Genomic DNA, 57,671 nt, shown 5'->3' with positions numbered 1-57,671 from the left:
CAGCCCTGATCACGGTCTCCCAATCCGGACGCATGTGGATGCCCTGGTCGATAAGTGTGGTTCCCTGTCCCGGGCCGTCGAAAATCAGGCAGTGGTATCCGCGCCGTGAAGCCGCAACCGCCGATGCGAAGAACGGGTCCGTAATGGTTCCGTCGTAGCCGTTGGTCAGGATAAGCAGGGGACGGCGTTCGTTTGGCCGGCCCTGCGCAGTGATGACATACGCGAGCATCGACGACGCTTCGAACGGAATGCGAACCGGCTCGACCGGATCATCGCCGAGCGCCAGTGCCCGATTGAATGCGTCGATCTGCCACCGCGAAGATTCGAAGATCCGCGGATCCACGGGATAGCCAAAATGAGGATGGAAGGCCTTCGCATAGAAACACGCCGCGCGCAGGTAATACTCGCGGGCGCTGATCCGGTGTCCATGCGCCTCGGCGACGCGCCCTTCGTCCATCATCCTGTCCGCCGCCTCTGTCCACGCGTCGTAAAAGGCATTGTCGTCGCCGTCGCCTATCGCCCGCGCCACACTCCGGACTTCGCCGAAATCGGCGCCGCCGTAGGGTATATACGCTATCGGCCACATTCCGAGTTGCTCATGCAGGGCATCGCTGAAGATTTGGGTCACGACTAGCACTCCTTCGCAGAAGGGCCGGCGCAGTGCCTCGCAGTGTCCGCTTGCACGCACCGGGGTTCAAATCACTTGAACGGCGTCGAATCGCATTATTTTTTGCGGTAATTCTCGCACTTTCCTGTCCCGTCACGGATGCATGGTAAACACGGTGCGTGAACGATTTCCGTCATTCTCCCAATGCACGGCAAGCTCGGACAATGGCACTGCCCGCGTTGCAATCTCGAACCGCGATGGAACTGCGGCGCGCAGAACTTCGCCCGCCGCGTGCAGAAGCCGCTCGAATGGGATGCTACCGATACCGCTGCCAAGCAAAGCGATCGCGGAGGCGCGCAGCACGGCGCCAGGCAGGGCGAGCGTCTCTCCGCCAATCGAGCCGATCTGCACGAAACGCATGGGATAACCGTCGGGAAGCAATCGGGCCGCGCCTGTCAGCAGCGTTTGCGCGCTCGGGCCCCACAGGTAGTCGAGCACGACGTCGACGCCTTCACGAAAATGCGGCTCAAGTGCGCGATGCAATGACGGTTCGTCCTGATCGAGCGGGATCACGCAGTCGGCGCCTACAGATTTCAACCCGGCGAGCGTTTGCGGATGACGCCCCGTTGCGATCACCTTGCCGGCGCCCAGATGCTTCGCGATCTGCACCGCGAGGCGTCCCGATGCTCCCGTCGCGCCGTTGACCAGCACCGTCTCGCCTGCAACGAACTTCGCGCGTTCGGTGAGCGCCGCCCACGACGACATGCCCGGAATTGCGATAGCTGCGGCGGTGACAGAATCAAGCGTGTCGGGAATCGCGAAACACTGCACTTCAGGCACGAGGGTTCGCTGCGCGAGACCGCCCGACGGCTCTCTGGGTCCGAAGAAGTAGACGCGCGTACCGTCTTCGCGGCGGCCTACGCCGTCGACACCTGCAACGAAAGGAAACCGTCCCGACGACGAATAATGCGAGCCGGACGCCCTGGCGCGCGTCACATGGCTCAATGCCGAAGCTTCGACGTCGATCAGGACGTAACCCGCCGTGGCCACCGGCGCATCGAACTCGGCATAGACCGGCACGCGGCCCGCTTGTGTAACGACTGCCGCTTTCATGAGCACACCTCGTCAGACTGCAAGCCGGCCAGTTGCGTATCGATCCACGCTCGCAATTCGGGATCGCGAATTTCGAGCACACCGAAAAGCCCTGACGCGCGCAACGCCGGCAGCGCATCGACAATATCGGCGGCGGCCTGCGCGCGTGCCGGCTCGCTTGCATGCGCGTCGCTCCAGACAAGCGCGTTGGCTAGAAACGCCGCGATGGTGCCCTTGCGGATCGTCGCGCCGTGAACGTCGATATGATCGACATGGTCGGGAAGAAGCTGATCGGCTCGCATCGGACTGAACTCCTCAAAAGTGATAGTAGGTCCAGTCTATGTCTGCGGTATCGGCCTGTCTGCGGTATAAAGGCCATTCGATACGGTTTTCCAGCCATGAATACTCCGCTTATTCGCCCAGAGCTCGTCACGTCGCCCGAGGGGCCTTTTCTAGCCGCGGCAGAACTCACGCAACGCGAATCCCGCGCGACCGCGTCGCATAGTCACGCGCGTGGGCAGTTGATGGGCGCGTTGAGCGGGCTTGTCTCGGTCGGCGTGAACCGGCAGCAATGGGTCGTACCCGCGATTCACGCAATCTGGATTCCGCCGCACTGCGAGCATTCGGTCCGCTCGCACGGTCCGTTCTCGGGGTGGAGCGTGTTCATCGCCGAGCAAAGGTGCGCCGAACTGCCGGGCGAGCCTCGCGCGATCCGCACGACATCGCTGTTGCGCGCGGCGGTTCGCCGCGCGGCGAGCTGGGACGGCACGCGGCTCGATGCGCAGCGAAGCCGCATCGCGGAAGTCATCCTCGACGAGCTGGCGGCATCGCAGGCGGAATCATTGGGTTTGCCCGCACCTGAAGATGCGCGGCTCCTGCGCATTACGGACGCATTGGCCCGTGATCTGTCAGACTGCCGTCGTCTCGAACAATGGGCCGAGTGGGCCGGCCTTTCGCCGCGCACGCTGAGCCGGAAGTTCTCCGCGGAAACGGGGATGAGTTTCGCCCAGTGGCGCGCGCAGGCGCGACTGCTTCGCGCGCTGGAACTGGTTGCCGATGGCGTTAGCGTGACGACCATCGCGTTGGAACTGGGCTATGACAACGTCAGTGCGTTTATCGACATGTTCAGGCGGGCGACGGGAACCACGCCGGGGCGTTATGGCTTTGCGGAACCGGGATTGATGGGTGATGGCAATGATCGGCGCGAAAAGTAACGCCGGTGCGGCTGCTTGTGTCGACGCGCTGAACGCACGTGCCTAGGCTCATTCGGGGGCGGGTGTTGCCTGGCCGGCAATGACCCTGCGGCAGCCGTGTCTTTTCCGTTAAAGCTTTCAAAATTCCAAGTCATATCGCTTAAACGAAACCTAAACAAAATCGTTATATTTCAGGCGAATAATCGGGCCTTTGTTTCACACCAATAAGTTTTCAATTTAATGCAACTGCCCGAAAAGTTACTCCCTTGACCCGCGCAATGAACGGCTATGTCCGGCTCATTGGCGCAACTTGAAAACAGCAGCAGAATAAAAAAAATTCGGCGCCGCCAAACAGGCCGGATATCGTTTAATTACCGGGTAAATCATGTTAAAAAAAATACGGAATGGAGCCGTAGGGATAGCCATATCCTTAATATTTGCGGCATGCGGAGGCTCGAACAGCGCGCCGTCGCCTTCTTCGTCGTCGGGTGGATCGCAACCATCTTCGCCTTCGGGCGGCGGCACGTCCACCTCGGGCGGCGGCTCGTCGACCCCACCGGTTGAGGCGTCGCTGACACAGTACGTCAACCCGTTGATCGGCACGGCGCCGGGCACCTCGCCGACGCCGACGGCACATGGCGCGGGCGGCAACACGCTGCCGGCGGCCGGGTTGCCGTCGGGCATGGTGCAGTGGGGCCCCGATACCAACACGACGCCGGCGTCGAGCAGCACCGCCGAACCCGGCTCGCCGCCGGGCTACTACTACGACCTCAACTCGATCGCGGGTTTCAGCCTGACCCACATGAGCGGCACGGGCGGCCAGGGCAACAACGGCGAAATCCCGTTCGTCGCGACCACCACGCTCGCCAACCTGACGCCGACGTTCTCGCACGCGAACGAGATGGCGAAGCCGGGTTATTACGCCGTGGCGCTCGACAACTCGGTGAAAGTCGAGCTGACCGCAACGCTGCGTACGGGCTTTGGGCGCTTTACGTTCCCGGCGAACGGTCCTGAGTTCATCCGGATCGACACCACGCACACCAACACGCTGACGGCAACGACGGGCGCCGTTACGCAGGTGTCGAGCACCGCGTTATCAGGCTATACGGTGGGCGGTAACTTCGAAGGCGCGGCGAGCCGCGTGCCGGTCTATTTCTACGCCGAGTTCAACCAGCCGATCTTGTCCACATCGACGGTCAGCAGCGGCGTCGCGACCCTGTCCTTCGCGCCGGGCGCGCCGGTGCTCGTCAAGGTCGGCGTCTCGTACGTCAGCATGGCGAACGCGAAGCTCAATCTCGACACCGAAAACGCCGGCTGGGACTTCGACGCGGTCAAGAACGCCGCCGACACGGCCTGGAACCAGCGCCTGCACTCGATCGTCGTCACGCCGGGCTCGACCACGTCGATGACGAACTTCTACACCGCGCTCTACCACGCGCTGTGGGCGCCGAGCATTTTCAGCGACGTGAACGGCCAGTATCTGGGCTTCGACGGCACGCCCCATACGGTGGTCAGCGGCCAGAACGCGCAGTACTCCGGCTTCTCGAACTGGGACGTCTATCGTTCGCAGATGCCGCTGCGCGCGATGCTGTATCCGACCGAGACCGGCGACATGGTGCAGTCGCTGCTGAACGATGCGGATCAGTGCGGCGCCATTCCGCGCTGGGTCAACGACAATTACGACTCCGGCACGATGGTCGGCGACGGCGGCACGAACATCGTCGCGACCGCGTATGCATTCGGGTCGCACAACTTCGACACGACAGGTGCGCTGAACCACATCATGGCGCAGTTGAACACGAACAACCTGGCGGTCTGCAAGAACGCGTCCGGCACGACGATCGGCGTGAACGGCGGCCGCTCGACGTATCTGAAGTTCGGCTACATCACGTCGGGAGAAACCGCGATTGCGTCGTCGAGCCTCGAATACAACCAGACCGACTTCGCCGCATCGCAGTTCGCGGCCGCGCTCGGCAACGCGTGGATGGCGAAGCAGGCGCTGGGCCGCTCGGCCGGCTGGCAGTATTCGATCAACACGGCGTCCACGCCGCCGCTGCTCGAAGCACGCTCGACGAACGGCGCATACGCGAACGAAACCCAGACCAGTACCGACAACTACGATCAGGGTAGCGCGGAGCAGTACACATGGATGGTGCCCTGGAACCTGACCGGCCTCGTGAATCTGCTCGGTGGCAACAGCACGGTACAGACACGACTCGACTCGCTGCGCACCGCGCTCAATGCCGGCAATGGCGCGGCGAACCTGTACATCGGCAACGAGCCTTCGTTCGCGATTCCGTGGGTGTACAACTGGGCCGGCGCGCCGTCGAAGACGGCCGATCTGATCAAGGACATCGTCACGACGCAGTTTGCGGCGACGCCGGGCGGCCTGCCGGGCAACGACGACATGGGTGCGATGTCGAGCTGGTACATATGGGCGATGATCGGCATGTATCCGGAGGTTCCGGGCGTGGCGGGTTTCGCGCTGCATAGCCCGCAGGTCTCAGCGGCGACGATCACGCTCGAGAACGGCAAGACGATCACGATCAGCGCAGCCGGCGCGCCGAACTCGAACTACGTGCAGTCGCTGCAGGTGAACGGCAAGGCGGTCAATACGCCGTGGCTGTCGTTCTCCGACGTGGCGAACGGCGGGTCGCTGGTCTATGGGATGGGCGCCTCGGCTTCCTCCTGGGGCACGGACGCGTCGGATCTGCCGCCGTCATTCGGTCTGCCCGAGTACGCGAGCATCGCCGACGCGTATAACAACCAGGGCTTCAGTCTGAACGGCAGCATTGCGAATACCGGCCTCGGCGCGGCATTCGACGGAAGCCTGAACAGTTATTCATCGACGGCGCTGGCAGGCGTGATCGGAGCGTCGGGCACCGTGACGACACTCGGCGCGACGTTCTCGCTACCGGTCAATCTCACGAAGAACCAGCAGGCGCTCGACAACGTGGTCGTGGCCGGTCAGACGATCGACATGCCAGCGGGTTCGACGGGTTCGAGCCTCGTGTTTCTCGGCGCGTCGGGCAACGGGCCGAGCACGGGCACGGTGGTGGTCAACTACACCGATGGCAGTAGCACGTCCGCCTCGCTGACGCTGGACGACGGCACGTTGAACGGCGGCGGCGGCACGTTGACGAACACGGTCGTGGCGATGATGCCCTATCGCAACACCCCGACGGGCAGCCAGGACAACACGAAGAGCTACCTGTTCTCGCAGGCGGTCGCGATCAATCCAGGCAAGACCGTGAAGAGCGTGACGCTGCCCGTTAACGTCAGCGCCGGGAAGATGCATATCTTCGGCATCGCGGTGGCTGCGTAACGGGCGGCGGCGTATCCGGTGTGACGACCGCGTAGTGCGCATCGTCGCAACCGGATGCCCGCCGCTCGCTTTGATGAAGCCCTTCTGAAACTGCGAGGCCATTTCCGATGGCCTCGCAGCGTCGTATCTTCGTGCGAACCCGTTAGCAATCGCGAATTACATCGACATCTTTCCCCGGATGTCGCTCGGAGCGACCGCGTCGGCAACGAATCGCCAGCTACCCAGCTCACCGCCCTGAATGTAAAGAAACACCAGCCGCCGATCGTCTCCTGTGCTCCTCGCCGCCGGGCTCCAGTCCCGACCTCTGGCGCCGTTCTCCCGTCGTATCCGCGCCTCCTCCTATCACACACGGTTGGCCAGTATTTTGCGATTTCCGTAAGGCACCGTCCCGAACTCCAGTACTAATGCCGGCCGATCTTGAGCCGTTATGCATAAGTGTTCTGCCGCACACTCAGGCCAGTGGGCTTCGTGGCGTCTCCTGGCCAAGGGAGTTTGCCACTCGTTCGATTCCTCCATTCATTCCGTCATGAAACTCTTCGCGCGCTTCAGCCTGACTCACCGACTCTATGCCGTCTCGGCCGCACTGATCGTTGCTCTGACAGCAGTCGCTGTCATCTCCTGGATCCAGCTGACCGACGCGCAGCGGATCGCAGCCAACGCGGGCAATGTGCGAATGCAGCAGTTGGAGCGCATTGCAAGCACCGAACTCGGCGTGACACAGGTACTACTGGATTTGCGCCATGCGATGCTGGTGTCGTCAGCCGACGACGTACAGGCCGCCGCGCGGAATATCGACGCGGAACGTCAACAGATTCGTCGCAACGACGATGCGTTTTTCAGCAACATTACTGACGAAGCAGGAAGAGACGCCTTCCGCAATGTCTGGCTCAAAATGCAGGCCGACGCCTGGCCGGTGGCGGAAGCCAATCTTCGGCTGGTTCAGGACGGCCACCGTGACGAAGCGTTCCAGATGTTGACGGCACAAACCATCCCCACCTTCGCGCGCATTCAAAAATGGCTGGGCGAGGAGCGGGCCAGACAAGGCGAACAACTCGGCGGCCAGGTCTCGGACATTGAAAGAGCCTTGCAGTGGACGCGATTGCTGCTGGTGAGCCTCGTGACTGCTATCGCGGTCGGTCTCATTGCGCTCTCGTGGTACATAGGAAGCTGCCTTCGTAGCCGCGTCGCCGAAGCGCAGAGAGTGGCTGAACGGGTTCGGGACGGCAATTTTACGGTTACGGTCGTCGATTCCCACGCTGACGAGATATCGCCGTTGCTGAGTACGCTGGGTGCCATGCAGAATTCGCTGACCGAGGTGGTACGCAGTGTCCGCAGCAATGCGGAAAGCGTGGCGACGGCTAGCGCTGAAATCGCGTCCGGCAACGCGGACTTGTCCGCGCGCACCGAAGAGCAGGCAGCTTCACTGGAGGAAACGGCCTCGAGCATGGAGGAACTGGCCGGCACGGTCCGTCATAACGCGGACAACGCAAGGCAGGCGATGACGTTGGCCAATACCGCATCGGACATTGCACGGCGCGGCGGCGACGTGGTCGGACGGGTGGTCGAAACCATGCATGGCATCTCCGACAGTTCGGCCAAGGTGGCCGAGATCATCACCGTGATCGAGGGCATCGCGTTCCAGACCAACATCCTTGCGCTCAATGCCGCGGTCGAAGCTGCCCGCGCCGGTGAACAGGGGCGAGGGTTCGCGGTCGTGGCCGGCGAGGTGCGCACGCTCGCCCAGCGCAGTGCAAGCGCGGCCAAGGAAATCAAGGATCTGATCGACGACTCGGCGAGCCGGGTGGATACCGGCTCGAAGCTCGTCGAGGAAGCGGGCAGCACGATCAACGATGTGGTCCAGTCGGTCAAGCGCGTGACGGACATCATGGGCGAGATGGCCGCGGCGTCGGCGCAGCAGAGCACGGGTGTCGAACAGGTCAGTCAGGCGGTCAGCCAGATGGACCAGGTGACCCAGCAGAACGCCGCGCTGGTCGAGGAAGCGTCGGCCGCTACGCAGTCGATGGCGCAGCAGGCCCAGGCGTTGCGTGACGCGGTGGCCGTCTTCAAGCTCGACGACCGCGGCGTATCCGCGTCGCGCCCGGCTGTTTCGCGAGCGGTAACGCGTCGTCCGGCACCTGCCGCTCGCACGCCTTCGCGTGCAACGCCGGCCAAGACGGCACCGGTTGTGACGGCGGACAAGAACGCCGTGATCGCGACCGACACCAGTTCCGTGGATTGGCAGGCGTTCTGAGGAGTCTGAAATTGGACAATGCCGACGCGGCGCTGGAGAAAATGAGCCGGCTCGTGACCGCCAACATGGAGACCGTGAGCATGCTTGGGGCACGAGCGATGGTGCTAGGCAAATTTCTCGACGCGGCCCTGCCCCAGCTCACAACGTCGCAGCGCGCCGAGGTCGCGCTGTCATTCCGGCAAGGTATCGAGGACGCGATGTCGCTAATGGACGACGTGCCCTTGCATGCCGGCTATCACTCGGCCCTGCTTGAACTCACCAATGCCATCCTTGCCGCACTGGCTCAGGGATCTGTCCGCTAGTCGCCCCGGCATTGCCGAACCGCAGTTTGGCTCTCGAATCGCGGGAAAACGCGGTATAGTCCGAGGGCGCAGGCATTTCAATTACCCCATTCTGACGGATGTGAATATGATTCCACTCGGTGCAGCGTCTACCCTACTCGGCGGCGTAACCAGCGCCATCAGTTCCGGGCTGTCGATGCTAACGGGCAAAGGCTCCGCGAGCGAGTCAAGTCAGTCGAGTTTTGCGGCGCACCTGAAGTCGGCAACGACGTCACAGAGCAGTTCCGCGAAAAGCGTGCATCACCATCACGTACCAGGCGCAGTCGGCGTGGTGAGCGCAATGGCCAGTTCTTCCCCAGTACAAGCGGCTGCGAGCGCTGGTACGGCACAAGGTGTCGCGGCCGGCTCGATCATCAATATCAGCGCCTGAACGGTTGCCGAAACCCGAGTGGGTAATGCGTTCGTAATAAGCGTTACCCTGAATGAGACACCGTTCGAGAAGGCGCGCAGGGCGGAAGCACGCTGACTGTCCACGATTCATGTTGCCAGCTTAGCCGCCCGGAGTTGGGCGTTTCGCCGGCTAACGGCAATCCGCAGCACATGACCCGTCGCGTCGCTCAGAATCCCCCTGTCATCCTTTCTTCCATGCAAGACCTACGGGGTCAGCGTCTTCTCGTGCCTGTAAAACCGGACTCGACGACATGCGGCGATTCCAGGCGTCATCCGGCAAACTCAACTCCCGCTTCGCATTCGACCGGCACGTTTGGCGAAAAGCTGGATGAAAGCAAAGCAACGCCTCTCAAGAACTCCCGTCATCTTGCCGATATCCATACGGCCACATCCACGTCATGCATGCCGCTTGAATGAACCGGCGCGCCTCCGCGCGCGCGGTTCCGTTCACATTTTCGTAGTGCACATTCGAACAAGATGAAGCTCAAGACCAGTTTCTACGGGGTGATGCTGTTTTTCACGGCAGTAAGCGCAAATGCGCTGGATATGCGAAGCACGCAGCCTGTCGCACCGGCATCGGAAGCGCAGACAACCGTGCCGGCCGGTCCAGCGGCCCTGACCAGCGAGCGTATCCGCCAGATCGTCGGACAGGCAGGACTCGATCCCGATTCGGAAAAGGGCCAGTTGCTCGTCAAGCTGGTCACGCGGATTGCGGCCGACCCGGAGTTCCGGAACCGGCTCAGCAATTGGTCGCAAACGCGAGGGATGTTCGGCGGGCAGTTGTCACCGGACGATCGCTTGCGCGTGCTGCACCTGTTAAAAGGCCTGGCGCAAGGGCCGAAGAGCGACTGCGACGCGCTCGCCGCCAACGGACGCGACTTCTTTCTGATGGCGAAAACCCTCTCCACGCAAAGTTTCCAGAATCTGCTGGAAATCATGGAGATTTCAGTCGATCGCAGCACGCTCGACTCGAACGACGAGCGATACACCACCGCGGAACTGCTCGATGCCGATACGGAACTCGAATCGAAAGTGCCGTCGCAATTCAGCGCGAAGGGTCCGTCGAATGCCTGCGAGTTGATTCGCGTTGCCGTCGACGCGGTCGACGGATTGCCGCCCGCATCGCGCCAGGCCGCGACGTACGAGCTCTTCCAGATCATGGACCACAAGCCATCGGCACGCGCGAAAGTATTGGCCGACCCCTACGCCTACCTGGACGACATGTTCGACGAGCGGCGCATGCCCGATTCGATTCGCCGGAAGTTGCCGCAGAACGGCAGCCGCCCTTTGCCGTTCTCGCGTCTTGTCGTCGATGCCGAATGGAAGAACCCGTCGACGCCCAACCAGCCGACGCCGTTCAAGGACACTTTCGTGAACCGTCGAAATAATGGCGTGATCGCCGAACTGGTGACGCCGGCTGCGGATTCCGCTCGACTGGACTGGTCAGACTTCTGCTTGAGCTACGGCGTCGCGAGTCTGCTGACGCAAACCGTCGGAACCCGCGAGCTGATGCCGCTCGGCACGCTAAAGGACGATGCAGCGGTCGCCACAGCGAGCCGACCGCTTGTCGAAGGGCGCAGCATCGAGCTGGCTCTTCCGCTGCCATCGGAGAAAGGCGAGACCTCGCGGACGTGCGAGGTCGGCAAGACGGTTCCCGCATCCACGCTTTTCAGGTCGCTCGACGGAGACGCGGTCGGTCTGCATTGCCAGTCGGTGACGAAGCGCGGCGAGACAGTGCGCTTCGATGCGGCGTTACTCGTGAACTACGGCATTGCGTGGACGACATCGATTGACGACAAGGACGGCCGGACCGACGCCATCATCAGAAACGTGACGATCCAGCAGCCATGAGGGTGCGACAAAAATCGCGCAACGGGGCGCGTCGCGATGCCGGCGCGCTGCTGCTCGCGGCGCTGGCAGGTCTGCCTTTTACGGCAATGGCAATGGCAATGGCGTTGCCGGCATCGCCGCATGCGGATACCGCTGCGGTACTTTCAGGCGCCCGGTTTCACGCCGCGGATCCACGGTTGGCGCTCGAGAACCGCACGACGCCTTGTGCATTGATGCTCGACAATCGCACCTGGAGCGTCACGCCATTCGAAAAGCCGAAAGACGAACGCGCGCGATGCATGAACGAGGCGGCGCAAGGCAACCTGACCGCGCGGGCCATCTACGGCCAGATGGTGACGTACGGCTATGGCGGTGAGCGTGACACCGCGACAGGCGTGGCGATCCTCAAGTCGTCGGCGCTCGACGGCTCGCTGCTCGCGCGCCGCATGCTCGGCAACCTCTATCGCAACGGCACCGCGGTTCCACAGGACTATCTCGCTGCGCGCCAGTGGTTCGAATCGGCTGCCGCAGACGGCGATGCGACGTCGGCCACGGTGCTCGGTGCAATGAGCGCGAACGGAGAAGGCCAGCCGGTCGATAACGCCGCCGCATACAGGTACTTCGTTCAAGCCGCAGAGGGTGGCTCGGCGAACGGCGCGGCCAATGCGGCGCAATTCACCGCGCTCGGGCGCGGCGTGCCGAAAGATCCGGCTGTCGCCGCTTCGTGGATGATCCGCGGCGCGAGCGGCGGCGATGCGGGCGCGCAGTTCCTGCTCGGCCTCGCGTTGTTGCGCGGCGAAGGCGTGCCGCGCGACGCCGGGAACGGCGCCGGATGGTTGCGCGAAGCCGTGCGCCAGGGCAACACCGGCGCCGAGACGGCGCTAGGCGACGCGTATCTCAGCGGCGTTGGTGTACAGCGTGACGCGCACCGCGGTGTCGATCTGATGTCGCACGCGGCAAGGCAAGGTTGGGTCTATGCGCAGCGCAGAATGGGCGACCTCTATGCAACCGGCACGGGTGTCGCGAGGAACGACGTGCTGGCACGTTCGTGGTACCGGAAGGCAGCGGTCGAAGGCGACGCCGCCGCACGTTTTGCACTCGCGGACCTCTATCGCACCGGTCGCGGCGGTCCGGTCGATCTGGAGGCAGCCATCGGCTGGATGCGCGGCGCAGCGGATGCAGGACTGGCGACAGCGCAGAACGACCTCGGCGTGATGTTCCGTGAAGGCTGGGGCACGCACAAGGATTCCGCCGAAGCTCGCACGTGGTTCGAGAAAGCGCACGCGCAGGGGCTCGGCGTCGCCTCGTTCAATCTCGCGATCTATGCATTGCGCGGAGAAGGCGAGCCGGTCGACTTCGGCAAGGCGTTCAAACTGGCGAGCCAGGGCGCCGGGCGCGGCAGCGAAGAGGCGGCGGTCACCGCCGCCGCAATGGCGTGGAAGGGGCAAGGCACACCAGTCGACAAAGCGCTGGCGCTGCGCTGGTATCGCTTCGCGGCGGACCACGGCAACGTGGAGGCGGCGCGCTGGATCGGCAATCAATATCTTGCGGGCACCGAGGTGCCGCGTGACGAGCCTCTCGGCCTGCACTACCTGACGCTCGCGACAAACGCGGGCGATCCCGCGAGCAGCGTGTCGCTCGGCGCTTATCTGACCGAGCATGGTCAGTCTTTGTCGGGCAAGACGGGCGTCGAGTGGCTCGAAGCGGCAGCGCAGCGCCGCGTTCCCGCAGCTTACGCGGCGCTCGGCTATACGTACGCGCGCGGCATTGCGGGCAAGCAGGATTCCGGTGTCGCGCTGAGCTGGTTCTCGCAGGGCGCGCAGCTCGGCGACCCGGCATCGCAGGCATGGCTTTGCAGCGCGTACGCATATGGAAGCCCCGGCGTGCAGCGTCGTCCCGATTACGCGGCGCGCTGGTGTCAGGCCGCATCGCGCAGCGGCAACGTGCTTGCGATGAGCATTCTCGCCGACGCGCGCAACGGCGTCGCCAATGACACTAGCCGGGCGTACTGGCAGTGGAAAGTCGCGGACCGGGGCGATCCGAAGTACCAGTCGATACTGGGCGACAGCTACGATCTCGGCGATGGTGTCGCGCCCGATCTGTCAGCGGCGACATACTGGTTCCGGCGCGCGGCGGATCAGGGCAATGCCTCCGCTCAAAGCTCGCTGGCGTGGCACCTGTTGACGGGCCTGGGCGGCCGCGTCGACGAATACGAGGCCTTTGCGTGGGCATCGAAGGCGGCGCCGGCCGACGCGGAAGCCAAACGGATGGTGGGCGTCGCTTATGCGTATGGCCGCGGCGTCGGGCGTGATCCGGCTGCGGGCCGTGTCTGGCTCGAAAAAGCGATGGCCGCTGGCGACGACTGGGCTGCCAGCGATCTCGCGACCTTGTACGAGATTGGGCTGCTCGCGCAGCGCGAGCCGGCGCGTGCAATGCAACTTCATCGCCAGGGCGCGCGAGGCGGGGCCGAGCAGTCGCAGATTGCGCTCGCCTTGCACGCGCTGGCGGCGGGCACGGAAACGGGCCTCGGCAGCAATGAGCGGCGTTGGCTGGTCCCGGCCGATGCGGCGTCGAACCTGTGGAGCGACGATTCGCTCGCGCCCGTCGGCGAACTGCGCCGGCGCTGGGACGGTTTGTCGTGCCTGAATGAGGCATTGCTCGGCAATCCGCTGATGCAATACGGCGTCGGCATGCGCTTTCTGACCGGCAACGGCGTTCCGCGCGACCGTGCGCTCGGTGCCGCCTGGATCGCCCGCGCGCGGGCTGGTTTCGAAGCCCGTGACGGCGTGCCGGCGTACGCCGCCGCAATCAGGATCGTCGAGGCGAGACTGTCCGAACGCATGGGCGATGACGAGAAGCAGCGCGCTCGCGAGATCGCGGCGAATCTGGACGCGACGGTGAGGGAGTTGCAGTGAAGCGGCGGCGAAGCCGTTGTCGTGCAGATCGGCTGGCCGCTCATGCGGGCTGGAAGACGTTAATCGCGCGCGATGTGTCACAAGAGTTTAGCTAACGCGATTCATCAATTTATCTGGTTTGCCGGACCACCACCAGACAGATATTCTTCTTGTCGCCTCCTGAAGCAACCGCCCGCCCCCTCCCCGGACCGGAACCCGCATGCATCATCGCGATTGCGCTGAAGAGGCGTCATCTCACCGTCACGCAGAGGTTCGCTAAATGAATACCGTCCCGCAGGTCCCGTTGATTCTGATAACAGGCGGAGGCCGTGGCGTAGGCGCGGCGACTGCGCGGCTCGCTGCCGCACACGGTTACGATGTAGCGATAAGCTTCGTCTCCGACGAGTCTGCCGCTCTCGCGGTAGCGGCTGATGTGGAAGCTGTCGGACGCCGGGCTTTAGCCGTGCGCGCAGACAGCGCAGATCCTGAGCAGGTCGCTCAGCTATTCGCCGCGATCGACCGGAAGTTCGGCCGGATCGACGTGCTGGTGAATAACGCCGCGATCATTGCGCAGCAATCCCGGCTGGAGGATCTCGAATTCGAGCGGATGCAGCGTATCTTCGCGGTCAACTCGATCGGCCCTATCCTCTGTGCGCAGCAGGCGGTGAAGCGGATGTCGCATCGTCACAATGGCCGAGGCGGTGTCGTGATCAACGTTTCATCGGCATCGGCCAGGCTTGGCAGTCCAAACGAATATGTCGACTATGCTGCGTCGAAGGGTGCGCTTGAGACATTCACTACCGGCTTTGCAAAAGAAGTCGCGCGGGAAGGGATACGCGTCAACTGCATTCGCCCCGGCCACATCTACACCGACATGCATGCAAGCGGCGGCGAGCCGGGACGAGTGGATCGCGTCAAGGACTCGATCCCGATGGGAAGAGGCGGTCAGCCTGAAGAGGTTGCGCGGGCGATCCTATGGCTGGCAAGCGCCGAGGCGTCTTTCATCACCGGCACGTTTCTCGATGTCACCGGCGGCAAGTGAGCAAAAGGGTACGGCAATGGAGGCGGTGCTCCGCGGATACAGCATGTGACAGGTCGCCCCCGTCAGGTCTTTCGTACCGTTTCATCAGTCACGAAGACGCAACACAAGTCCGTTATGGTCGCGAATTCTTACCGACCTTTCAACTTCTTACCGTACCGTGAAAACAAAACTCTTAATTTCTGCGATTCTCGCAGCCGGTCTTAGCGCATGTGGCGGGGGCGATATTGGCAGCAGCACTGCTGGTGACAGTGGCGGCAATACCACTGTGCCTGCGGTAGATAGCAAAATCCCTGCGCTTGCATTTGCCGATCCGCAAAGCACCTATGACTTGAATAGCTACACGCAGACAGCAATGTTTCCTCTGCAGTACGCTACGACCGGCACCAATCTGTTGAACGCAGAGGCATCCGGCGTGACCTATGACAAGGATACCGATTCGCTGTTTGTGGTTGGCGACGGTGCCACTTCAGTCGTACAGGTTGCAAAGAGCGATGGTCACGTTATCGATTCCATGACGCTCAATGCCGGCGACTTCGAGGACACCGAAGGCATCACTTATGCCGGTGGCGGCAAGTTCGTATTGGTGGAAGAGCGTCTTCGTCAAGTCGATCTGTTCACTTACGTTCCAGGCGGAACACTGCGCAGAGCAGACGTGCAGTCCGTCAAATTGGGTACAACGGTTGCCAACGTCGGTATTGAGGGTGTTACTTTCGATACCAAAACAGGCGGCTACATTGCCGTGCGCCAGTCGCAGCCGACCAGCATTTTCCAGATGGCGGTCAATTTTTCAGGCGGGTCGGCGACGGCATCGAACGGCACGCCCATCTTGCCAACGACAGACAATCCGCCGGTGTTGTTCGATGCGGCCAAGACCGGCCTTTCTGCGTTCAATGACGTTTTCTCGTTGTCGAATATCGCACCGGCCAACGCTCCGGATTACGACAGTGTCATCATCATCGGTGCGCCGGATGGCAAGATCGTCAAGATGGATCGTACCGGCAAGTTGCTGAGCAGCTTGTATATGAGTGCCACGGCCCAGAACGAGGGTGTGACGATGGGCCCGGACGGCACCATTTATGCGGTCGGTGAACAGGCTGCGGGACCGAGTCTGCCGGGCCTGACCATCTTCAAGCCAACCACCGGCACGAACAATGTCGGCATGGGCAGCAACCTCTACCTGACGTTCGATCAATCGGTGAAGGCGGGTGCGGGTAATATCGTTCTCAGTAATGGCGCCGACGACACCCGGTCGATTCCTGTGAGCGACACATCGCAAGTGACGTTCAGCGGTAGTGTGATGAAGATTCATCCGAAGTTCTACATGGTTGCCGGCACCACCTACCACATCACGTATCCGACTGGGGCGATCAAGACCACAGCGGGGAACGATGTTTCTGCCGTGACCGACTTATCGACATTCTCGTTCAAGGCGATTGGTACTGTTGACCACACCGCCCCGACATTGACCAGCACCGCGCCGGTAGATGGCGCGACAGGCATTATCGGCAACCACATGACATTGTCGTTCAGTGAAGTCGTGCAGGCGGGCACAGGTAACATTGTTATCAGCAACGGCTCCGATACGCGTAATGTGTCCGTTGACGACACGACCCAGGTCAAATTCAACGGCGCCCGGGTGAGCATCACCTTGACGACACCGCTGCAGGATAGCTCTCGCTACACCGTAAAATTGGCCAACGGCGTTATCAGCGACCTGTATGGCAACGCATATGCGGGCACGACGCAGAGTTTCACCACTGCAGCGGCAGGTGCGCCGGCGCCGACCGTCCTGATCTCGGAGGTGAACTCGAACGCAGACGGAGGCCAGGATTTCTTTGAAATCTACAACTCCGGCAGCGCGGCAATTGATCTGACCGGCTGGAAGTGGGGCGACAATCATGCCGACGTCAACGATGCCAACAATAGCGCGGCATTTGTGGCGGGTACGATGCTCGCACCAGGTGAACATCTGGTCGTTGTTCCAGGTGTGCCCGGCACGGACGACAATACGTTCCGCACAACCTGGGGACTCGCCGGCACGGTTCCGGTCGTTGCGATGCTGAACGTCAATAACGATCCGGCAAATCCGATCGGTTTGGGTAAAGGCGATGCGGTAATCGTCTATGACGCGAACGGTAATGTCGCGGCTGCAATGAACTACGGGACGCCGATCGCTGCGGCGCAGGGAGACGGCACGACGAAAGCGATTCCAACGGCCACGGGTGCAGATGCCAGCCTCGTTGCGGCCGGAAACCATGCTGGTGCCGTTTTCGTTGGCGGCAATGCGAAGGTCTCCGCCGTGTGGGATACCGTTTCGCCAACGACGCCAAACTACGTTGAGGCAGTGGTTGGCGTGCACGGCGGTATAGCCGAGCCGCTTAAACCTGCATCGATTGGTTCGCCTGGACAGTAATTTCCCGCCGCTTTGCGGCATGTGTATGGCGAAAAACCGTCCGACTTTGTCGGGCGGTTTTTTTTTGATCTTACGCGTCAGTCCGTGAGGCTGGACGCCTTCCGTACCGACTTCAAGGGGGGAAGCCACCGTATAGCGCGCCGCCGGAAATTCATCCGGTGATGGAACGCGCCATCGCAGAACTGATTGCGAGCGGGCAGGCCGCCGGAGCCATTAAGGCCGGTGATCGCGCGCCGCACTTCAACCTGAAAGATCAGGATGGCAACGACGTGTCTTCCGCAGCGCTGCTCCTGAAGGGGCCACTGGTCGTGACGTTCTATCGCGGCGCCTGGTGCCCGTACTGCAATATCGAATTGCAGGCGATCAACGAAGTGCTGCCGCAAATTCAGACATATGGCGCGAACGTCGTGGCGATCTCACCGCAGACACCGCTCACTAGCCGCAAGTCGGTGCGCACCAACGAACTGGGTTTTCCGGTGCTGAGTGACATGAACGGTCGTGAACGGTCAGACGCGCGCCGACTTCGGACTGCGCTTCGCGCTGCCCGACTATCTGGTCGAGCTTTACAAGAACCTGAAGAACGATCTGCCGGCGTAGGCATTTGCGGCCAACACAGCGCCCCGGTCAGGGATTGACTACGGCAAGATCGAACGGGCGAGCGCCGACGCCGAACGGGCTACCGGCCAGATCCTGCAGAGCCCCGGTGGCCGGATCGATCGAAACGACTGATCCGTAGATCGCCAAAGCGTTACTCACGTACAGGTACTTGCCTGTAGGGTCTGGAACGGTGAAATTGGTGCCCGCGTTACCGTAGGCTCCGTAGCTGTCGGAGGTCAGTTGGGTCAGCGCGCCAGTCGTTGCGTCGACCGAATACGTCAGCAGGTTGCCGCCGTTGCCGGTACTGGCGAACAGCAGCTTGCCGTCCGGGCTCAGGGATGCACTTTGCCAGCCCCATCCGGTGTAGTTTGTCGTGGCCGTGAACGGGCTGCCGCTCACCGGAGTCAGCGCCCCGCTCGTCGCGTCGATGGCGAGGGCCGTGATGTTAGCCTCCCAGTTCACCACGTATAGCACAGTCCCCGCAGGATTGACGGTAATACCGTAGCCGCCCTGGTTGACCGCGCCGGTGTCGCTGAAGGGGCCGCCGCTGATCGGGGTCAGCACCCCGGTCGTGGAGTCCACGGCGAAACCCGAGATGTCGTGACTGTTCTGGTTCAGCACATACAGAAACTGACCGTTGGGCGTGATCGCCAGGCGGGTGGGCGCCGAGCCGACTATGTAGGGGGAGCCTACTGGGGTGAGTGCACCGCTGATCTGGTTGATCGAATACACCGACACGCTTGGGCCGTTCGAATTGACCACGAACAGCAGCGTGCCGGCTGGGTTCACGACCATGCCATTGGGCGAGGTGCCGGATGCAAATGGGCTACCGGCGACCTGGGTCAGTGCGCCGGTTGTGGCATCGACGGTGTAGGCGGAAATGTTGTTCGAATTATTGTTGGCTGCGTACAGGAAAGTGCCCGCAGGGTTGGTGGTAACCCAACGCGGATAGGTACCGGCCGGAAAAATTCCACCGGCTGCAGCCCCTACGTCCCCAGTCGTATGGTTGTAGGTGTATCCCAGTATGCGGTTGTTTGTGTAGTCAGGTATGTAAATGAAACTGGTTTTGGCAGGTGTGGTCACGCAACTCACGGCAACGCTCGTCACATTGACGCTCACACCCGCGCCCGAGCCGTTGGAGACGGTGCAGGTCTGCCCGGCGGGCTGAGTGCCGACGGTAACGGCGTAGCTGCCGTTGTACGCCACCGGCGTGGCAAAGGTGAAGCTGCCGTTGACTGTGACAGTGGTTGGATCAGCTGCATTATTGTTCAGCGTGACCTGAGTGCCGCTGGCCAGGCCCGAGACCGTGCCACCGATAACGTAGGTGTTGGCTGAGCAGGTCACGCTCACGTTCGAGGTATTCGCGGTGACGCCGGCGCCCGTGCCATTGGAGACGGTGCAAGTCTGCCCAGTGGGCTGGGTACCGACTGTGACCGCGTAGCCGCTGTTATAGGCCACCGGTGTGGCGAATGTGAAGCTGCCGTTGGCCGCGACAATTGTTGGATCCGCGCCATTGTTGTTCAGCGTGACCTGACTGCCCGTAGCCAGGCCCGAGACCGTGCCACCGATAACAAAGGTGTTGGCTGAGCAGGTCACGGTAACGTTCGAGACATTGGCGGTAACGCCAGCGCCCACACCATTGGAGACCGTGCAGGTCCGCCCGGAGGGCTGGGCGCCCACGGTGACGGCGTAGGTGCTGCTGATCTCCACCGGAAACGTAAACGTGCCATCGGAGTGGATCGTCAAGGCGCTGCCGCCATTGAGCAGCAACGTCAGCGATCCGCCTGACAGTCCGGAAACCCTGCCACCGAGCGTGTAGGACGATACCGAGGTGACCGACGACTGAGTGCCCGTCGTCATGGGCAATGTAACCTTGACCAGCGGGCCAGCCGATGTGGGCGCTGCAATCTGCACGCTGGAAGGCGTCGGGGCGGACAAAGGATTGCCGTCAAAGAATCCGTCCAGCTCCTGACCATTAGCGACAAACGGGGTCGTTGTGGGATCAAATCCTGTGGTGCTTACGCCGTTACCACTCAAGGCTTGTAGCAGCGACGCCGTCAGAATATTGGCCTTCGCCTGCAGGTATTGCGTCGCGGTAATCTGCGACAGCAACGCCAACACTTGTCCGCTCGTGGCCGGGAGGGCTGCAGACGAGGCCAGGCCAGCCGCGTCATAGGATAGCAATGTGGTCAGGGGATCGATGTTCACCACGCCGTTGATGACGCGTGACCCCTGCGGGGGAACCGCAACGGCTATCAATGGCGCTCCGTTCGGCGTGGTGTACCCCAATACCGTGATTGCAGCCGATCCTGGCGCACAGTTCGTGGTACTCATGGCATAGGTGCCATCGGTGGCTGTGGTGGCTTTGGCGCAGACATTGCCTTGCGTGTCAATCGCCTCGACGGTTTGCCCGGCCACAGGGTGTCCGTACGCCACCGTGCCGGAGACTTGGCTGGCACTGGGCCCAATCGGCGTTATGCCTCCACCGCTTCCACCGCTGCACGCAGCCAGAAACAAGGTCAATACCACCGCGGCGGTCACACTGAGGCAAGAACGCAGATTCATGAATAGTCTTGAGGGAAAAGTAATTGCACGACAGAGCGTGCCTTGTCAGAAGCGATATTGAACGTCGATAAGCGTCACCGGACACCATCGCAGGCTGCCTGGATCGTCCTCGATTTGCCGCCATCGCACATTCCCGCTCGCTGAACGGCAGATTGTGGCCGGAGACGCCCGCTGCGAGGTCGCTCCTTAGCTAACGGCCAAAAGTCGTTTAAATTGATGCGGAATTAGCAACAGATATTTCCCGAGATCGTTGGTTATGGCTCGGACTGCATGGTGGTATAAGCTGCCCCGACACTGCAAAAACGAGGGCTACCAAATAGCTCCAAGGGCGAGCAACCATTTGGCCAACGTCTAAGCCAGTGCGAAATTCGGATTCCGGGGCGGAGCACGCGCACCGCGAGCATGCCAATCAAACGGCCGCACTCTGGAGGCGCAAAACGATCATTCCCACGCTCAACCGTTGAGTAATTTGAAATGAACTGCCGCAATTTTTCGGTTGGCGTTTCAATGAAGACACACGTCCGAGTGATTTGAATTCAAGAATGGATACCCGGTTGACGACACAGCTGAACGTCTGTTCGAACTGCAATTGGTCAATCGGGCTACCGAGGTCTATCTGACGCAGATGATGCCCGTCAGCGAGATTGCATTGCGCGAGGGCATGCGCGCATTTTGGTTCGAAAAACCCGACACAGGTTGTGATCTGGGACAACCTGATGGACGTTCAGACCTGCTGCTGACTGCGAACACCGAGACGGCATACGCGATGAGCCACCTCGACCTAAGGACGGATGGTCCGACCGTTATCGAGGCTCCACCACATATGCTAGGGTTCGTTCAGGACGGCTTGCAGCGTTACGTGGCCGATATTGGCCCGTTACGCGCCGACAAGGGCAAAGGCGGAAAATTTCTGGTGTTGCCCCTCGCTATAAAGGCTCATGCCAACACCACAGCGGACGTTCGAAACTTCGGCATGAGCATCGCCTGTTGGCCGATGTCTGTCCGCCACCTAGCCCTTAATCAGCAGAGTCACCGTGATATCGTCGACCGAGCACCCGGAGATACGAAACCTGTCATTGCGTCTGCTAACCTGATCGAAGCCCAAAGATCGATAAAGTCCGATTGCATACCGAACGTTGTTCATTCGCCTGTCACCGACCCGGGCCGCAAGAGTCGGCTCTTCGTGGCAAAGCCACCCTTCGAATGTGCCCCTGAAGGTGCGGCCCAGTAGTTTCCTGGCCGGATTCAGTGTGGCGCGAACCGCTGTCAGGAAGATCTTGGGGAGAAACAAAAAAGCCGCTGTCCGTGAGGGCAGCGGCTTTTCTTACAACGGCGGGTGAATGAGGGCGCCTGTTCGCTCTGTGCTTGCGCCTGATGCGTTATTAATTGCTGTTATTTACCAGCCGGCGACGCTGTACTTGGGGTTGCCAGCGTGTTATTGACTCCGTAAGCGCTGGCATTGGACGTCGAGTTCGTGTTCGTGGTCTGCTGCAGGCCGGAGTTCGCCGACCCGGCGCTCATGCCGCTATCCGAGTTGGTGGCGCCAGCTGTGCCGTAGCCGCTCGTTGCATTGGCCGGCGATACGGCGGCGGGCGACACTACGCTCGGGGTTGCCAAGGTGTTATTGCTTTGTGCATAGGCCTCGCCCGACAGCGCGAGTGCGACGACAGCCGCGATTAATGTACTGGTTGCCTTGTTCATGACCTGTGCCTCCTGGATGGACTCGAATTTTTTATGTAAATATAAGCAATGAAAAGTCTAGGAAAACGGTCGCTGATAATTAAGCGCATTGTTCGCAAGGGTTAATTTCGCTTTTCGGAATGACGTCTAATGGCGTTCTGCTCCCAAATCTGAAGCCGGCGTGGTTCGACATTGCGCGACGAATGCCGGGGCGGAAGAAGCGAACGTCGATATCCCCGTCACCCTCCAATCCCCGACCGCAGCGCCTTGCGCCTTCCCACACTCCGGGCCGGCACCACCACCTCCGCCAGCAATTCGTCGTGCAACCCGCGCAAGACTTCCACAAACGCCGAAGCAAGCCGCTCTCGCGGCCTGTGCGGAGGAAAAAGCAGATAGGTCTGAAACCGCGTAGCCGGCAAGAACGGGCGAATCGCGATCTCAGGCCCCGCGAAGTCGCGTGCGACGATTGGATGCGCGAGCGTCACTCCCATGCCGTGGCGGACCATCTCGCAGCACATCGCGGTGTATTGCGCCTCGATTGCCAGAACGCGCTGCACGCCCGCGCGCTGGAACACTTCGTCCATCAACACGCGCGTGCCGTCGCCGTGACACAGCGAGATGAACGACTCGCCTTCCAGATCCTCCGGCTTGATGCTGCGCTTCGCCGCCAGCCGATGCGCAGCCGGCATCACACAAACGGCAGCCACGTCCGACAACTGCTCGACCTCGCAATCGGACGCCTCACTCACATACACCGCCACGCCGAGATCGCAAAACTGCGACGCCGTCCAATGATTGACCGTGCCGGACGTATTCACGTGAAGCGACACCGTGACATCCGGGAACAACTCCACAAAACGTTTGATCGCGTGCGGCACCAGCGTCATGCCCGCCGAAGGCATCGCCGCGATGCGCAGGCGGCCGCTGCCGAGATTGCGAATCTGCGCCGCGGCATTCGCCAACCCCTGCAGGCCGACAAACGCGCGTTCGACTTCGCGAAAGAACGCCTCGCCTTCGCTCGTCGGAATCAGGCGCACGCCGCTGCGCTGAAAGAGCTGTAAGCCCGTGTCGCGCTCCAGCTGAGCGATCAGACGGCTGACGTTCGGCTGCGAAGTGAAGAGCGCCTTGGCCGCGGCGGTCATCGATCCCGACACCATCACCGCCCGAAACGCCTCGATGTGCTTGAGATTCATAGGTGTTCTCCCTTAGACAACCGCCGTCAATCCATATCATCCATGCATAGATAGGTATTTTATTCGTATTGGACGGCATGATTGGCCGGCGCGAAACTGCATTCTATTCGACGGGCAGCGAAGCCCGCCCTCCCCCACACCGGAACTGGAGATCGTCGTCATGAGAAGCGCGTTGCATCGCCGTTTGTCCGCCCCGTCCCGCACCACCATCGCGGCGCTTTCATTTGCGGCTGCGTTGGCCGCGCCGCTCGCCGCGCAGGCCGAGACCACGCTTTATGTAGCCAACGTCGGCGGCTCGAACGAGCAGGTCTACCGGCAGAAAATCATCCCGCCGTTCGAAAAAGCGCATAACGTCAAGATCGTCTACGTCGCCGGAAATTCGAGCGATACGCTCGCCAAGCTGCAGGCGCAGAAAGGCCATCAGCAGATCAACGTCGCGGTAATGGACGACGGTCCCATGTACCAGGCCATGCAGCTCAACCTGTGCGCGAAGCTCGACGACGCGCCCGTGATGAAAGACCTCTACCCGCTCGCGAAGCTCGGGCCGACGGCGATCGGCGTCGGCATGGTGGCAACCGGCATCGGCTACAACGAAGAAGCATTCAAGAAGGCCGGCCTGCCGCCGCCCGACTCGTGGAAGGCGCTCACCGACACTCGCATCAAGGGCAAACTCGGCGTACCGCCGATCACCAACACCTACGGCCTGCATACGCTCGTCATGCTCGCGCGTCTTTCCGGCGGCGGCGAGAAGAACATCGATCCGGGCTTCGCCGCAATGACGAAGGAAGTCGCGCCGAACGTGCTGTCCTGGGCGCCGACGCCCGGCGAGATGGACGGCCAGATGCAATCCGGCGACGTGATCCTCGCGCCATACGGCAGCGGCCGCGCGGTCGCATTGCAGAACACCGGCTTTCCGCTCAAGTTCATTTACCCGAAAGAAGGCGCGGTCGCGTTGCAGGTAGCGGCATGCGTGGTCGCGGAGAACGCGCAGCCGCAGTTGTCGCAGCAGTTCGTGCAGTACCTGTTGAGCCCGGAAGTGCAGGTGTTGCAGGCGCAAGGCATCGGTCTGGGCCCGGTCAACAAGACCGTCAAGCTGACGCCTGAAATAGCTGCGCGCGTGCCCTACGGTCCCGAACAGATCTCGAAGCTGACCGCGATGGACTGGACCACGATCAACCAGCATCGCACCGAGTGGACCGAGCGCTGGAACCGCTCGGTCGAACGCTGAACTCCGGCACCAGCAAGTCCCTCGCGCGGCGCGCGTTTCTGATGAAGGAGCAACGCATATGGCCTTCCTGACCCTGCAGAACATCTCGAAACGCTACGGCGATTTCACGGCAATCGAACACCTCGATCTGTCTGTCGAGCGCGGTGAACTGCTGTCGCTGCTCGGACCATCGGGCTGCGGCAAGACCACCACGCTGCAAATGGTCGCGGGTTTCGTCACGCCGACCACCGGCAGCATCCTGCTCGATGGCCGCGACATCACGCACGAGCGTCCGGAGAAACGCGGCATCGGCGTGGTGTTCCAGAGCTACGCGCTGTTTCCGCACATGACGGTGGCGGGCAACGTGGGCTTCGGTCTGGAGATGCGCAAGGTCAGGCGCAAGGAGCGTGAAGAGCGCGTCGCCGAAGCGCTTTCACTGGTACGCCTCAAAGGCCTCGGTCATCGTTATCCGAAGGAGCTGTCGGGCGGCCAGCGGCAGCGTGTGGCGATCGCGCGCGCCATCGCGATGCAACCCGAACTGCTATTGCTCGACGAACCGATGTCCAACCTCGACGCCAAGCTGCGCGAAGAGATGCACATCGAATTGCGCGCGATCCAGAAGCGCCTTGGCATCACGACGATTCTCGTCACGCACGATCAGGTGGAAGCGATGACCATGAGCGATCGCATCGCGGTGATGCATCGCGGCACCATTGCGCAACTGAGCACGCCGTACGACGCGTACGAACGCCCCGCCACACCGTTCGCGTCGACGTTTCTCGGGCGCACCAATGCGTTTTCCGGCGAAGTGCTGCGCCGCAATCCGCGCTGCGCGGAAGTCGACGTTGCCGGCACGACGCTGCACGTCCCGCACGAGGGCCGCCATGTCGTTGGCGCGGTAAACGTCTATATCCGCCCGGAAAAAGTCCATCTGGCCAATGGCGATGCCCGGGTGCGCGGCCGCATCTCGACGCGCGTATTCGTCGGCAATCAATGGCTGCTCGAAGTGGACACCGAACTCGGCAAGCTGCGCATCGCGCAACCGAACCACGGCGCGCCGCCGCCCGAGGAAGGCCAGGAAGTCGGCCTTGCCTGGACCGACGACGACCTGCGCGTGCTCACGCAGGACAACCAGGAGAGCGCTCATGGCCACGCTTGACGACGCCCGCCCCGGCGCCGCGCCGTGGCTGCTGTCGGGGCCCGCGCTGCTGCTGTTCGTCGGCCTCTTGCTGGTGCCGCTGCTGCTAACGCTGATGCTGTCGTTCCGCGTCTTCAGCGACACGGCCGGCGTGACCGCCGCCTATACGCTCGCCAACTACTGGGAAGTCGTCAGCGATCCTTACTACGGCACGATCTTTCTGCGCACCGCCGGCCTCGCCTTCGCCGTCACGCTGCTGTCCATCGTGCTCGGCGTGCCGGAAACCATCGTGCTCGCGCGCATGAGGCGGCCGTGGCAGTCGCTCTGTCTGTTGATCGTGCTGGGCCCGCTGCTCATTTCCGTGGTGGTGCGCACGCTCGGCTGGCAGATTCTGCTCGGCAACAACGGCGTGCTGAACAACCTTCTTCAGGCGCTGCATATCACCGACGAACCCATCCGCCTCGTCTTCACGATGACCGGCATGATCATCGCGCTCACCCATGTGCTGGTGCCCTTCATGGTGATGTCGGTCTGGGCGACCATGCAGAAGCTCGATCCGCAGGTGGAATGGGCCGGCCGCTCGCTCGGCGGCTCGCCGTTCGCGGTGTTCCGCCGTGTGGTGCTGCCGCAGATCATGCCGGGCGTGCTGTCGGGCTCGATCATCGTATTCGCGTTGTCGGCCTCGGCGTTCGCCACGCCCGCGCTGATCGGCGGCCGGCGCCTCAAGGTGGTCGCCACTGCCGCCTACGACGAATTCCTCGGCACGCTCAACTGGCCGCTCGGCGCAAGCATCGCCGTGCTGCTCCTGATTGCCAACGTGGCGATCGTGATGGGTTGCAGTCGTCTTGCCGAACGCCGCTTCCAGCACATCTTCGATTGAGAGGGAGAACGACCATGAAACAGAACGGCATTCTCGGCCTCGTCTACAACGCGTTCTTTCTGACCTTCATCCTCGCGCCGCTCGTAGTGGTGATGCTCGTGGCGTTCACCGACAAGGGCTTCATCTCGATGCCTTTCGATGGCGCGTCGCTGCGCTGGTTCCGCGCGATCCTCGAGAACGGCGACATCGTCTCGGCATTCTGGCTGTCGGTGCGGCTCGCGTTCGCGGCGGCGACCGTCGGCATGCTGCTTGCGGTGCCCGCCGCGCTGGCGATCGCCCGCTATCGCTTTCCGGGCCGCGCCGCGCTCACGAGCTTCTTTCTCTCGCCGATGATGATTCCCGCAGTCGTGCTCGGCATCGCGTTCCTGCGCTTCCTCTCGCTGCTGCATCTGTCCGGATCGTTCTGGTCGCTGGTGTGCGCGCACGTGATCATCGTGCTGCCGTATGCGTTGCGGCTCGCGCTGTCGTCGGCGGTGGGGCTCGATCGCGACGCCGAACGCGCCGCACTGTCCTGCGGTGCGAGCCGCTTCACCGCGTTTCGCCGCGTGGTGCTGCCGATGATCCGCACCGGTGTGGCGGGCGGCTGGGTGCTTTCGTTCATCCAGAGTTTCGACGAACTGACCATGACCATCTTCGTCGCGACGCCCGGCACCACCACACTGCCCGTCGCCATGTACAACCAGATCGCGCAGACGATCGATCCGCTGGTCGCTTCGGTGTCGGCGGTGCTGATTGTCGGCACTGTCCTCCTGATGATCCTGCTCGATCGCATGGTCGGCCTGGATCGCATTCTGATCGGAGAAGCCCGATGACATTGACAAGCACCGCCAGCCCCGACGTGCTGGTGCTCGGAGGCGGCCTCGTCGGTTCGGCCGTGGCCTACGGGCTCGCCCGCGAAGGCGCGCGCGTGACCGTGCTCGACGAGGACGACGGCGGCTTGCGCGCGTCGCGCGGCAATTTCGGCCTCGTCTGGGTTCAGGGCAAGGGCTATGGCCTCTCGCCTTATGCACGCTGGTCACGCAGTTCGGCCACGCGCTGGCCGGGACTCGCCGAAGCCCTGCTGAAGGAAACCGGCGTGAATGTGGCGTTGCGTCAGCCAGGCGGCTTTCACTTCTGCTTCAACGACGACGAACTCGCCGAACGCGAGAAGCGGCTCTCGACACTGCAAGCCGAACTCGGCGATTACCCGTACCAGATGCTCGATGCCGCCGAAGTCCGCGCACGCATTCCGCAAGTCGGCCCCGCGGTGATCGGCGCAAGCTATTCGCCGATGGACGGCCACGTGAATCCGCTCAAGCTGCTGCGCGGCCTGCACACCGCCATGCAGGCGCGCGGTGTGCGGCTCGTCTCGGGCGAGCGCGCGGAACGCATCGAGCCGCAAGCGCAGGGCTTCGTCGTGCACGGAAAGCGCGGCACGTATCGCGCGGCTCAAGTAGTGCTCGCCGCCGGGCTCGGCAATCGCACGCTCGCGCCGTTCGTCGGGCTCAACGCGCCGGTCGCGCCCAATCGCGGGCAGGTGCTGGTGAGCGAGCGCGTCGCCCCGTTTCTCGACTATCCGACGCTCAACGTGCGCCAGACCGACGAGGGCAGCGTGCAGTTCGGCGATTCGATGGAAGAAGTCGGCTTCAACGATTTCACCACCACGCACGTGCTTGCCGACATCGCCCGGCGCGGCGTGCGCGCGTTCCCGATGTTGCAGCACGTGCGGCTCGTGCGCATGTGGGCTGCACTGCGTGTCTACAGTCCCGACGGTTTTCCCATCTATGACCAGTCCGAGGCGCATCCCGGCGCGTTCGTCGTCACGTGCCATAGCGGCGTGACGCTGGCCGCCGCGCATGCGCTGCGCGTCGCGCCGTGGATCATGGGCGCGCCGATGCCCGAGGAACTGCCCAATTTCTCGGCGCGCCGTTTCGAGCACGCCAGAGAACTGACTCCCGCTCATTGAATTCGACATGACTACCCAATCGACTCACACACTCTTCAAGCCGCTGCCGGGCGCGCAAGGTGCGGCCGCCGCGAACGTCGCGATCTGGTTCAACGATCAGCCACTGTCCGTGCCCGGCGGCCGCTCCGTGGCGGCGGCCCTGCTCGCCGCAGGCGTGTCGCGCTTTCGTGCGACCCCTGTGTCCGGTGCACCGCGCGGGCCTTTCTGCATGATGGGCGCGTGCTTCGAATGTCTGGTCGAGATCGACGGCGTGCCGAGCCGCCAGGCCTGCATGGTCGAAGTCAAAGCCGGCATGCGGATCCATTCGCAGGAAGGCGCTCGCGATCTGCCGCCCGCGAGCATGACGGACGCACCGCTGGAGAACGCACATGGCCGCTGATTTCGCATCTGAATTCGCTTCCGAAACCGTTGACGTCGTCGTGGTGGGCGCCGGCCCCGCCGGCATGAGCGCGGCGACGCGCACGGCGCGCGCCGGTCTCAGAACGGTGCTGATCGACGAACAGGACGCCGTGGGCGGCCAGATCTATCGCGGCATCGGCCGCGCCGATGCGCGCCGCAAGGAGATTCTCGGACCGGACTACGCGGCGGGCGCCGCCATCGCCGATGCGTTCGCCGCCTCCGGCGCGCACCACGTGACCAATGCAACCGTGTGGCAGGTCACGCGCGAGCGTGGCGTCAATTATCTGAAGGACGGCAAGATCGGCAGCTTCGACGCGAAATGCGTGATTCTCGCGAGCGGCGCATTGGAGCGGCCCTTCCCGATTCCCGGCTGGACGCTGCCCGGCGTGCTGACGGCGGGCGCCGCGCAGATCCTTTTGAAGAGTGCGGGCGAAGTACCCGCCGCGCCGCCGGTGCTCGCGGGCTGCGGACCGCTGCTGTATCTGCTCGGCTGGCAATACGTGCGCGCCGGCGTGCCGATCCGCGCGCTGGTCGATACCACGCGTCACGAAGACCGCTGGCGCGCCAAGCGTCACGTGATGTCGGCGCTGCGCGCGTGGCCGTTCCTGAGCAAAGGCTTGCAACTGATCCGCACGCTGCGCCAGGCAGGCGTACCCATCTTCGAGGCGGCGGACGATCTGCGCGTGGAAGCGCGCATCGGCACGGATCATGTCGAGCGCGCCGCCGCGCTTCACTTCACGACGCAAGGCACGGCGCATCGTATCGAAGCCGATGTGATCCTGCTGCATCAGGGCGTCGTGCCGAACACACAATTCACGCAAGCGCTGCGCGCCGCGCACCGCTGGGACAACGCGCAACTCTGCTTCACCCCGAAAGTCGATGCGTGGGGCGAGCTGGATGTACCGGGCATCTTCATCGCGGGCGATGGTGCGGGCATTGGCGGCGCACAGGCAGCAGCCTTGCAAGGCTCGCTCGCGGGTCTCGCAGCAGCCGCGCAACTCGGCGCGATCAACACGGCGACACGCGATGCCGAAGCCGTCGCGCATCGCCGCGCACTCGCGGACGTGATGCGCATCCGGCCGTTTCTCGACAGCCTTTATCGTCCGCGCGACATCAACCGCATTCCGCGCGACGAGACCATCGTCTGCCGTTGCGAGGAAGTCACCGCGGGCGAGTTGCGCAAGTTCGTCGAGCTCGGCTGTGTCGGACCGAATCAGGCGAAGTCGTTCGGACGCTGCGGCATGGGCCCGTGTCAGGGGCGCATGTGCGGCCTCACGGTCACTGAAGTGATCGCCGATGCGCGCCGCGTCTCGCCCGCCGAAGTCGGCTACTACCGCATCCGTCCGCCGATCAAGCCGCTCACGCTGGGAGAGCTTGCCGGTGAATGACGCGACCGACATCCAGGAAGCCGATGTCCTCGTGGTCGGCGGCGGGCTGCATGGCACGAGCAGCGCGTTCCATATGGCGAGGCGCGGCGCGAAGGTGATCGTGCTCGAAGCCGACTATGTCGCCCGTCATTCGTCGGGCGTGAATGCGGGCGGCGTGCGCACGCTGGGGCGTCCGTTGCCGGAGATTCCGCTTGCGTTGATGTCGCGGGAAATCTGGCATGGCATGAACGACCTGCTGGGCGAGGATGGCGGCTTCGTTCCTTCCGGCCAGTTGAAGATCGCCGAAACGGACGACGAACTCGAAGCGTGCCGCCAGCGCGTCGCACTACTCGAATCGCAGGGATTCACGCACGAGAAAGTGATCGACCGGCAAACTGTGCTCGGTCTCGAACCGGCGCTCGCGCGGCATGTCACCGGCGGAATCTGGGTCGAGCGCGACGGCTACGCACTGCCCTATCGAACCACGACGGCATTCCGGCTCGCCGCGCAGCGGTTCGGCGCGCGCTTTCTGGAAGGCACGCCCGTGCGCCGCATCGAACAGCGCGGCACGCGATGGTTCGCAGTCACCCCACAGGGCACATTCAGCGCACAAAAGCTGCTCGTCACCGCGGGCGCATGGTCCGGCGAACTGGCGAAGCAGGTCGGCGAGCCGGTGCCGGTGCATCCCGAAGGTTTGATGCTGATGGTCACGCATCGCGTCGCGCCCTTCTGTTCCGCGACGCTCGGCGCAACCGGCAGGCCGCTGTCCTTCAAGCAGTTCGACAACGGCACAGTGGTCATCGGCGGAAAACTGATCGGCATTGCGGACCTGGCCAATCGCCACGGCGAAGTCGATTTCGTCCGCCTCGTGCGTAGCGCGCGGACCGTGACCGATCTGTTTCCTCATCTGCGCCATCTCGGCGTGAACCGCGCGTGGGCCGGCGTCGAAGCCTTTACCGAAGACGAACTGCCGGTGATCTCCGCGAGCCGCAAGGCTTCGGATCTGTATTACTCGTTCGGCTATTGCGGCAGCGGCTTTCAGCTTGGGCCGGGCTGCGGCAAGCTGGTGTCCGAACTGATGCTCGACGGCGCGCCCTCGATTCCGCTCGATGCGTTTGCCATCGATCGCTTCGGCCGCGACGCGGCATCTTGCCTCACGGGCGCTTCGTCTCTCGCGACGCATTAACCGGTTTCATTTTTTTCTGCGTCGCGCCGATAGTCAGCGCGCGGCGGCTTCGTTCGACTTCAACTGGAGAAATTGTCATGACCGATATCGTTCGTATCGAAACCAATCAACGCATGAGCCGCGTCGTCAAGGCGGGTGGCCTGGTGTTCGTCGGCGGCCAGACTTCCGCCGATCATACCGCTGACGTGAAAGTCCAGACCGCGAAGGTGCTGGAGAAGATCGACAACTATCTGGAGAAGGCCGGCATCGACAAGACGCGCCTGGTTTCCGCACAAGTGTGGCTCGCGGACATTGCCCGCGACTTCGCGGGAATGAACCAGGTATGGGACGCTTGGGCGCCGCAAGGCAACGCACCCGCACGCGCGACGGTGCAAGCAAAGCTCGCCGCACCCGAGTTGCTCGTGGAAATCGCGGTCGTGGCGCTTGCTTGAAAAAACGCTGCTAGCGCGTCGGGTTATCTCGCGCGCGACGGTCTGCAAACTGACGTTCCAGGTTGATGCGCCGTCATCCGCCTGGATTAGCCGCCAATTCGCCGCAGGAAGAAAGCGTTTGGCAGGTTGTTGACATGAAGCGAGGTAGCCTGCAGTCTAAGAACGTTATGGCAACGTCGTGCCTCCCGCCCGAAGCACGGACCAGAGAGACCAAACCGTGCCAAGGCACAACCCAGTTCTCCAGCGCGCCCGGAAAGCACCCGTAAAACCCAGGCGCCCGTGGCTCTTCATCACGGGCGCGATCCTGCTGCTGGCCGTGTCAGGCTGGGTACTGGCAATCATTCTCGCGCCCGCTTTCCAGCATACGATCGTCATGACGTCTGGAGCGGACGGAGGAATCTATCGCGGCTTTGCGGAGCGCTACGCACCGATCCTGAAACAGAAAGGCATTACGCTCGATATCCGTAGTTCTTCCGGTTCAGTCGAAAATTATCAGCGGCTGAAAGACCCACGCAGCGAATATCAGGTCGGCTTTATCCAGTCCGGCACGACTCGTCCGAAAGAAACAGACGACCTGAAAACGATCGCCGCAGTCTCGTACGAACCGATCTGGGTGTTCTATCGCGGCGACGCCACGATCGACCGGTTGGCGCAACTGCGCGGCAAGCGGATTTCCATAGGCGTGCCCGGCAGCGGCCTGCTCAATGTTGCCCTGCAACTGCTCGCCTACAGCGGCGTTTCGGGTGACAACACCACGTTGTTGCAAATGGATGCGGCCAAGGCATATCAAAGTCTGGAAAACGGACAACTCGATGCGGCGTTCTTTATCGGCAGGCCGGATGCCGAGATGCAACGAACTCTGCTGAACAGCAATCTGAAGCTGATGAGCTTTGCTCAGGCCGATGCCCTAGTCCAAAAATTCCCGTCACTCTCCAAGGTCATTTTTCCGCGTGGCTCGACGAGCATTGCCAATGATCGGCCGTCAGCCGATGTCACCCTGCTCGCCGCCACGGCTTTGCTCGTGGCCAAGGAATCCTTGCATCCGGCCTTCGTCTATCTGTTACTGGATGCAGCCAGCGCCGTCCACGGTCGCGAAGATTACTTCACGCCACTCGGCAGGTTTCCCAACGTCAACACCGACGAATTTCCCGTGTCCGATGAAAGCATCCGCTATTTCAAGTCTGGGCGTCCCTTCCTTCAGCGCTACCTCCCGTTCTGGCTGGCCAGTTTTGTCGAACGGCGCCTTCTGATCCTGCTGCCTTTTGCGGCTTTACTGCTCGGCGTGCTTCAGGCGTTACCGCGAATCGCGGAGACGCGGATCAAAAACCGCCTCGTGGTCTGGTATCGCGAAGTGAAGCTGCTGGAAGATGAGATACGGCGAAGCGAGCGACCAAGCCGGGAGCAGATTTCACAATGGAGCGACGAGATCGAACAGATCGACGCGCACGCTAACCAGATACGCCTGCCGCAGCGATATCTTCCGGATATCTACGCCCTCAAACAGGCTATTGATGTTGTAAGGGGGCGGATTTCCTATATGGCCAGGCAGGCGGAGAAATAGCCGACGGGAAGATTCGGCCGGCACGCGGTCAGAGTTTACGAGCACCTCTCGACCTTTGAGCGTCCGTGTCACCGTGCGATCAATGCGCCCCCACGGCAGCAGGTCGGATTCGCGAATCCGTGCGAGACGTTGCCCGCTACGTATGGAAATATTCTCAGGCGACGGCGAACGTGCGACACCCTCATTGAGGTAGCTCGCCCCGAAGGACGCGGGCTAGGGTATCGCTTTCGTTGAGGTACCAGGCAGATGCTCTCTGCCGGCCTGTCCCTCTGTAGGCAAAGCCCCCGGTTAAACCTGGCCAAGTCCGTGAGCACGCCATGCCTGATCGCATCGATCGGAGCCAGCCTCGAAGTCGCGGCATGTAGTGGAACGGAGTTGGTAGATCGAGCAGGCTACCGAGCACGCGACTTCAACGGTCAGCGCGATACAGCGGACCGGGCTTCGCTTCAGTGCCGCGCATTGCAACGCGCGGTGCGATGATTCTAGCAGCGCGCAGCACCGCCCTTTTCAGTGACCGCGCGAGGCTTTCGAGACGAATGACCATGACGACATCCGGTATTTTCATTAGGCATGCTTCACGTGCGCCCCAACTTTCCGATCGCCTGACCGGACGTACGCTCGGCCGCCAGCCGTTGATTTATGAACGATCATATTAGCGATAATATTGACCACCGCTCTAACGAGAGCAACCTTTCCAGCCCTGTATATGGGCGAAATCTTTCGTTTCTATTATGGAAACATAGGGGATTATACCGAGACGTCGAATTGATATTATTGACTAATATTATTACCAAACCGGCGACCGTATCGCCTCTAACCTGATTTCCACCTGGTGCATAGCCTGGACGGCGAACTGCACGACAAGGCTGCGCATTTTATAACCCGCCGGAAACGAACGCCGCTCCAAGGAACAACTGTTTGCCTGACACAGAATTATTAATTAGTCAGTTTGCATAACTAAGTGATTCAACTCAAAACAGAAACATGGTTTCATAGGAGGAGGTCATGATGTCCAGAGGAATTGGATTAGTTACTGTTCTATTAGCGATGACCGTAGGAGTTGCCGCATGTGACGGAGATAGTGGCGGCGCGACCGCATCTCAGGCAGCGAATGTATCGACTTCAAGTTTGACACCGACGAATGCCGCGCCCGCGTCGAACGACAATGCATCGATAGACTTGGCGACAGCAACGCCCCTACCTTGCGACGCCGCCGCCACGGCCAACACACCATGCTCCGCGGCTCATAGTGTCACCCGCCTGCTGACCCGGAATTACAGGGGGCCGTTATTCCAGGTTCAGCGGGGATCCGACAATGCAAAGCAGGACATCTATCCCTACACGTCCAGCACCTTGCCGTACGGCGCTGACCGCTCGCTGATCGGCTCAGCCAATGTCAAAAGCGCAAACACGTTCTGCAACAACACTACCTGTTCCGTCACGTACATTTACGACCAGATCGACCTGGTCGCGCCGCTAAAGGGCGGAGCGTTCGGCAATGTCCCGGCCACCCTTGCACTTAACCCGGACGGAACCGAATCACTGACCGTTCCGAATAGCGGCTCACGCCCGCAAAAAACGACGACCGTACCGGTGCTCAACGGCTTTGCGACGATCACGCTTCCGGGAACCAGTGGAGCACTGACCGTTCAACTGTCGCAGCCGCCTACCGCGCTGACCGCCCAGTCGCCCACTCTCCAGCTATCGATCGGGAACGATTTGCCGGCGCTTTCCGGCACACCGGCGAAGCTAGGCTTCGTGCCGCTGCAAGGCACGCAGATTCCCGCGCTGGGCACGTTGGCGGGACAAGCGTATCGCAACAGGTTCGGCACGGTGAACCAGTCGATCGGTGATAGCGACATCGCCGAATATATGGTGGCGGGGGCGCACTATAGCCAGTCCTCCACGTGCTGCGGGACTTACGGAAATATGGAAAACAGCGCCAATCCCGGCACCTATGCACATGGAGAGATCGAAGGCGAGATGTTCGCGCTGGCATTCTCAAATGGCAACGCTGCTGTATTTGGCTACTGCGATGGCAATTCGAACCAGCCGCCCAACGTAAAAGACCCCGTATGCAATGCGCGTGATACTAACTGGCCAGGCGTCGACGCGGAGGCAGGCGTCTATCTCTACGGCCCGCCGCAGCCTGCAAGAGAAAAGTTCGTTACCGTGCTCTCCAAATACTCGCCGGTGACTGCGTCGAATATCTTCGCTGTCAAAGGCGGCTCAGCCTCGCAGAGCGCACTCACGGCGCTCTATGATCAGGCGCCCCCGGAAGCCTATAACTTCGGCAACGATGCGGGTCATGCATTTAACGGGCAATGGCAAGGCGGGCTGTCGCTTGGCGAAGGCGGCGACGGTAGCGCTGCGCCTATCCAGTTCTTTGAAGGAGCGGTGATCACCAAGGCGACATCCGACACGACCGACAATGCGATCCAGGCGAGCATCGCAAGCTTTTATGGACCGCCGGCCGACAAGGCGGTGGCCGCCTGCTATGCAAACAACCTGATCAACTCGCCGCTGAGTCTCGCCACGCCGGATATCTGGTCTCAACAGAATGGCGGCACCGCCGTCCCTGCGACCGATATTTCGGGAGTGAACAGAGGGGCCGCAACGGTGACCAGTACGAACGGCTCGTCAGTTTCGAATGTCCGCGAAATCATCAGGGTTCAGGGCGGCCAATCGTATAGCTTTACTGACTATGTTCTCGCCACCACCAACGCGACGGTCTTTCCCGGCGGATCGATCCAGACCGACGACCCGAGCGGCACCGAATTCGCGTGGGTCCTCAATACGAATACGGGCGCTGTAGTACGAGGGACGTGGGGCGCTGGACAACCCACAGCGCTGAGCGCAGTGAAATCCGGCAATTGGTGGAAAGTGACGATGACCCTCACCGCTCCTGCGGGATCGAACAATGCGTCAGTGTTTATCGATCCGCCCACGTCCAACGCTGCCGGAGCCCGGTCACAGCAAGCGTCGTACTTGAGCGCAACGCATTATTGTCCGAGCCTTGCAATCGTGGCTAATTCGGGAACGTAGACGTGAACGGAGCGGTGGTTTCGGCAAACACCCGCTCCTGGAGGAATGAGTGAATTGGTTCGGACGGTGCCGCAGCACCGTCCGAACCAGAGCGTAATGGAAGATGTCCGGTTCGATAGCGGCCAGCTTCGATGCGCTGCAACGTCGATCTGCGTTCTTGTGCGGGCATGTCCTGTTCACCCGCGAGATCGATCACATGTTCGGGTAGTTCGGACCACCGCCGCCCTCAGGCGTGACCCAGACGATGTTCTGCGTCGGATCCTTGATATCGCACGTCTTGCAGTGCACGCAGTTCTGCGCGTTGATCACGAGGCGTTCGGTGTTGTCGTCGTTCTTCACGAATTCGTACACTTGCGCCGGGCAATAACGCGACTCCGGACCCGCATACGTCTGCCAGTTCACATTCACCGGCACTGACGGATCTTTCAGCGTCAGATGAGCCGGCTGGTTCTCTTCGTGGTTCGTGTTCGAGATGAACACCGACGAGAGACGATCGAACGTCAGCTTGCCATCGGGCTTCGGATAGGTGATCGGCCTGCATTGCGAAGCCGGTTTGAGCATCTCGTGATCCCAGTGCTGATGATGCAGCGTCCACGGCACATTGCCGCCCAGCAGCTTCTGTTCGATGCCCACCATCAGCGTGCCGAGGTACAGGCCCTTGCTCATCCACTGCTTGAAGTTGCGTGCGCGATGCAGTTCCGTGTGCAGCCACGAGGTCTTGAAGCTCTCCGGATAGGCGGTGAGTTCATCGCTGGTGCGGCCTGCCTGTACCGCTTCGAATGCCGCTTCAGCCGCCAGCATGCCGGTCTTGATTGCCGCGTGCGAGCCCTTGATCCGCGATGCGTTCAGGAAGCCCGCATCGTCGCCGACCAGCGCACCGCCCGGAAACACCAGTTTCGGCAGCGACATCAGGCCGCCAGCGGTGATCGCGCGTGCGCCATACGAGACGCGCTTGCCGCCTTCCAGAATTGTGCGGATCGCCGGATGCGTCTTGTAGCGCTGGAATTCCTCGAACGGCGACAGGTACGGATTCGTATAACCCAGGCCCACCACGAAGCCCACCACCACCTGGTTGTTATCCATGTGATAGAGGAACGAGCCGCCGTAGGTGTCGCTCTCCAGCGGCCAGCCGGCCGTGTGCATCACCAGACCCGGCTTGTGCTTCGCCGGATCGATTTCCCACAGTTCCTTGATGCCGATACCGTAGACCTGCGGATCGACGCCTTCGCGCAGCCTGAATCTGTCGTTCAGCTGACGGCCCAGGTGTCCACGCGCGCCTTCGCAGAAGAGCGTGTACTTCGCGTGCAGCTCCATGCCGAGCTGGAAGTTCTCGGTCGGCTGGCCGTCCTTGCCGATGCCGAGGTTGCCGGTTGCGACGCCTTTGACCGAGCCATCGTCGTTGTACAGAATCTCGGCAGCCGGAAAGCCGGGGAAAATTTCAACGCCCAGCGCTTCAGCCTGCTGACCGAGCCAGCGCGTGACGTTCGCGAGACTGATCACATAGTTGCCGTGGTTTTTGAAGTTGTCCGGCAACGCCCAGACCGGTACGCTCTTCGAACCGGTTTCGGTCAGGAACAGGAATTTATCTTCGGTCACGTCGACCGTCAGCGGTGCGCCTTTTTCCTTCCAGTCCGGGATCAGCTCGGTCATCGCGCGCGGATCCATCACCGCGCCCGAGAGGATATGTGCCCCGATCTCCGAGCCTTTTTCCAGTACGCACACGCCAATTTCAGCGCCTTGTTCCGCCGCCAGCTGCTTCAGGCGGATCGCCGCGGACAGCCCGGCCGGGCCGCCGCCGACGATCACGACGTCGTATTCGATTGCTTCGCGGGCGAGTTCATCGTCACCCAGGAATGTCGGGATTGACACAGCACCGATCTCCAATATTTTCTAATTGATGAAACAGCAGAATGCCGCGCTTGGGCGAATTGCTTGAACGCGTCGATCCGCGAAAGTCGCATCGAGTCGACCGGCCGTCAACCAGTCAACCCATAGATGCGATCCCACCTGTCGCCCCACGCAAATCCGGCATGTGCGCCACATTCATCGTCGGCCGCGTTGTCTGCGGGGGGAATACGGACCACGAACCATCGTCATGGCGGAAGAAGAAGATCGACAGTTCACCGGTCGCCCGCCTTGACTCCACACACACGTAACGCCACCGGCTCGCCCGGGAGTGACTGAAAAGCGTGACGCGTGCCCGCATCTGCGAATCTGGTCCGAACCACCTTTCCACAAGACGGCGCAACGACGTTTCCCGGGTATTCACTGCCTCTCCTCCCATACCAACTGACAAGGATGCGAGCCACGACCATCATCCGCCGGAGCCCCAGGATCGCCGACTGAACCACGATCCCGCCCAATGCTTCCAGGGACGACAGTAAGACAACGCTCTCCCAATGCCACCACCCCAGTGGAGTAGAACGCCCGCCTTCAGCGGCAATGCCGGCACTACCAACCGGACATTTCGCGATCCGCGGCAACAAGGTTTTCCCTAGCCTACCTGTTCCGGGTGGTTGCCCACTCACGCCCACCCTTTACCGTGGCGCTACAAAGTCCGCATTCCCGGCAGGAACAGCGATACCCGCCGGCAACAGGACTACAGGAGACAACCTATGACCGCATCCCCTGATTTCCAGGCAAAGTCCGCGTGGACAATGACCTTCCTGCTGACGGGGCTCGCCCTCATCAATTTCCTGGACAAGATCGTGCTCGGACTGGTGGCAGTGCCATTGACCGCTGAGCTGCATCTATCACCAGAGAAATTCGGGCTTGTCGCCGGCAGCTTCTTCTGGCTCTTTTCCATTTCCACCGTCCTGGTGGGATTTCTTTCGAACCGCTTCCAGACTCGCTGGTTATTGCTGGCAATGGGCCTGAGCTGGGCGGCACTCCAGTTGCCGCAAGCAATGGCGACGAGCGCACTAGGGCTTCTCATCTGCCGCGTGATCCTGGGCGCTGCCGAAGGCCCGGCGTTTCCGGTTTCCGTGCATGCGCTGTACAAGTGGTTCCCCGACCGGCAACGCAATCTGCCTGTCGCGATCATCAACCAGGGTGCGGCCTTCGGCATGCTACTCGCCGGTCTGCTGATTCCGCTCGTCACGAGACAGTGGGGATGGCGCATGAACTTTCTGCTGCTCGGCGCGATAGGCGCGGCGTGGAGCGTATTGTGGGCATGTTTCGGGCGAGAAGGAGGACTCGGCAGGCAGCAGGCCGCACCGATCGTGCGAATCCATGTGTCCCGATTGCCCTATCGGAGAATCCTCACGGACCGCTCTGTCCTCTCCGTGTTCGCACTCGGATTCACCGCCTACTGGACGTTGGGTCTGAGCCTGACCTGGATACCCACCTACCTCGAGAAAGGCCTCGGATTCAACGGCGTCGAAGCGGGTCGTTGCTTCGCCGTCGTGGTCGCGACTGCGACGCCGGTCAACGTGGGTCTGAGCTGGCTATCGCAGCGCATGCTCGGGCGCGGCGTATCCACGCGCAAGGCACGCGTCCATCTGATCTGTCTGTCGGCGGTTGCCGGGGCGTTGTTGTATATCACCCTCATGCTGCTTCACTTGCCGCCATTACAGAAAGTAGCGCTACTCGCGATCGCGGGCGCGCTGCCCACTCTGAGCTTTACGCTGGCCCCCGCGCTGCTCGCCGAAATGGTCCCGGACACCCAGCGCGGATCGCTCGTCGCCATCCACACGGCACTCGCAAGTCTTGGCGCCGCATTCGCTCCGGCCGTGATGGGACGGATCGTACAGGTCTATGGCGGCGGCAATAGTCACGCGTACGAACTCGGTTTCACGGTCAGCGCCGTACTGCTCATCGCGGCCTCCGTCGCCGCGCTGCGCTGGCTTCATCCCGATCGCTCGCACAGAACACTCAATCACTTTGCCACGCAAGCCGCAGCTTGATGCGCATCTGGCCAAGTCGGCGCAGATAAGGGCAACAGCCGCTGCGCATGCGCAAATTCCTTCCAATCAACAGAGGCGCCATGATCAGACCTGGTAACAACGCTCAGAGCACAATGATCGCAGCAGAGTACGATTACGTCGTCGTAGGCGCAGGCTCTGCGGGCTGCGCCGTAGCCGCCAGACTGGCGGAAGACCTGTCGGTCACGGTCGCTCTGCTCGAGGCGGGTCCGCATGACCACCACCTGAGCGTATGGGTGCCGATAGGTCTGGCATCTACCGTGCAAAAAGCCGGTCCGCGCAACTATGCGTACTACACGGAACGCCAGCCCGGCCTTGACGGACGCCCTTCATTTCAGCCGCGCGGACGCGGCCTGGGCGGCAGTTCGTCGATCAATGGCATGGTCTACGTTCGCGGACATCGCAACGACTACGACGAATGGGCGGCCCTGGGTTGTACGGGTTGGGGCTATGACGACGTGCTGCCCTACTTCCGCCGCAGCGAATGCAACCAGCGCCACGCCGGACGCACCGACGATCCGTGGCACGGTGGCCACGGCCCGCTGCATGTCAGCGACCTGCGTTCGCCCAACCCGTTCTCTCATCGTTTCGTGAACGCCGCCCTGCAAGCGGGATTGCCGCTTAACTCGGACTTCAACGGCGCGGAGCAGGAAGGCGCCGGCCTTTATCAGGTCACGCAATTCAACGGCGAACGCTGGAATGCCGCGCGTGCCTACCTGCACAACGGCAATGCGAAAGATCCAGACCTGAACGGCGGCCGCCTGAACCTCGATGTTCTTCCGGACGCCCAGGTACTTCGCCTCGTCGTCGAGGACAAATGCGCGCGCGGCGTGCGCGTGGTGCGTGCCGGCATCGAGCAGACGGTGCGGGCCCGGCGCGAAGTCGTGCTCAGTTGCGGCGCCTTCAATTCGCCGCAACTGCTGATGGCTTCGGGCATCGGTCCGGCCGGGCATCTGCGCAGCCACGGCATCGATGTCATACAGGATCTGCCCGGGGTCGGCGAAAATCTGCAGGATCACCTCGATGTGATCGTCAACAAACAGGTCAAGTCTAACGACCTCTACGGCTACTCAGCGGGCGGCCTTCTGCGGCTCGCATCCGGCATGTGGCGTTATCGGCGCGACCGCAGCGGCATGGTCAGTTCCAATTTCGCGGAGGCAGGCGCCTTTGTGAAGACCCGCCCCAACCTGGCCGTCCCGGACCTGCAGCTAGCCTTCGTTCTCGCTCTGCTCGGTAATCGCACTGTGGCGAAACGTAGCAAGCTCGGACATGGCTACTCCTGCCATGCTTATATCTTGCGTCCGCAGAGCCGCGGTCATGTGCGTCTGCGTAGCGCGGACATGCGCGACGCACCGTCGATCGATCCGCGCTTTCTGTCAGCAGAGGCCGACATGGACGCGCTGGTCGCCGGCGTCAGAATCGTTCGCCGTATCTTTGCGCAGCCTGCGCTGGCCGAAGCGGGCGGAAAGGAACTGCTGACGGACGATTTCGGACCGGACGATTCGAACGAAGAGGCGATCCGGGCGTTCGTGCGCAGCCACGCCGACAGCGTCTTTCACCCGGTCGGCACGTGCAAGATGGGCATCGACGCAATGGCCGTGGTCGACCCGGGCCTGCGTGTGCACGGCATCGAAGGGCTGCGCGTAGCCGACGCGTCGATCATGCCGACGCTGATCGGCGGCAACACGAATGCGCCCGCCATCATGATCGGCGAAAAAGCCGCCGATCTGATCCGCGCCGACAACCGCGCCGACAACCGATAGCGTGCCGTTCCGTTCGTTAAACCCGCCAGTGACAACAACGCACGAAAAGGATCCGGCATACGCGAATCGCGTCCGCCTGTGAAACCGCCCCCACCGCCGCGAGCCCTATATTCCCCGGCATATGCGGGCCCAGACAAATGGAGACATGACATGCAAGCAACAGAGAGCGCACCCGATTCGACAGTGGTGCGCGCCGATTCCGACGACACCTGGCCGTTCGCCGTCGAACGCTACACGCCGACCATCGGTGCGGAGATTCGCGGCGTCGATCTGCGCGATCCGCTCGACGACGAAACCTACGCTGCACTGCGCCGCGCACTATTGAAGTTCAAGGTGCTGTTCTTCCGCGACCAGGACATCACGCCGGCGCAGCACGTCGCGATGGCGAAGCGATTCGGTGAACTGGAGATCCATCCCGCGTTTCCCCATCATCCCGAGCACCCGGAACTGGTGATACTCGGCCGTAACGATACAAAGCGCGGCCGCGAAAACCTGTACCACTCTGACGTATCGTGGCGCGAGATTCCGTCGATGGGCTCCATGTTGCGATGCGTGCAATGCCCGGAGGTCGGCGGCGACACCATGTGGATCAACATGGTAGCGGCCTATGACAATCTGCCCGACGACGTGAAGACAAGAATCGCCGGCCTCAATGCGGTCCACGACGTCCTCCCGCTATTCGGTATTGCGGTGCCCAAGGAGCAGCACGCGGCAATGCGCGCGAAGTTTCCGCCCGTCGAGCATCCGGTTGTGCGAGTCCACCCCGAAACCGGCGAGAAGATCCTCTACGTCAACGAGGCGTTCACCACTCATCTGTCGAACTACGGCCAGTTGACCGCCAGGGAATATCGCGTCGGCTTCGACTACAAGCTCGCCGAAATAGATCTGCTGCAGTATCTGTTCCGCCAGGCCCAGGCGCCGGAATATCAGGTGCGTCTCAAGTGGCGTCCGAACACGATCGCCTTCTGGGACAACCGCTCGTGTCAGCACTACGCGGTCCAGGACTATTTCCCGGCACCGCGTCACATGATGCGTGCGACGGTGATCGGCGATCGTCCGGTCGCAGCGTGAGTTCGATGCGCCCCGAAGAACCTGAGGAAACGCAATGAAAACGTTGAACACCTTCTACATCGGCGGCCAATGGGTCGAGCCGTCTGCAGGCGGCACGCAGACGGATATCGTCAATCCGGCCACCGAAACGCTGACCGGACACCTCGCAATGGGAACGGCGCAAGATGCGGATCGTGCCGTCGCCGCGGCGCGATCCGCCTTTCCGGCCTGGTCGGAATCGAGCCGCGCCGAACGGGTCGCGCTGCTCGAGCGGATCGTCGAATGCTATCGCGCACGGCTCGACGACATCGCCGAGGCGGTCCGCATCGAGATCGGTGCGCCCATCACGCTGTGCAGGCATCTGCAGGCCGCAATCGGCCTCTCGCAACTCGAAGCCGCACTGGAAACGCTGCGCCATTTCGAGTTCGAGACTCATCACGAAAAGAGCTATGTGCGCCGCGAAGCGGTGGGCGTCGCGGCACTGATCACGCCGTGGAACTGGCCGTTGAATCAGATCGCCGCCAAAGTCGCGCCGGCCATCGCCGCCGGTTGCACCGTCGTGCTGAAGCCTTCCGAAATCGCTCCGCTGGACGCTGTCATCTTCGCGGAAATCATGCACGCAGCGGGAACGCCGCCCGGCGTATTCAACATGATCTTCGGTGAGGGACGTGTGGTCGGCGCGCGGCTGTCGTCGCATGCCGACGTCGATATGGTATCGATTACCGGCTCGACACGCGCCGGCGTCGAAGTGGCCGTGAGCGCCGCGCTCACGGTCAAGCGCGTAGCCCAGGAACTCGGCGGCAAGTCACCCCTGCTGATTCTCGACGACGCCGATCTGCAACAGGCAGTGACAAGCGGCGTGATGCAGTGCATGGTCAATTCCGGACAGACCTGTGTCGCACCGACCCGCATGCTGGTGCCGCGCGAACGATACGACAACGCCATTGCGATTGCTGCGGAGGTGGCCAATGGGATCGTCGTCGGCGATCCAGCGGACCCGGCCACCAGGATGGGCCCGATCTCGAACCGCGCGCAATACGAGAAAGTCCAGCACATGATCCGGACCGGTATCGAGGAAGGCGCTCGCGTGATTGCCGGCGGTCCCGGCAAGCCGGAAGGATTTGCACAGGGCTTTTACGCGCGCCCAACCGTCTTCGCGGATGTCAGCAACGGCATGAAGATCGCCCGCGAGGAAATTTTCGGACCGGTGCTCGTGATGATTCCGTACGACGGCGAGGAACACGCCATTGCGATCGCCAACGACACGGAATACGGTCTTGCGGGCTATATCGCCACCAGTAATCCCGACCGGGCGCGCCGCGTGGCTGCGCGCCTGCGCGTGGGATCGGTGCGAATCAATGGCGCGATGCTCGACATTACGGTTCCCTTCGGCGGCTACAAGACATCCGGGAACGGGCGGGAGTATGGCCGGGAAGGGTTGGCCGAATTTCTCGAGTGCAAATCGGTGACGGGCTAGGAATCTGTGCAAAGGGCCTGCTCATCATCATGAGCAGGCCCCGGGGTCATTGCGGGAAAGCTTGAGATGCTTTTACAACGTGGATAACGTCACGGCGTTCGTCACCGACTTTACGCCTTCCACGCCTTCAGCGGCCTGAGTCGCCAGAGCGACCTGCGCCTGTTCTGGCACGGTTCCTTCCAGTATCACCACGCCGTTGTGCGCTCGCACCGTAATCGTGGCGGCCCTCAGCCCTTTCGTTTTGCTCAGCGCGCGAACCACGCTCTTCTGAAGCGCATGATCAGCGGCCTTGATGGCTTTCACGTCCGATGCATACGAGCGGCCTGATGCAGGGACCGCATCGCTGCCCTGCGCCTGCGCGTTAACCGACGCCAGAACGAGCAGCACCCCACCCACCCGTGTGAATACCTTGTTTTGATTCATCGATGTTTTCCTGTTGTTGTATCGGACCGTCGAAAACAGATACGACAGCGCTCCCGAACGACGCCGCCAGGCGGCGTCTGTCCCGAACGCGTACCGTAGTTAGAAACGATGCGTCATGCCGAGCACCGCAAGAATCTGCTTCGAACCGGTGGCCACGCCCGTGACGCCAGGCCAGCTCATGTTCGCCGTGCCGTTGTTCTTCAGGTAGCCCGCGCGCATGTAAAGACTCGTACGCTTGGAGAGGCTGTGGTCGACGCCGACTTCGATACCCGGCGTATTGTCGTGGACCCCACGCACGTCCCGTTCAATGGCGGCGATTTCGATCACGTCCGCTGGCGTGGCCTGGATCGTCGCACCCAGTTCGATAATGCTGTACGAGTGAACCAGCGAAGCAAGCGGCAACCTGACGGCCGGCGTGACGGTGACCATCGCACCTGCCGGCGCATCCTTTGGCCGGTTATACGAATAGTTGAACTGGAAGTTCACGATGCCCACCCGGTATGCCAGCGCGCCGGTGAAGTGCTCCGTGCCCATCAGGTCGAATGTGGTGAGCAGCGTCGGGGCACTGGGCACCAGCGGCGCGCTCTCCTGCGATCCGTGTTGATATTGATAACCGACACCGGCGTAAAAACCATAGCCGGAATAACTCGCAGCCAGGTCGACCATCGCGCCGGACCGAACCGGCACGGGTTGCGTCACCGTGGTCGGCATCCCGTACATGGCGTAGACATGCACGCCTCTCATGTCGGGCGACGTGTAGAAGATCGAATTGCTGGTGCGTCCGGACACGTACTGCGTTGCGAGCGTGGAGCGATCGGTTGCGCTGGCGAGGTCGGCCGCTGCCAGCGGCGACATCACCTCGTTGCCGCGGAACGGATCGGTGAAGTAGACGGCCCAGAAGCTCGGCTGATACTGACGGCCGAAGCTCAACTGGCCATAGGAATCGTGCTTGAGTCCCACCCACGACTGCCGGTAGAACATCGCCGAGCTGTCGGCAAAAAACGCTCCGTTGTTGATGTTGAAGCCGGTTTCGACGTCGAACACAGCCTTCAGCCCGTTACCGAGGTCTTCGCTCCCCTTCAGGCCGAACAGGGAACCGGTTGAGCCGCCGCTTCGTTCGGAATACGAATGTTTTCCGCCATTATCCAGGTACTGGACGAACACGTCCGCTACCCCGTACAGCGTCACGCTCGATTGAGCCGCCGCTCCTCCGGCGGCGAGAATCAATGTTGCCCCGCAAATACTCTGACTCATGAAACGCATGCATGTCTCCTCTTTGTGTTTGCCGTGTCCGACGGACACAGGTAAATCAACTCATGCATATGTCCGCCGGGACGACGGCCGGCAATAGTCCGGTCGGTCGTTGCGAGCCCATATTGCAGGGACGTCCGGGCAGATCACCTACCCAAACGGAGGGGGGACGGGAATACCCCGAGCGATGAAAGGAGGTAGCGATACACATCGAACCTTCCCCCCCGACGCAGGGGGCGGCTGGGATTCGGCGTTCAAATAGGCTCTGTGATATCGATCACCCAGGGCCGACACGAGCCTCGCGCAGACACATGCAATGCCCTGTTTCAACGAGAGCCCGGCCTGATCCGTCTTCCATCAATCAAATGATTGCTTCAGCAAGCGAGATATCCATGTCTGCCATCCCATCGGATCGTTCAACGCGGCGGGTCGTGCATACCCGGCGTATCGAGTGCATCGGCTTCGAACGAAGCGACGGCCTGTTCGACATCGAAGGCCACATCCGCGATACGAAGGCCGAAGATTCAGACCTGCTCTTCAAGACCGTGCCGGCCGGCTCGCCGATTCACGACATGCGCATCGTGGTCACGATCGATTCAAACCTCCTGATCCATCGCATCGAGGCTCATACGGACTCCTCGCCGAGCCGCTTTTGCACGGAAATCAACGAGGCGTATGCCCGTCTCGAAGGCGTGACCATCGGCGCGGGGTTCATGAAAGAGGTCAAGAGCCGCCTTTCCGGTCCGAAAGGCTGCACGCATCTGACCGAACTGCTCGGCCCCATTGCCACGACGGCGATCCAGACATTGATGGGGTGGCGCAAGGCAGCGCCCGCCACGAGCGAGTCCGCAGACGCGGCAGGCAGCGCTCAGGCTCATCCAATGGTCGACACCTGTTACGCATGGCGCGCGGGCGGCGACGTCGTGCAATTCGTGTCGCGGCGCAAACAGGAACCGGCGCGAGGCGACGCGCTCGCTGCCGAGGCGACGCGGCCGCCAGACCGTTGATGATCCGGGAAGACACTCCCCCGCTGAACGTGAAAACGCTACCTGCGCTGCGCTACAATATGCCGGTTATCATTTCGTCCTTTGGCCCACGCCGACCAGGCGCGAAGCCGGGGCGCGCAAGGCGCAGGTCACGATGCCGCAGAATTCCCCTCCCGTGGACCCACGCCGCTCCCAACGCGGCGCCGCGGAATCCCGAGCCGATCCCCGATTGATTCCGCCGCGCGATACCGCCCGCGTCGTCGCACGAGAACGTCTGCTGACCCAGCTACTCGACTCCCGGCGCAACCGTTGCGTCGTCCTCCAGGGCCCCGCCGGCTGCGGCAAGACGAGCCTGCTGATCGCGTGGCGCGAGGCCTTGCTTTCGCTCGGTTTCGATATCGCCTGGCTGACACTCGCGCCGGAAGACAACGAACTCGCGCACTTTCTCGACTACCTCGTCGCCAGCCTCGCCCAGGTCGACCCGGCGATGTGCCATGAAGCGGCCTTGCTAGGCGGCCGCGGCATGGACGACGAAGCGGTCGAACGCACGATCATCGCCCTTGTACGCGGCATTGCTACCCATTCGAACGATGTCGTGCTGGTGCTGGACGACCTGCATCACGTTGCCAATGCCCGCAATCACGAAGCATTGCAATGGCTGCTCGACTACGCGCCGGCGAATCTCCATCTCGTGCTCGTCTCGCGTGGCACGGTGCCCCTGTCGCTCGGACGTCCACGCGACCAGGGCCTCGTGCTGGAACTGGACATGCGCGACCTGCGTTTCACGGCCGCCGAATCCGACGCCTTCCTCAGGGCGCAGTTGGGCGAGATCGGCCAGCGCGAAGCACGTCACATGCACGAGCTGACTGACGGCTGGGTGGCGGGACTGCAACTCTTCGCGATGCGTCTGAAAAGAAAGAGGCAAGGCACAACGGACCTCGCGCAGTCCGACCCGCTCGCGAACGCCCAACTTCTGGACGCTCGCGGGTTTGCGGCGTATTTCGAACGCGAAGTGTTGTCGCGCCTCGCGCCTTCCGAGGTGGAAATGCTGGTCAGGATGGCGAGCTGCGCGCGGGTATGCGCGCCGCTGTGCATCGCGTTGATCGGCGACGGGCAATCGCCTGCCGAAGTACGCGCGCTGCTCACAAGACTGGAAAACGACAATCTGTTCATCGCGCCGATCGAGAGTTCCGGTAGCGAGACGTGGTATCGGTTGAACCCGCTCTTTCGCGAGACGCTGCTCGAGCGTTTTCGGGCACGCAGCGAACTGCATCAGCGCGAGGTGCATCTGGCGGCGTGGCTCTGGTTTCGCGACCACCGCCAGCACGACGACGCCGTGCGGCACGCCTTACTCGCGGGCGAGCCTGCGGCAGCCGCCGATCTAGTGCTGCGCGTTGCCCGGACCATGCAGATCGAGGGCGATCTGCGCAAGCTGGTCGGGCTGATACGTCTGCTCCCGCTCGCCGAAGTGCAAGCCCGCATCGGACTGCGCTTGTGGATGTTGCATCTGCAACTGTATGCGCGCGAATTCGACGCCTGCGCCGCGGCTATCGCGCGCCTGCACGCCGACATCCCCGAAGGCGATACGCATTCGCGCTATCGGCTCATCCTGTTGCAGGCGGCCCTCGCCGTCCAGCGCGACGATACGGACGAAGCGATATCGGTGTTGCCGCACCTGCGGCAAATCCCCGCGCACGCCGACAGCCTCGCCGTGGGCGGGCGCAACAACCTGCTGTCATGGATTCACATGCGCCGCGGTGAATACGATGAAGCGCGGCGCGTTCAGAGCGAGGCGCCGCAACTTCTCGTGGATGGCGTACCGCTCATGGGCACTTCGGCCGGCATGCTGAACGGCCGCTGCATTGCAGGTTTCAGCTATGCATTGGAGGGCAAGTTCATTCAGGTGGAGCGCATCAGCCGCGACGTTCTGTTCGAGGCGGATCAACGCGGCAGCGCCGCCGCCGAAGCCGCATGTTTCGCGGCGGCACTCCTCGGCGAAGTGCTGTACGAATTCAACGAACTGGAGGCGGCCCGCAAACTTCTGGAGGATCGCGTCGACGTGCTCGAACGCGTGTCCATTCCGGACTCCGTATTGCGTGTCCTGACTGTGCTGTCAGCGGTCCATTGGGCAGAGGGACACCACCTCGATGCGTTCGCCTATCTCGAACGCCTCGAAGAATACGCGACGCAATACGGTTTGCCTCGGCTCATCGCCCATAGCGTGACCGAGCAGATTCATCGGCATCTGCTGAGCGGTCAGTTCGATGCGGCGGAGGCCGGCCTCGCCCGGCTCGACATGATCGCGGCGCGTGCGGCGGGCACCGTGACGGACGCTGCGACCGGCACCTCGGCGGAAATCCACGCCATGACGGAGAGCTCGCACATCAACTGGAGCATCGCCCACGAAGATTTCGAGGGCGCCGCAGGCCGTCTTCAGGCGCTGATCCCATTCTGCGAGGCGCGCGGCTGGCAACGGCACATCGCGCACTTCCAGATGCAAGCTGCCGTGGTCGATGCGCGCCGCGGCCGGGCCGACGCCGCGCGCGAAGCCGTGCTCGCCGCGTTGCGCCGAGGTCACCGGCTGGGCCTCGTGCGCAGCCTGCTCGACGCCGATCCCGGCGCGCTGGATCTCATTACCGCAGTGGTGCAAGGCGAAGCGCACGATCCGGTTTTGTCCTTCTATGTGAGCCGGCTGAACGCGGCGCAGAAGGCCGCTTCGTCCAGCGGAGCGGAGCCGGCCGTCAAACCCGCCAACCGAAGCGCGCCGCCCGCTGCCGCCGAAACGTTGAGCGAGCGCGAGGCCCGGGTCGTCGGCCTGCTTGCGCAAGCGTTGCCGAACAAGAAGATTGCACGCACGCTCGGCATTTCGCCTGAGACCGTCAAGTGGCATCTGAAGAACATCTACGGCAAGCTCAGCGTGACGAGCCGCGACGAGGCGGTGGCACGCGTACGCGATCTCGAACTGGGCTCGGCCTCCGTTGCCGGCGAAGAGACGGACTGACGCACCCCACGTCTTCGCGTGCTCGGCACGGGTGGTTCCTCACCGTTCTGCTCCATCCCTCCTCGCTACCCACCTCGGGTGGTTCGCTCCTGGCCACGAGCCACTATCCTATAAGTCAAGGGGTCGCGCAGCCGTTCACGGCAGGCGCGCCTCACACAACCAACGCCGGTGCGCGCCGTCGCGCGCGCTGAAGCTCAGGAGACAAGCGTAATGACTACGCTCATGGCTAGTGAATACACCGCAGCCCCTTACCGTCCCGTACGCTTTCCGGAACGGCGCCCGCTCGTCGAACGCCGCCCCGACGGCACGTTGATGCTGAGCTCCGCCAGTCCGCCGCCCGACATCGCGCAGAACAGCTTCGCGGCGTTCGTCCCCGAATGGGCCGAGCGCCGCGGCGATAGTCTGGCATTCTGCGAACGCGACAGCAGCGGTGCCTGGCGCACGATCAGCTGGCGCGAACTGTGGCATCAGTTGCAAACGGTGGCTGCCTGCTTGCTGGAGATGGGCCTCGGCCAGCAGCGCCCGCTAGTCCTGCTCTCGGGCAATTCGATCGAACAGGCGGTACTTCTGCTCGCAGCCGAGTATGTAGGGATTCCTGCCGCACCGGTTTCGCCGGCCTACTCCACGCTCAGCAAAAATTTCGCACGCCTGAAAGGCGTGCTCGAACTGGTGCCGCCTGCGGCCGTGTTCGTGCAGGATGCGGCAGCATTCGAACGCGCGCTCGCAATCGACGAATTGGCGGCAACGCCTGTCATCGCCGCACGCAACGTCCAACTCTCCCAACACGCATGGGCCGACCTGCTTGCCGCCGACATGACCCCAGCGCGCGCCGCCGCCGTTGCCGCGGCGCATGCCGCCATCCGCAAGAGCGATACCGTCCGCGTCCTCTTCACGTCGGGCTCGACCGGAACGCCGAAAGGCGTGCCGCTTGCTTATAGCAACCTCAGGGCAGTCGCCGCCTATTACGCCGACAATCTCGGCTGGCTGCGGGAATCGCAGCCGGTGTTTCTCGACTGGCTGCCGTGGCATCACGGCCTCGGCGGCGTCCTGAACATCGGGCGCTCCGTACAATTCGGCGCGACTCACTATATCGATGACGGCCGCCCGCTGCCCGGTCTGATCGAGCGCACCGTTCGCAACCTGCGTGAAGTGTCGCCTACGGTTTTCACCAGCGTTCCGTCCGCATGGGCCGTGCTGGCAGGCGAACTCGAACGCGACCCCGTGCTCGCCCGCAGCCTGTTCGCCAATGTGCAGTATTTCGGCTACGGCGGCGCAAGTTTGCCGACAGACGTGTGGCACCGTATCCAGCGTGTGGCGGTGGAGACGATCGGCAAACGCATCGTCTTCTCGACGGGCCTCGCCTGCACCGAGACGAGCGGCATGGGCACCTATTGCGGCTGGCCCGCAACGGATCTCGGCAACATCGGCGGCCCGGTGCCGGGCTCCGAAGTGAAGCTCCTGCCGCTCGAAGGCGGCGACGGCCGCTACGAAATCCGCATGCGCGGCGCGAATGTGTTTGCCGGCTACATCGGCAATGCAGTGCTCACCGCCGCCGCTTTCGACGAGGAAGGCTACTTCCGCCTGGGCGATGCCGTGCGCCTCGCGAATCCGGAAAACCCGGCCGAGGGCCTGCTCTTCGCCGGGCGGGTGGTCGAAGACTTCAAGCTGACGAACGGCACCTGGGTGCGAACCGGCGCGGTCCGGCTCGGCTTGCTCGACCTGTGCGCCCCGCTCATCTCAGACGCGGTGATCTGCGGCCACGACCACGAATTTCTCGCGGCGCTCGCCTGGCCGAACGTGGCTGCCTGCCGGCGCCTCGCACCCGAACTCGCCGAGCTCGAAGCGGCGGCGCTGGTCGAGCATCCGGTCGTGGTCGCCGCGCTGCGCGAACGTCTCGCCGGCCACCAGGGCGGCGGCGCCAGCCGGACGATCGAACGCGTGATGCTGATGGCCGAGCCTCCTTCGATCGACGCCAATGAAATCGCCGAAAAAGGCTACGTGAATCAGGCCGTGACCCGCGCGCGCCGCGCCCATCTGATCGAACAGCTCTACCATCCAGAACCTGCGGTGCATATCGCCCGCGCGCGATAACACCGTCCGCCGACCTTATGCCGATCTCATTCTCAGGAATTTAGTGATGCAAATTACCCGTACCGTTTTTCGTGACGATCATGAAATGCTGCGCACCACGGTGCGTCGCTTCCTGGAGCGGGAGTGCGCTCCCAGACAGGTCGAATGGGACAAGGCCGGCCGCGTCGACCGCGATACATGGTTAAAGGCGGGCCGCGAGGGTTTGCTGTGCCTCACGTTGCCGACGGAATACGGCGGTGGCGGCGGCGACTTCGGCCACGCGGCGATTCTCAACGAGGAAGTGAATCGCGCCGGCCTGAGCGGTCTCGGCTTCGGCGTGCACTCGGACATCATCGCCCCATACATCGCTCGCATCGGCAATGAGGAGCAGAAGCAGAAGTGGCTGCCGAAGACGTGTACCGGCGAAGCAATCCTCGCGATCGGCATGACCGAGCCCGGCACCGGCAGCGATCTGAAGGCGATACGCACCACCGCCTTGCGCGACGGCGACGAGTACGTGATCAACGGCAGCAAGACCTTCATCAGCAACGGCCTGAACGCCGATCTGATCATCCTGGTCTGCAAGACCGATCCCAGCGCAGGCTCCAGGGGCGTCAGCCTGATCGTCGTCGAGGCGACCCGCGAGGGGTTCCGCCGTGGCCGCAAGCTCGACAAGGTCGGCATGCACTCGCAGGACACTGCCGAGCTGTTCTTCGACAACGTGCGCGTTCCCGTGAGCAATCGTCTCGGCGAAGAGGGCAAGGGCTTCGCTTACCTGATGGGCGAACTGCCGCAGGAGCGGCTCTCGATTGCGATCGGCGCCGCCGCAAAACTCGAAGCCTGCCTCGAGCACACGATCAACTACGTCAAGGACCGCAGAGCCTTCAATCAGACCGTGTGGGACTTCCAGAACACGAAGTTCAAGCTGGCCGACATCAAGGCGCAGGCAACCGCCGTGCGCGTGCTGGTCGACCACTACCTCGCCGAGCACGTGCGCCGCCGGCGTCTCACTCTGGAAGAAGCGGCGATCGCCAAGCTGTTCGCGACCGAATCGCTCGGCAAGGCACTCGACGACATGGTGCAACTGCACGGCGGCTACGGCTACATGCTGGAGTACCCGGTGGCCCGAGCGTTCGCCGACGCACGCGTCAACCGTATATATGGCGGCACGAGCGAGGTCATGCGCGACCTCATCTCCCGCAAGCTGTAATTCGAACATTCCATTTCCAAGGAGCAGTGATATGACTCGTAACGTGTTCGTCGCCGGCGTCGGCATGATTCCGTTCAAAAAGCCCGGAACCAGCGACCCCTACGACGTGATGGGCGCGGGCGCCGTGCGCGAAGCACTGGCCGATGCCGGAATCGATTACGCGGACGTGCAGCAGGCCTACGCCGGCTATGTGTATGGCGATTCGACCTGTGGTCAGAAAGCGCTCTATCACGTCGGCATGACCGGCATTCCTGTCATCAACGTGAACAACAACTGCGCGACGGGTTCGTCGGCCTTGTTCCTTGCGCGTCAGGCCGTGCAAAGCGGCGCGGTCGATTGCGCGCTCGCGGTGGGTTTCGAATTCATGCAGCCGGGCGCGCTGTCGTCGAAGTGGAGCGATCGTGCGCCAGCGCTCGAACGCGCGCTGAATCTGGTCAACGAACTGGTGGACCGCACCGACCTGCCGGGCGCGATTCGCCAGTTCAGCGGCGCTGGCCGCGCCCACATGGAAAAGTACGGCACGAAGCTCGAAACGTTCGCGAAGATTCGCGCGAAGGCCAGCCAGCATGCCGCGCGCAATCCCCTCGCCGTGTTCCGCACTGTCGTGACGCCGGAAGAGGTGCTGGCGTCGCCAATGATCTGGGAAGGCGTGCTCACGCGTCTGATGGCCTGCCCGCCGACCTGCGGCGCAGCCGCGGCAATCGTGGTGTCGGAGGAATTCGCCCGCAAGCGCGGCTTGCGCACGGATGTGCTGATCGCCGGCCAGTCGTTGACCACCGACCAGCCCAGCACCTACGACACGCGCGACATGATCCGCGTGGTCGGCTTCGACATGACGCGGGCGGGCGCGAAGCTCGCTTACGAGCAGGCCGGCGTCGGACCGGAAGACATCGACGTGATCGAGCTGCACGACTGCTTCGCGCAGAACGAACTCCTGACCTACGAAGGTCTGGGTCTGTGCGCGGAAGGCGAAGCTGAAAAGCTCGTCAACGACGGCGACAACACGTATGGCGGCAAATGGGTCGTCAACCCGTCGGGCGGCTTGCTGTCGAAGGGGCATCCGTTGGGCGCCACCGGTCTCGCGCAGTGCTACGAACTGACGCATCAATTGCGCGGCACTGCCGAGCAACGCCAGGTGGAAGGCGCGAAGGTCGCGCTTGCTCACAATCTGGGACTCGGCGGAGCGTGCGTCACGACCGTCTACAAGGCCGCCTGATGCGCCGCTTCCCACGGAGTGCCCGACATGATCGATAAAAAACACATCGGCAAAGTGATTCCCGCGTTTCGCACCGTGGCCGAAGCGGGTCGGTTGCGATTCTTCGCCAAGGCAACCGGCGAAACCAACCCGGTCTACTTCGACGAATCCGCGGCCCGCGACGCGGGCCACCCGAATCTGCCCTTGCCGCCCACCTTTCTGTTCTCACTCGAACTGGAGCAGCCGGACAAAAGCTGGCGCGACGAGATCGGCATTCAGGTCGCGCGCATTCTGCACGGTGAACAGTCATTCACCTATCACCGGATGGCCTACGCCGGCGACGTGCTGCTGTTCGAATGCCGCATCGCCGACATTTACGACAAGAAAGGCGGCGCACTCGATTTCGTGGTGCGCGAGACACGCGTGACCAACCAGAAAGGCGAGCATGTGGCCGACATGCGCAGCGTGCTGGTACACCGCAACGGCTGAGAGGAGACACGAATGAGCACATCGAGCTTCAACGAGGTCAAGGTCGGCGACACGCTGCCGCCGCTGACGCTCGCGCCCATCGACCGCACGACGCTAGCGCTCTTTGCCGGCGCTTCGGGCGATCACAACGCGGTCCACATCGACCTCGACTTCGCGCGCCGCAGCGGCATGCCGGACGTATTCGCTCACGGCATGCTGTCGATGGCGTACCTCGGCCGTTTGCTGAACGCCTGGGTCGATCAGCGGCAACTGCGGCAATTCGGCGTGCGCTTTGTCGGCATCACGCATCTCGGACACCGGATCACGTGCAGTGGCCGGGTCGTCGAGAAGTTCGAGGCCGAAGGCGAGCGCCGCGTGAAAGTGGAGATTCAAACGGCCAATCAATATGGCGAACCGCGCGTCCTCGGCGACGCTGTGATCGCCTTGTAATCCGTATCAATCAAGGAGACAGGAAATGGGAAAGCTTGACGGCAAAGTGGCGCTCGTCACCGGTTCGGGTCGCGGCATCGGCCGTGCGATCGCCGAGAAACTGGCGAGCGAAGGCGCACGCCTCGTCATTAACGACCTCGACGCCGACCCGGCGCACGAAACGGTCGAAGCATTGAGGAAAATGGGCACGGAAGCCGTGGCCTGCGTCGGCAACGTGGGCTCGCCGGACTTCGCCGATCGCTTCATCAATACGGCGATGAGCACGTACAAGGGCATCGACATCATCGTCAACAATGCGGGTTACACGTGGGACGACGTGATCCAGAAGATGACCGACGAACAGTGGTACGCAATCATCGACTGCCACATGACCGCGCCGTTCCGCATCCTGCGCGCCGCCTATCCGCATGTGAAAGCCCTTCACGCCGCCGACAAGGAGGCCGGCCGCGACGTGTACCGCAAGATCGTCAACATCTCGTCGACCTCCGCACTCAACGGCAACGCCGGACAGATGAACTACTCGTCGGCCAAGGCCGGCGTGATCGGCATGACGCGCGCACTGAGCCGTGAGTGGGGGCGCTTCAACGTCAACGTCAACTGCGTCGCGTTCGGCCTGATCCATACCCGCATGACGACCGCCGATGCGCATGCGGGCGCGACCGTGAAGATCGAAGGACGCGACATTCGAGTGGGCGTCAATCCCGAGGCCCTCAAGATGCACGCGCAGCGCAATCCGCTCGGTCGCGGCGGCACGCCCGAAGAAGCAGCGGGCGGCGTCTACCTGTTCTGCTCGCCCGAATCGAACTACATCACCGGTCAAACCATCGCGGTCGCGGGTAATCTGCAGTAGTTCACGTGGTCCCGGCGTTCCACCGGGATCCTGTCTTCGCCGGCATGCGTCGAACCGCATGCCGGCGTTTGCACTTTTCGACTACCGGGCGCGCAGGCTTCGCGCCGCCGCCCACTCGCCTCGTCAGTTGGCCGATGCCTTCCGGAGCCAAACCAACCATGACCGATCACACCCTCGTCACGCAAGCCGGCAATGCGCCGCCTTCCGTGAGCTATCCCTTCGATCCGCCTCCAACCTGCGGAAACGCGCTGGAGGTGGCGCCAGGCGTGCGCTGGATTCGCATGCCGCTGCCCTACTCGCTCGACCACATCAACGTGTGGACGATCGCGGACGGCGAAGGCTGCGCTATCGTCGACACAGGCGCGCGCACGGATGCGGCAACAGCCTTATGGCGCCGCTTTTGCAGCGAGTCTTCGCTGACGCGCCCTGTCACGCGCGTTTTCGTCACGCATATGCACCCCGATCACGTGGGCATGGCGGGCTGGCTCACGCGGACTTTCGACTGTCGGCTGTGGATGACGCGCCTCGAATACCTCAATTGCCGTGTTGCCGCGTCGGACACCGGTCGCGAGGCGCCCGCCGACGGCGTGGACTTCTACCGTCGCGCAGGCTGGAGCACGGCGGCAATCGAGGTCTATCGCGCACGCTTCGGCCGCTTCGGGCAGCATATTCACGCACTGCCGGACAGCTTCCGGCGCCTGCATGACGCGGAGGAAATCGCGATTGGCCGGCACGCGTGGCGTGTGATCGTCGGCACCGGCCATTCGCCTGAGCACGCGTGTCTGTATTGTCCCGAACTGAAGTTGTTCATTTCCGGCGACCAGGTACTGCCGCGAATCTCATCGAATGTATCGGTGTATCCGCTCGAACCGGACGCCAATCCGATGGCGGGCTGGTATGCGTCGATTGCAAAGCTGAAGGAGCAGGTTCCGGACGACGTGCTCGTGCTGCCGGCCCATAACGACTGCTTCCACGGCCTGCA

At 62.5% G+C, this 57,671-nt stretch carries 44 protein-coding genes (2 of these 44 only partly in view); 35 read left to right on the top strand and 9 right to left on the bottom strand.

The window, feature by feature from the left end:
- The 3 genes from PDMSB3_RS21990 to PDMSB3_RS21980 form a co-directional block, all read right to left on the bottom strand.
- Positions 1-628, bottom strand: the 5' portion of a protein-coding gene (locus tag PDMSB3_RS21990) for an alpha/beta hydrolase family protein (protein ID WP_007176060.1). The gene continues 578 nt to the left of window position 1, outside the view; 628 of the gene's 1,206 nt are visible here — the first part of the coding sequence; the start codon lies at positions 626-628; its stop codon lies off the left edge, out of view.
- Between the two features lie 132 nt (positions 629-760).
- On the bottom strand, positions 761-1,720 hold the full coding sequence (locus PDMSB3_RS21985) for a quinone oxidoreductase family protein (protein ID WP_007176059.1): 960 nt from the start codon (positions 1,718-1,720) through the stop codon (positions 761-763).
- Entirely contained in the window at positions 1,717-2,001 is a 285-nt protein-coding gene (locus tag PDMSB3_RS21980; protein WP_007176058.1) for a hypothetical protein, read from the bottom strand. Before PDMSB3_RS21980 ends, PDMSB3_RS21985 begins: the two co-directional genes overlap by 4 nt.
- A 96-nt stretch (positions 2,002-2,097) precedes the next feature.
- Here PDMSB3_RS21980 and PDMSB3_RS21975 point away from each other — a divergent pair, with 96 nt between their 5' ends.
- The 10 genes from PDMSB3_RS21975 (at position 2,098) to PDMSB3_RS21930 (ending at position 18,013) form a co-directional block, all read left to right on the top strand.
- Positions 2,098-2,913: an AraC family transcriptional regulator gene (locus tag PDMSB3_RS21975; protein WP_165187684.1), complete on the top strand. Its 816-nt coding sequence runs from the start codon at positions 2,098-2,100 to the stop codon at positions 2,911-2,913.
- Positions 2,914-3,277: 364 nt separating this feature from the next.
- Positions 3,278-6,217: a GH92 family glycosyl hydrolase gene (locus PDMSB3_RS21970; protein WP_007176056.1), complete on the top strand. Its 2,940-nt coding sequence runs from the start codon at positions 3,278-3,280 to the stop codon at positions 6,215-6,217.
- A 526-nt stretch (positions 6,218-6,743) separates the two neighbouring features.
- Positions 6,744-8,468, top strand: coding sequence for a methyl-accepting chemotaxis protein (locus PDMSB3_RS21965; RefSeq protein ID WP_035516411.1), 1,725 nt, complete (start codon positions 6,744-6,746; stop codon positions 8,466-8,468).
- Positions 8,469-8,479: 11 nt separating this feature from the next.
- A complete protein-coding gene (locus PDMSB3_RS21960; protein WP_007176054.1) occupies positions 8,480-8,770 on the top strand; it encodes a hypothetical protein in 291 nt (96 codons plus the stop codon).
- 106 nt (positions 8,771-8,876) lie between these two features.
- Positions 8,877-9,179, top strand: coding sequence for a hypothetical protein (locus PDMSB3_RS21955; protein WP_007176053.1), 303 nt, complete (start codon positions 8,877-8,879; stop codon positions 9,177-9,179).
- A gap of 497 nt (positions 9,180-9,676) precedes the next feature.
- A complete protein-coding gene (locus PDMSB3_RS21950) occupies positions 9,677-11,050 on the top strand; it encodes a hypothetical protein (RefSeq protein WP_007176052.1) in 1,374 nt (457 codons plus the stop codon).
- Complete coding sequence (locus PDMSB3_RS21945; RefSeq protein ID WP_007176051.1) at positions 11,047-13,944, top strand: SEL1-like repeat protein; 2,898 nt, start codon at positions 11,047-11,049, stop codon at positions 13,942-13,944. The genes PDMSB3_RS21950 and PDMSB3_RS21945 overlap by 4 nt, the downstream gene beginning before the upstream one ends.
- Positions 13,945-14,203: 259 nt before the next feature.
- Positions 14,204-14,965: a glucose 1-dehydrogenase gene (locus tag PDMSB3_RS21940; RefSeq protein WP_007176050.1), complete on the top strand. Its 762-nt coding sequence runs from the start codon at positions 14,204-14,206 to the stop codon at positions 14,963-14,965.
- 157 nt (positions 14,966-15,122) lie between these two features.
- On the top strand, positions 15,123-17,378 hold the full coding sequence (locus tag PDMSB3_RS21935) for an SdiA-regulated domain-containing protein (protein WP_007176049.1): 2,256 nt from the start codon (positions 15,123-15,125) through the stop codon (positions 17,376-17,378).
- Between the two features lie 161 nt (positions 17,379-17,539).
- Entirely contained in the window at positions 17,540-18,013 is a 474-nt protein-coding gene (locus tag PDMSB3_RS21930; RefSeq protein WP_405044924.1) for a peroxiredoxin family protein, read from the top strand.
- Here PDMSB3_RS21930 and PDMSB3_RS21925 read toward each other — a convergent pair.
- Positions 18,003-20,540, bottom strand: a complete 2,538-nt coding sequence (locus tag PDMSB3_RS21925; RefSeq protein WP_165187682.1) for a beta-propeller fold lactonase family protein — start codon at positions 20,538-20,540, stop codon at positions 18,003-18,005. The genes PDMSB3_RS21930 and PDMSB3_RS21925 overlap by 11 nt on opposite strands.
- Positions 20,541-21,129: 589 nt before the next feature.
- On the opposite strand from PDMSB3_RS21925, the gene PDMSB3_RS21920 reads away from it, so the two are divergent.
- Complete coding sequence (locus PDMSB3_RS21920) at positions 21,130-21,771, top strand: DUF1254 domain-containing protein (protein ID WP_197740265.1); 642 nt, start codon at positions 21,130-21,132, stop codon at positions 21,769-21,771.
- Positions 21,772-21,932: 161 nt separating this feature from the next.
- Here the strand turns inward: PDMSB3_RS21920 and PDMSB3_RS21915 are convergent, their stop codons facing one another.
- Together PDMSB3_RS21915 and PDMSB3_RS21910 are read right to left on the bottom strand one after the other, a co-directional pair.
- Positions 21,933-22,241, bottom strand: coding sequence for a hypothetical protein (locus PDMSB3_RS21915; protein WP_007176043.1), 309 nt, complete (start codon positions 22,239-22,241; stop codon positions 21,933-21,935).
- 218 nt (positions 22,242-22,459) lie between these two features.
- Positions 22,460-23,413 carry a LysR substrate-binding domain-containing protein gene (locus PDMSB3_RS21910; protein WP_007176042.1) on the bottom strand — a complete coding sequence of 318 codons (954 nt, stop codon included), beginning with the start codon at positions 23,411-23,413 and terminating at the stop codon, positions 22,460-22,462.
- A 160-nt stretch (positions 23,414-23,573) separates the two neighbouring features.
- Here PDMSB3_RS21910 and PDMSB3_RS21905 point away from each other — a divergent pair, with 160 nt between their 5' ends.
- From PDMSB3_RS21905 to PDMSB3_RS21855, 11 genes are all read left to right on the top strand, one after another.
- Positions 23,574-24,641 (top strand): ABC transporter substrate-binding protein, encoded by a 1,068-nt coding sequence (locus PDMSB3_RS21905; RefSeq protein WP_007176041.1) that lies wholly within the window; start codon positions 23,574-23,576, stop codon positions 24,639-24,641.
- Positions 24,642-24,699: 58 nt separating this feature from the next.
- On the top strand, positions 24,700-25,779 hold the full coding sequence (locus tag PDMSB3_RS21900) for an ABC transporter ATP-binding protein (RefSeq protein ID WP_007176040.1): 1,080 nt from the start codon (positions 24,700-24,702) through the stop codon (positions 25,777-25,779).
- Positions 25,766-26,638, top strand: coding sequence for an ABC transporter permease (locus PDMSB3_RS21895; protein ID WP_007176039.1), 873 nt, complete (start codon positions 25,766-25,768; stop codon positions 26,636-26,638). Before PDMSB3_RS21900 ends, PDMSB3_RS21895 begins: the two co-directional genes overlap by 14 nt.
- Before the next feature lie 14 nt (positions 26,639-26,652).
- Entirely contained in the window at positions 26,653-27,450 is a 798-nt protein-coding gene (locus PDMSB3_RS21890) for an ABC transporter permease (protein ID WP_165187680.1), read from the top strand.
- On the top strand, positions 27,447-28,583 hold the full coding sequence (locus tag PDMSB3_RS21885; RefSeq protein WP_007176037.1) for an NAD(P)/FAD-dependent oxidoreductase: 1,137 nt from the start codon (positions 27,447-27,449) through the stop codon (positions 28,581-28,583). The genes PDMSB3_RS21890 and PDMSB3_RS21885 overlap by 4 nt, the downstream gene beginning before the upstream one ends.
- Before the next feature lie 7 nt (positions 28,584-28,590).
- The gene (locus PDMSB3_RS21880; protein ID WP_007176036.1) at positions 28,591-28,962 is read left to right on the top strand and encodes a (2Fe-2S)-binding protein; all 372 of its coding nucleotides are present in this window, start codon (positions 28,591-28,593) and stop codon (positions 28,960-28,962) included.
- Entirely contained in the window at positions 28,952-30,370 is a 1,419-nt protein-coding gene (locus PDMSB3_RS21875; protein WP_007176035.1) for an NAD(P)/FAD-dependent oxidoreductase, read from the top strand. Before PDMSB3_RS21880 ends, PDMSB3_RS21875 begins: the two co-directional genes overlap by 11 nt.
- Complete coding sequence (locus PDMSB3_RS21870) at positions 30,363-31,535, top strand: NAD(P)/FAD-dependent oxidoreductase (RefSeq protein WP_165187678.1); 1,173 nt, start codon at positions 30,363-30,365, stop codon at positions 31,533-31,535. Before PDMSB3_RS21875 ends, PDMSB3_RS21870 begins: the two co-directional genes overlap by 8 nt.
- Before the next feature lie 77 nt (positions 31,536-31,612).
- Complete coding sequence (locus PDMSB3_RS21865) at positions 31,613-31,966, top strand: RidA family protein (RefSeq protein ID WP_007176033.1); 354 nt, start codon at positions 31,613-31,615, stop codon at positions 31,964-31,966.
- A gap of 217 nt (positions 31,967-32,183) precedes the next feature.
- Complete coding sequence (locus tag PDMSB3_RS21860) at positions 32,184-33,527, top strand: TAXI family TRAP transporter solute-binding subunit (RefSeq protein WP_007176032.1); 1,344 nt, start codon at positions 32,184-32,186, stop codon at positions 33,525-33,527.
- Positions 33,528-34,532: 1,005 nt separating this feature from the next.
- Complete coding sequence (locus tag PDMSB3_RS21855; RefSeq protein ID WP_165187676.1) at positions 34,533-36,572, top strand: arabinofuranosidase catalytic domain-containing protein; 2,040 nt, start codon at positions 34,533-34,535, stop codon at positions 36,570-36,572.
- Positions 36,573-36,764: 192 nt separating this feature from the next.
- Here the strand turns inward: PDMSB3_RS21855 and PDMSB3_RS21850 are convergent, their stop codons facing one another.
- Complete coding sequence (locus PDMSB3_RS21850; protein ID WP_197740297.1) at positions 36,765-38,435, bottom strand: electron transfer flavoprotein-ubiquinone oxidoreductase; 1,671 nt, start codon at positions 38,433-38,435, stop codon at positions 36,765-36,767.
- Positions 38,436-39,187: 752 nt separating this feature from the next.
- Here PDMSB3_RS21850 and PDMSB3_RS21845 point away from each other — a divergent pair.
- From PDMSB3_RS21845 to PDMSB3_RS21830, 4 genes are all read left to right on the top strand, one after another.
- Positions 39,188-40,477, top strand: coding sequence for an MFS transporter (locus PDMSB3_RS21845; protein ID WP_165187674.1), 1,290 nt, complete (start codon positions 39,188-39,190; stop codon positions 40,475-40,477).
- Between the two features lie 80 nt (positions 40,478-40,557).
- Complete coding sequence (locus tag PDMSB3_RS21840) at positions 40,558-42,258, top strand: GMC family oxidoreductase (protein WP_165187672.1); 1,701 nt, start codon at positions 40,558-40,560, stop codon at positions 42,256-42,258.
- A gap of 150 nt (positions 42,259-42,408) precedes the next feature.
- Positions 42,409-43,329 (top strand): TauD/TfdA dioxygenase family protein, encoded by a 921-nt coding sequence (locus PDMSB3_RS21835; protein WP_165187670.1) that lies wholly within the window; start codon positions 42,409-42,411, stop codon positions 43,327-43,329.
- Between the two features lie 34 nt (positions 43,330-43,363).
- On the top strand, positions 43,364-44,785 hold the full coding sequence (locus tag PDMSB3_RS21830; RefSeq protein ID WP_007178938.1) for an aldehyde dehydrogenase family protein: 1,422 nt from the start codon (positions 43,364-43,366) through the stop codon (positions 44,783-44,785).
- 72 nt (positions 44,786-44,857) lie between these two features.
- On the opposite strand, the gene PDMSB3_RS21825 is transcribed toward PDMSB3_RS21830, so the two are convergent.
- Together PDMSB3_RS21825 and PDMSB3_RS21820 are read right to left on the bottom strand one after the other, a co-directional pair.
- On the bottom strand, positions 44,858-45,208 hold the full coding sequence (locus PDMSB3_RS21825) for a BON domain-containing protein (RefSeq protein WP_007178937.1): 351 nt from the start codon (positions 45,206-45,208) through the stop codon (positions 44,858-44,860).
- Positions 45,209-45,307: 99 nt separating this feature from the next.
- Positions 45,308-46,471 carry a porin gene (locus PDMSB3_RS21820; protein ID WP_007178936.1) on the bottom strand — a complete coding sequence of 388 codons (1,164 nt, stop codon included), beginning with the start codon at positions 46,469-46,471 and terminating at the stop codon, positions 45,308-45,310.
- A gap of 380 nt (positions 46,472-46,851) precedes the next feature.
- Here PDMSB3_RS21820 and PDMSB3_RS21815 point away from each other — a divergent pair, with 380 nt between their 5' ends.
- The 9 genes from PDMSB3_RS21815 to PDMSB3_RS21775 all read left to right on the top strand — a co-directional run.
- Positions 46,852-47,466 (top strand): DUF2889 domain-containing protein, encoded by a 615-nt coding sequence (locus PDMSB3_RS21815; RefSeq protein ID WP_007178935.1) that lies wholly within the window; start codon positions 46,852-46,854, stop codon positions 47,464-47,466.
- Positions 47,467-47,599: 133 nt separating this feature from the next.
- Positions 47,600-50,446 (top strand): LuxR C-terminal-related transcriptional regulator, encoded by a 2,847-nt coding sequence (locus PDMSB3_RS21810; protein ID WP_165187668.1) that lies wholly within the window; start codon positions 47,600-47,602, stop codon positions 50,444-50,446.
- A gap of 210 nt (positions 50,447-50,656) precedes the next feature.
- Positions 50,657-52,537 carry a feruloyl-CoA synthase gene (locus PDMSB3_RS21805; protein ID WP_165187666.1) on the top strand — a complete coding sequence of 627 codons (1,881 nt, stop codon included), beginning with the start codon at positions 50,657-50,659 and terminating at the stop codon, positions 52,535-52,537.
- A gap of 46 nt (positions 52,538-52,583) precedes the next feature.
- Entirely contained in the window at positions 52,584-53,726 is a 1,143-nt protein-coding gene (locus PDMSB3_RS21800) for an acyl-CoA dehydrogenase family protein (protein ID WP_165187664.1), read from the top strand.
- 31 nt (positions 53,727-53,757) lie between these two features.
- A complete protein-coding gene (locus PDMSB3_RS21795) occupies positions 53,758-54,942 on the top strand; it encodes a lipid-transfer protein (RefSeq protein WP_007178931.1) in 1,185 nt (394 codons plus the stop codon).
- 27 nt (positions 54,943-54,969) lie between these two features.
- The gene (locus PDMSB3_RS21790; protein ID WP_007178930.1) at positions 54,970-55,410 is read left to right on the top strand and encodes a MaoC family dehydratase N-terminal domain-containing protein; all 441 of its coding nucleotides are present in this window, start codon (positions 54,970-54,972) and stop codon (positions 55,408-55,410) included.
- 12 nt (positions 55,411-55,422) lie between these two features.
- Positions 55,423-55,839 carry a MaoC family dehydratase gene (locus PDMSB3_RS21785; RefSeq protein WP_007178929.1) on the top strand — a complete coding sequence of 139 codons (417 nt, stop codon included), beginning with the start codon at positions 55,423-55,425 and terminating at the stop codon, positions 55,837-55,839.
- A gap of 25 nt (positions 55,840-55,864) precedes the next feature.
- Positions 55,865-56,689 carry an SDR family NAD(P)-dependent oxidoreductase gene (locus tag PDMSB3_RS21780; RefSeq protein WP_165187662.1) on the top strand — a complete coding sequence of 275 codons (825 nt, stop codon included), beginning with the start codon at positions 55,865-55,867 and terminating at the stop codon, positions 56,687-56,689.
- A 158-nt stretch (positions 56,690-56,847) separates the two neighbouring features.
- Positions 56,848-57,671, top strand: partial view of an MBL fold metallo-hydrolase gene (locus PDMSB3_RS21775; RefSeq protein WP_007178927.1) — the 5' portion only. The gene runs 253 nt beyond the window's last position; the window shows 824 of its 1,077 coding nt (coding positions 1-824); the start codon lies at positions 56,848-56,850; its stop codon lies off the right edge, out of view.

Origin of the sequence: Paraburkholderia dioscoreae (assembly GCF_902459535.1) — a bacterium.
Lineage (GTDB): Bacteria > Pseudomonadota > Gammaproteobacteria > Burkholderiales > Burkholderiaceae > Paraburkholderia > Paraburkholderia dioscoreae.
This window is presented reverse-complemented; position numbering and strand designations above follow the sequence as displayed.

What these genes read in the sequence shown, in the direction of transcription:
- PDMSB3_RS21985 (WP_007176059.1), bottom strand. Translation starts at nt 1,720, where the DNA reads ATGAAAGCGGCAGTCGTTACACAAGCGGGCCGCGTGCCGGTCTATGCC.
- PDMSB3_RS21980 (WP_007176058.1), bottom strand. Translation starts at nt 2,001, where the DNA reads ATGCGAGCCGATCAGCTTCTTCCCGACCATGTCGATCATATCGACGTT.
- PDMSB3_RS21975 (WP_165187684.1), top strand. Translation starts at nt 2,098, where the DNA reads ATGAATACTCCGCTTATTCGCCCAGAGCTCGTCACGTCGCCCGAGGGG.
- PDMSB3_RS21970 (WP_007176056.1), top strand. Translation starts at nt 3,278, where the DNA reads ATGTTAAAAAAAATACGGAATGGAGCCGTAGGGATAGCCATATCCTTA.
- PDMSB3_RS21965 (WP_035516411.1), top strand. Translation starts at nt 6,744, where the DNA reads ATGAAACTCTTCGCGCGCTTCAGCCTGACTCACCGACTCTATGCCGTC.
- PDMSB3_RS21955 (WP_007176053.1), top strand. Translation starts at nt 8,877, where the DNA reads ATGATTCCACTCGGTGCAGCGTCTACCCTACTCGGCGGCGTAACCAGC.
- PDMSB3_RS21950 (WP_007176052.1), top strand. Translation starts at nt 9,677, where the DNA reads ATGAAGCTCAAGACCAGTTTCTACGGGGTGATGCTGTTTTTCACGGCA.
- PDMSB3_RS21945 (WP_007176051.1), top strand. Translation starts at nt 11,047, where the DNA reads ATGAGGGTGCGACAAAAATCGCGCAACGGGGCGCGTCGCGATGCCGGC.
- PDMSB3_RS21940 (WP_007176050.1), top strand. Translation starts at nt 14,204, where the DNA reads ATGAATACCGTCCCGCAGGTCCCGTTGATTCTGATAACAGGCGGAGGC.
- PDMSB3_RS21930 (WP_405044924.1), top strand. Translation starts at nt 17,540, where the DNA reads ATGGAACGCGCCATCGCAGAACTGATTGCGAGCGGGCAGGCCGCCGGA.
- PDMSB3_RS21925 (WP_165187682.1), bottom strand. Translation starts at nt 20,540, where the DNA reads ATGAATCTGCGTTCTTGCCTCAGTGTGACCGCCGCGGTGGTATTGACC.
- PDMSB3_RS21915 (WP_007176043.1), bottom strand. Translation starts at nt 22,241, where the DNA reads ATGAACAAGGCAACCAGTACATTAATCGCGGCTGTCGTCGCACTCGCG.
- PDMSB3_RS21910 (WP_007176042.1), bottom strand. Translation starts at nt 23,413, where the DNA reads ATGAATCTCAAGCACATCGAGGCGTTTCGGGCGGTGATGGTGTCGGGA.
- PDMSB3_RS21905 (WP_007176041.1), top strand. Translation starts at nt 23,574, where the DNA reads ATGAGAAGCGCGTTGCATCGCCGTTTGTCCGCCCCGTCCCGCACCACC.
- PDMSB3_RS21900 (WP_007176040.1), top strand. Translation starts at nt 24,700, where the DNA reads ATGGCCTTCCTGACCCTGCAGAACATCTCGAAACGCTACGGCGATTTC.
- PDMSB3_RS21895 (WP_007176039.1), top strand. Translation starts at nt 25,766, where the DNA reads ATGGCCACGCTTGACGACGCCCGCCCCGGCGCCGCGCCGTGGCTGCTG.
- PDMSB3_RS21890 (WP_165187680.1), top strand. Translation starts at nt 26,653, where the DNA reads ATGAAACAGAACGGCATTCTCGGCCTCGTCTACAACGCGTTCTTTCTG.
- PDMSB3_RS21885 (WP_007176037.1), top strand. Translation starts at nt 27,447, where the DNA reads ATGACATTGACAAGCACCGCCAGCCCCGACGTGCTGGTGCTCGGAGGC.
- PDMSB3_RS21880 (WP_007176036.1), top strand. Translation starts at nt 28,591, where the DNA reads ATGACTACCCAATCGACTCACACACTCTTCAAGCCGCTGCCGGGCGCG.
- PDMSB3_RS21875 (WP_007176035.1), top strand. Translation starts at nt 28,952, where the DNA reads ATGGCCGCTGATTTCGCATCTGAATTCGCTTCCGAAACCGTTGACGTC.
- PDMSB3_RS21865 (WP_007176033.1), top strand. Translation starts at nt 31,613, where the DNA reads ATGACCGATATCGTTCGTATCGAAACCAATCAACGCATGAGCCGCGTC.
- PDMSB3_RS21855 (WP_165187676.1), top strand. Translation starts at nt 34,533, where the DNA reads ATGATGTCCAGAGGAATTGGATTAGTTACTGTTCTATTAGCGATGACC.
- PDMSB3_RS21845 (WP_165187674.1), top strand. Translation starts at nt 39,188, where the DNA reads ATGACCGCATCCCCTGATTTCCAGGCAAAGTCCGCGTGGACAATGACC.
- PDMSB3_RS21840 (WP_165187672.1), top strand. Translation starts at nt 40,558, where the DNA reads ATGATCAGACCTGGTAACAACGCTCAGAGCACAATGATCGCAGCAGAG.
- PDMSB3_RS21835 (WP_165187670.1), top strand. Translation starts at nt 42,409, where the DNA reads ATGCAAGCAACAGAGAGCGCACCCGATTCGACAGTGGTGCGCGCCGAT.
- PDMSB3_RS21830 (WP_007178938.1), top strand. Translation starts at nt 43,364, where the DNA reads ATGAAAACGTTGAACACCTTCTACATCGGCGGCCAATGGGTCGAGCCG.
- PDMSB3_RS21825 (WP_007178937.1), bottom strand. Translation starts at nt 45,208, where the DNA reads ATGAATCAAAACAAGGTATTCACACGGGTGGGTGGGGTGCTGCTCGTT.
- PDMSB3_RS21820 (WP_007178936.1), bottom strand. Translation starts at nt 46,471, where the DNA reads ATGCGTTTCATGAGTCAGAGTATTTGCGGGGCAACATTGATTCTCGCC.
- PDMSB3_RS21815 (WP_007178935.1), top strand. Translation starts at nt 46,852, where the DNA reads ATGTCTGCCATCCCATCGGATCGTTCAACGCGGCGGGTCGTGCATACC.
- PDMSB3_RS21810 (WP_165187668.1), top strand. Translation starts at nt 47,600, where the DNA reads ATGCCGCAGAATTCCCCTCCCGTGGACCCACGCCGCTCCCAACGCGGC.
- PDMSB3_RS21805 (WP_165187666.1), top strand. Translation starts at nt 50,657, where the DNA reads ATGACTACGCTCATGGCTAGTGAATACACCGCAGCCCCTTACCGTCCC.
- PDMSB3_RS21800 (WP_165187664.1), top strand. Translation starts at nt 52,584, where the DNA reads ATGCAAATTACCCGTACCGTTTTTCGTGACGATCATGAAATGCTGCGC.
- PDMSB3_RS21795 (WP_007178931.1), top strand. Translation starts at nt 53,758, where the DNA reads ATGACTCGTAACGTGTTCGTCGCCGGCGTCGGCATGATTCCGTTCAAA.
- PDMSB3_RS21790 (WP_007178930.1), top strand. Translation starts at nt 54,970, where the DNA reads ATGATCGATAAAAAACACATCGGCAAAGTGATTCCCGCGTTTCGCACC.
- PDMSB3_RS21785 (WP_007178929.1), top strand. Translation starts at nt 55,423, where the DNA reads ATGAGCACATCGAGCTTCAACGAGGTCAAGGTCGGCGACACGCTGCCG.
- PDMSB3_RS21780 (WP_165187662.1), top strand. Translation starts at nt 55,865, where the DNA reads ATGGGAAAGCTTGACGGCAAAGTGGCGCTCGTCACCGGTTCGGGTCGC.